General features: G+C 34.9%; 55 protein-coding genes and 7 pseudogenes (1 of these 62 running past the window's edge). 39 read left to right on the forward strand and 23 right to left on the reverse strand.

Features of this window, described 5'->3' with window-relative positions:
• From J4P91_RS29580 to J4P91_RS15130, 3 genes and pseudogenes are all read right to left on the reverse strand, one after another.
• A pseudogene (locus J4P91_RS29580) lies at positions 1–948 on the reverse strand (hypothetical protein); the annotation flags it as partial.
• Between the two features lie 157 nt (positions 949–1,105).
• Positions 1,106–1,582, reverse strand: a pseudogene (locus tag J4P91_RS29585) (collagen-like repeat preface domain-containing protein); the annotation flags it as partial.
• A gap of 73 nt (positions 1,583–1,655) precedes the next feature.
• Positions 1,656–2,618 (reverse strand): tyrosine-type recombinase/integrase, encoded by a 963-nt coding sequence (locus J4P91_RS15130; protein WP_207994795.1) that lies wholly within the window; start codon positions 2,616–2,618, stop codon positions 1,656–1,658.
• Between the two features lie 117 nt (positions 2,619–2,735).
• On the opposite strand from J4P91_RS15130, the gene spoVK reads away from it, so the two are divergent.
• Entirely contained in the window at positions 2,736–3,692 is a 957-nt protein-coding gene (gene spoVK / locus J4P91_RS15135; protein WP_207994796.1) for a stage V sporulation protein K, read from the forward strand.
• A gap of 46 nt (positions 3,693–3,738) precedes the next feature.
• On the opposite strand, the gene J4P91_RS29425 is transcribed toward spoVK, so the two are convergent.
• From J4P91_RS29425 to J4P91_RS15145, 3 genes are all read right to left on the reverse strand, one after another.
• On the reverse strand, positions 3,739–3,873 hold the full coding sequence (locus J4P91_RS29425) for a hypothetical protein (protein ID WP_001051869.1): 135 nt from the start codon (positions 3,871–3,873) through the stop codon (positions 3,739–3,741).
• A 12-nt stretch (positions 3,874–3,885) separates the two neighbouring features.
• Positions 3,886–4,023 carry a hypothetical protein gene (locus J4P91_RS15140; RefSeq protein WP_207994797.1) on the reverse strand — a complete coding sequence of 46 codons (138 nt, stop codon included), beginning with the start codon at positions 4,021–4,023 and terminating at the stop codon, positions 3,886–3,888.
• Positions 4,024–4,121: 98 nt separating this feature from the next.
• Positions 4,122–4,745 carry a trimeric intracellular cation channel family protein gene (locus J4P91_RS15145; RefSeq protein ID WP_207994798.1) on the reverse strand — a complete coding sequence of 208 codons (624 nt, stop codon included), beginning with the start codon at positions 4,743–4,745 and terminating at the stop codon, positions 4,122–4,124.
• Positions 4,746–4,837: 92 nt separating this feature from the next.
• Here J4P91_RS15145 and hflX point away from each other — a divergent pair, with 92 nt between their 5' ends.
• The 4 genes from hflX (at position 4,838) to glnA (ending at position 9,326) form a co-directional block, all read left to right on the forward strand.
• A complete protein-coding gene (gene hflX / locus J4P91_RS15150; protein ID WP_207994799.1) occupies positions 4,838–6,115 on the forward strand; it encodes a GTPase HflX in 1,278 nt (425 codons plus the stop codon).
• Positions 6,108–7,379 (forward strand): methionine gamma-lyase family protein, encoded by a 1,272-nt coding sequence (locus J4P91_RS15155; RefSeq protein WP_207994800.1) that lies wholly within the window; start codon positions 6,108–6,110, stop codon positions 7,377–7,379. The genes hflX and J4P91_RS15155 overlap by 8 nt, the downstream gene beginning before the upstream one ends.
• Positions 7,380–7,553: 174 nt before the next feature.
• On the forward strand, positions 7,554–7,943 hold the full coding sequence (gene glnR, locus J4P91_RS15160) for a transcriptional repressor GlnR (protein ID WP_002014475.1): 390 nt from the start codon (positions 7,554–7,556) through the stop codon (positions 7,941–7,943).
• 48 nt (positions 7,944–7,991) lie between these two features.
• Complete coding sequence (gene glnA, locus J4P91_RS15165; RefSeq protein WP_207994801.1) at positions 7,992–9,326, forward strand: type I glutamate--ammonia ligase; 1,335 nt, start codon at positions 7,992–7,994, stop codon at positions 9,324–9,326.
• Between the two features lie 335 nt (positions 9,327–9,661).
• Here glnA and J4P91_RS28910 read toward each other — a convergent pair whose 3' ends face one another.
• On the reverse strand, positions 9,662–9,853 hold the full coding sequence (locus J4P91_RS28910; RefSeq protein ID WP_243763866.1) for a restriction endonuclease: 192 nt from the start codon (positions 9,851–9,853) through the stop codon (positions 9,662–9,664).
• Between J4P91_RS28910 and J4P91_RS28915 the strand changes: the two are divergent.
• From J4P91_RS28915 to J4P91_RS15185, 5 genes and pseudogenes are all read left to right on the forward strand, one after another.
• A pseudogene (locus tag J4P91_RS28915) lies at positions 9,839–9,952 on the forward strand (DUF3983 domain-containing protein); the annotation flags it as partial. The gene J4P91_RS28910 and the pseudogene J4P91_RS28915 sit on opposite strands and share 15 nt — an antisense overlap.
• A pseudogene (locus tag J4P91_RS28920) lies at positions 9,946–10,038 on the forward strand (HNH endonuclease); the annotation flags it as partial. The pseudogenes J4P91_RS28915 and J4P91_RS28920, both read left to right, overlap by 7 nt.
• Before the next feature lie 200 nt (positions 10,039–10,238).
• Positions 10,239–10,544: a hypothetical protein gene (locus J4P91_RS15175; protein ID WP_374192050.1), complete on the forward strand. Its 306-nt coding sequence runs from the start codon at positions 10,239–10,241 to the stop codon at positions 10,542–10,544.
• Positions 10,545–10,639: 95 nt separating this feature from the next.
• Positions 10,640–10,763: pseudogene (locus J4P91_RS29730) on the forward strand (N-acetylmuramoyl-L-alanine amidase); the annotation flags it as partial.
• Positions 10,764–10,933: 170 nt separating this feature from the next.
• Complete coding sequence (locus tag J4P91_RS15185) at positions 10,934–13,015, forward strand: right-handed parallel beta-helix repeat-containing protein (protein WP_207994803.1); 2,082 nt, start codon at positions 10,934–10,936, stop codon at positions 13,013–13,015.
• A 1,096-nt stretch (positions 13,016–14,111) separates the two neighbouring features.
• Here J4P91_RS15185 and rfbG read toward each other — a convergent pair.
• From rfbG to J4P91_RS15205, 4 genes are all read right to left on the reverse strand, one after another.
• Positions 14,112–15,200, reverse strand: a complete 1,089-nt coding sequence (rfbG, locus tag J4P91_RS15190) for a CDP-glucose 4,6-dehydratase (RefSeq protein ID WP_207994804.1) — start codon at positions 15,198–15,200, stop codon at positions 14,112–14,114.
• Between the two features lie 26 nt (positions 15,201–15,226).
• The gene (locus J4P91_RS15195; protein WP_207994905.1) at positions 15,227–16,186 is read right to left on the reverse strand and encodes an NAD-dependent epimerase/dehydratase family protein; all 960 of its coding nucleotides are present in this window, start codon (positions 16,184–16,186) and stop codon (positions 15,227–15,229) included.
• A gap of 124 nt (positions 16,187–16,310) precedes the next feature.
• A complete protein-coding gene (locus J4P91_RS15200; RefSeq protein WP_374192051.1) occupies positions 16,311–18,368 on the reverse strand; it encodes a glycosyl transferase in 2,058 nt (685 codons plus the stop codon).
• Between the two features lie 34 nt (positions 18,369–18,402).
• Positions 18,403–19,152, reverse strand: a complete 750-nt coding sequence (locus J4P91_RS15205; RefSeq protein WP_207994806.1) for a sugar phosphate nucleotidyltransferase — start codon at positions 19,150–19,152, stop codon at positions 18,403–18,405.
• Between the two features lie 283 nt (positions 19,153–19,435).
• On the opposite strand from J4P91_RS15205, the gene J4P91_RS15210 reads away from it, so the two are divergent.
• The 6 genes from J4P91_RS15210 to J4P91_RS15235 all read left to right on the forward strand — a co-directional run bounded on the left by J4P91_RS15210 (position 19,436) and on the right by J4P91_RS15235 (position 23,512).
• The gene (locus tag J4P91_RS15210) at positions 19,436–19,774 is read left to right on the forward strand and encodes a YmaF family protein (protein WP_207994807.1); all 339 of its coding nucleotides are present in this window, start codon (positions 19,436–19,438) and stop codon (positions 19,772–19,774) included.
• 175 nt (positions 19,775–19,949) lie between these two features.
• Entirely contained in the window at positions 19,950–20,819 is an 870-nt protein-coding gene (locus J4P91_RS15215; protein ID WP_051128661.1) for a DUF2935 domain-containing protein, read from the forward strand.
• Between the two features lie 247 nt (positions 20,820–21,066).
• Positions 21,067–21,489 (forward strand): YfmQ family protein, encoded by a 423-nt coding sequence (locus tag J4P91_RS15220; RefSeq protein ID WP_207994808.1) that lies wholly within the window; start codon positions 21,067–21,069, stop codon positions 21,487–21,489.
• Positions 21,490–21,847: 358 nt separating this feature from the next.
• Positions 21,848–22,159: a PadR family transcriptional regulator gene (locus J4P91_RS15225; RefSeq protein WP_017151382.1), complete on the forward strand. Its 312-nt coding sequence runs from the start codon at positions 21,848–21,850 to the stop codon at positions 22,157–22,159.
• A 4-nt stretch (positions 22,160–22,163) separates the two neighbouring features.
• A complete protein-coding gene (locus J4P91_RS15230; protein WP_017151383.1) occupies positions 22,164–22,706 on the forward strand; it encodes a DUF1700 domain-containing protein in 543 nt (180 codons plus the stop codon).
• A gap of 5 nt (positions 22,707–22,711) precedes the next feature.
• The gene (locus J4P91_RS15235) at positions 22,712–23,512 is read left to right on the forward strand and encodes a DUF4097 family beta strand repeat-containing protein (protein WP_207994809.1); all 801 of its coding nucleotides are present in this window, start codon (positions 22,712–22,714) and stop codon (positions 23,510–23,512) included.
• A gap of 29 nt (positions 23,513–23,541) precedes the next feature.
• Here J4P91_RS15235 and lexA read toward each other — a convergent pair whose 3' ends face one another.
• On the reverse strand, positions 23,542–24,162 hold the full coding sequence (gene lexA, locus J4P91_RS15240) for a transcriptional repressor LexA (RefSeq protein ID WP_017151386.1): 621 nt from the start codon (positions 24,160–24,162) through the stop codon (positions 23,542–23,544).
• 142 nt (positions 24,163–24,304) lie between these two features.
• On the opposite strand from lexA, the gene J4P91_RS15245 reads away from it, so the two are divergent.
• On the forward strand, positions 24,305–24,961 hold the full coding sequence (locus J4P91_RS15245) for a YneB family resolvase-like protein (RefSeq protein WP_207994810.1): 657 nt from the start codon (positions 24,305–24,307) through the stop codon (positions 24,959–24,961).
• 45 nt (positions 24,962–25,006) lie between these two features.
• A complete protein-coding gene (locus J4P91_RS15250) occupies positions 25,007–25,246 on the forward strand; it encodes a DUF896 domain-containing protein (protein ID WP_017151388.1) in 240 nt (79 codons plus the stop codon).
• 45 nt (positions 25,247–25,291) lie between these two features.
• Here the strand turns inward: J4P91_RS15250 and J4P91_RS15255 are convergent, their stop codons facing one another.
• Positions 25,292–26,875, reverse strand: a complete 1,584-nt coding sequence (locus J4P91_RS15255) for a bifunctional metallophosphatase/5'-nucleotidase (RefSeq protein ID WP_207994811.1) — start codon at positions 26,873–26,875, stop codon at positions 25,292–25,294.
• 707 nt (positions 26,876–27,582) lie between these two features.
• On the opposite strand from J4P91_RS15255, the gene tkt reads away from it, so the two are divergent.
• The 5 genes from tkt (at position 27,583) to J4P91_RS15280 (ending at position 34,121) form a co-directional block, all read left to right on the forward strand.
• Positions 27,583–29,583 carry a transketolase gene (gene tkt / locus J4P91_RS15260; RefSeq protein ID WP_207994812.1) on the forward strand — a complete coding sequence of 667 codons (2,001 nt, stop codon included), beginning with the start codon at positions 27,583–27,585 and terminating at the stop codon, positions 29,581–29,583.
• 157 nt (positions 29,584–29,740) lie between these two features.
• Positions 29,741–30,181: a sporulation inhibitor of replication protein SirA gene (gene sirA / locus J4P91_RS15265; protein ID WP_207994813.1), complete on the forward strand. Its 441-nt coding sequence runs from the start codon at positions 29,741–29,743 to the stop codon at positions 30,179–30,181.
• A gap of 78 nt (positions 30,182–30,259) precedes the next feature.
• Positions 30,260–30,481 (forward strand): YneF family protein, encoded by a 222-nt coding sequence (locus J4P91_RS15270; protein WP_003199214.1) that lies wholly within the window; start codon positions 30,260–30,262, stop codon positions 30,479–30,481.
• A gap of 125 nt (positions 30,482–30,606) precedes the next feature.
• Positions 30,607–32,358 (forward strand): ABC transporter transmembrane domain-containing protein, encoded by a 1,752-nt coding sequence (locus tag J4P91_RS15275; protein ID WP_017151392.1) that lies wholly within the window; start codon positions 30,607–30,609, stop codon positions 32,356–32,358.
• Positions 32,358–34,121, forward strand: coding sequence for an ABC transporter ATP-binding protein (locus J4P91_RS15280; protein WP_207994814.1), 1,764 nt, complete (start codon positions 32,358–32,360; stop codon positions 34,119–34,121). The genes J4P91_RS15275 and J4P91_RS15280 overlap by 1 nt, the downstream gene beginning before the upstream one ends.
• A 25-nt stretch (positions 34,122–34,146) precedes the next feature.
• On the opposite strand, the pseudogene J4P91_RS29915 reads toward J4P91_RS15280, so the two are convergent.
• A pseudogene (locus J4P91_RS29915) lies at positions 34,147–34,272 on the reverse strand (YxiF family protein); the annotation flags it as partial.
• 250 nt (positions 34,273–34,522) lie between these two features.
• Between J4P91_RS29915 and J4P91_RS15285 the strand changes: the two are divergent.
• Complete coding sequence (locus J4P91_RS15285) at positions 34,523–36,127, forward strand: esterase/lipase family protein (protein WP_207994815.1); 1,605 nt, start codon at positions 34,523–34,525, stop codon at positions 36,125–36,127.
• A 232-nt stretch (positions 36,128–36,359) separates the two neighbouring features.
• Here J4P91_RS15285 and J4P91_RS29430 read toward each other — a convergent pair whose 3' ends face one another.
• The gene (locus tag J4P91_RS29430) at positions 36,360–36,482 is read right to left on the reverse strand and encodes a hypothetical protein (protein ID WP_279538629.1); all 123 of its coding nucleotides are present in this window, start codon (positions 36,480–36,482) and stop codon (positions 36,360–36,362) included.
• A 328-nt stretch (positions 36,483–36,810) separates the two neighbouring features.
• Between J4P91_RS29430 and J4P91_RS15290 the strand changes: the two genes are divergently transcribed.
• From J4P91_RS15290 to J4P91_RS15310, 5 genes and pseudogenes are all read left to right on the forward strand, one after another.
• A complete protein-coding gene (locus J4P91_RS15290; RefSeq protein ID WP_207994816.1) occupies positions 36,811–37,854 on the forward strand; it encodes a nuclease-related domain-containing protein in 1,044 nt (347 codons plus the stop codon).
• Between the two features lie 37 nt (positions 37,855–37,891).
• The gene (locus tag J4P91_RS15295; RefSeq protein WP_207994817.1) at positions 37,892–38,467 is read left to right on the forward strand and encodes a hypothetical protein; all 576 of its coding nucleotides are present in this window, start codon (positions 37,892–37,894) and stop codon (positions 38,465–38,467) included.
• A 528-nt stretch (positions 38,468–38,995) separates the two neighbouring features.
• Entirely contained in the window at positions 38,996–39,142 is a 147-nt protein-coding gene (locus J4P91_RS15300) for a BC1881 family protein (protein ID WP_207994818.1), read from the forward strand.
• Between the two features lie 113 nt (positions 39,143–39,255).
• The gene (locus J4P91_RS15305) at positions 39,256–40,011 is read left to right on the forward strand and encodes a sulfite exporter TauE/SafE family protein (RefSeq protein WP_207994819.1); all 756 of its coding nucleotides are present in this window, start codon (positions 39,256–39,258) and stop codon (positions 40,009–40,011) included.
• Between the two features lie 30 nt (positions 40,012–40,041).
• Positions 40,042–40,626, forward strand: a pseudogene (locus J4P91_RS15310) (DUF2238 domain-containing protein).
• A 307-nt stretch (positions 40,627–40,933) separates the two neighbouring features.
• Here J4P91_RS15310 and J4P91_RS15315 read toward each other — a convergent pair.
• A complete protein-coding gene (locus J4P91_RS15315; protein ID WP_017151403.1) occupies positions 40,934–41,134 on the reverse strand; it encodes a DUF3903 domain-containing protein in 201 nt (66 codons plus the stop codon).
• 142 nt (positions 41,135–41,276) lie between these two features.
• On the opposite strand from J4P91_RS15315, the gene J4P91_RS15320 reads away from it, so the two are divergent.
• Positions 41,277–41,711, forward strand: coding sequence for an NUDIX hydrolase (locus J4P91_RS15320; protein ID WP_207994820.1), 435 nt, complete (start codon positions 41,277–41,279; stop codon positions 41,709–41,711).
• A gap of 120 nt (positions 41,712–41,831) precedes the next feature.
• Here the strand turns inward: J4P91_RS15320 and J4P91_RS15325 are convergent, their stop codons facing one another.
• Positions 41,832–43,256 (reverse strand): amino acid permease, encoded by a 1,425-nt coding sequence (locus J4P91_RS15325; protein WP_207994821.1) that lies wholly within the window; start codon positions 43,254–43,256, stop codon positions 41,832–41,834.
• 266 nt (positions 43,257–43,522) lie between these two features.
• Between J4P91_RS15325 and J4P91_RS15330 the strand changes: the two genes are divergently transcribed.
• Positions 43,523–44,269, forward strand: a complete 747-nt coding sequence (locus tag J4P91_RS15330) for an IclR family transcriptional regulator (RefSeq protein ID WP_207994822.1) — start codon at positions 43,523–43,525, stop codon at positions 44,267–44,269.
• Positions 44,270–44,348: 79 nt separating this feature from the next.
• On the forward strand, positions 44,349–45,989 hold the full coding sequence (locus tag J4P91_RS15335; protein WP_207994823.1) for a M20/M25/M40 family metallo-hydrolase: 1,641 nt from the start codon (positions 44,349–44,351) through the stop codon (positions 45,987–45,989).
• A 203-nt stretch (positions 45,990–46,192) separates the two neighbouring features.
• On the opposite strand, the gene J4P91_RS15340 is transcribed toward J4P91_RS15335, so the two are convergent.
• Together J4P91_RS15340 and J4P91_RS15345 are read right to left on the reverse strand one after the other, a co-directional pair.
• On the reverse strand, positions 46,193–46,870 hold the full coding sequence (locus tag J4P91_RS15340) for an LrgB family protein (RefSeq protein ID WP_017151408.1): 678 nt from the start codon (positions 46,868–46,870) through the stop codon (positions 46,193–46,195).
• Entirely contained in the window at positions 46,867–47,232 is a 366-nt protein-coding gene (locus J4P91_RS15345; protein WP_017151409.1) for a CidA/LrgA family holin-like protein, read from the reverse strand. The genes J4P91_RS15340 and J4P91_RS15345 overlap by 4 nt, the downstream gene beginning before the upstream one ends.
• Positions 47,233–47,379: 147 nt before the next feature.
• Here J4P91_RS15345 and alsR point away from each other — a divergent pair, with 147 nt between their 5' ends.
• Complete coding sequence (gene alsR, locus J4P91_RS15350; RefSeq protein WP_017151410.1) at positions 47,380–48,282, forward strand: acetoin biosynthesis transcriptional regulator AlsR; 903 nt, start codon at positions 47,380–47,382, stop codon at positions 48,280–48,282.
• 145 nt (positions 48,283–48,427) lie between these two features.
• Here the strand turns inward: alsR and J4P91_RS15355 are convergent, their stop codons facing one another.
• Positions 48,428–49,036, reverse strand: coding sequence for a hypothetical protein (locus tag J4P91_RS15355; RefSeq protein WP_207994824.1), 609 nt, complete (start codon positions 49,034–49,036; stop codon positions 48,428–48,430).
• A 186-nt stretch (positions 49,037–49,222) separates the two neighbouring features.
• Between J4P91_RS15355 and J4P91_RS15360 the strand changes: the two genes are divergently transcribed.
• From J4P91_RS15360 to J4P91_RS15370, 3 genes are all read left to right on the forward strand, one after another.
• Positions 49,223–49,798, forward strand: coding sequence for an ABC transporter permease (locus tag J4P91_RS15360; RefSeq protein ID WP_207994825.1), 576 nt, complete (start codon positions 49,223–49,225; stop codon positions 49,796–49,798).
• A gap of 93 nt (positions 49,799–49,891) precedes the next feature.
• The gene (locus J4P91_RS15365; protein WP_207994906.1) at positions 49,892–50,803 is read left to right on the forward strand and encodes an ABC transporter ATP-binding protein; all 912 of its coding nucleotides are present in this window, start codon (positions 49,892–49,894) and stop codon (positions 50,801–50,803) included.
• Complete coding sequence (locus J4P91_RS15370) at positions 50,796–51,743, forward strand: ABC transporter permease (RefSeq protein ID WP_207994826.1); 948 nt, start codon at positions 50,796–50,798, stop codon at positions 51,741–51,743. Before J4P91_RS15365 ends, J4P91_RS15370 begins: the two co-directional genes overlap by 8 nt.
• A 45-nt stretch (positions 51,744–51,788) precedes the next feature.
• Here J4P91_RS15370 and J4P91_RS15375 read toward each other — a convergent pair whose 3' ends face one another.
• On the reverse strand, positions 51,789–52,934 hold the full coding sequence (locus J4P91_RS15375) for a M20 peptidase aminoacylase family protein (protein ID WP_207994827.1): 1,146 nt from the start codon (positions 52,932–52,934) through the stop codon (positions 51,789–51,791).
• A gap of 408 nt (positions 52,935–53,342) precedes the next feature.
• On the opposite strand from J4P91_RS15375, the gene J4P91_RS15380 reads away from it, so the two are divergent.
• A complete protein-coding gene (locus J4P91_RS15380) occupies positions 53,343–54,659 on the forward strand; it encodes an ABC transporter substrate-binding protein (protein WP_207994907.1) in 1,317 nt (438 codons plus the stop codon).
• Positions 54,660–54,706: 47 nt separating this feature from the next.
• Here the strand turns inward: J4P91_RS15380 and J4P91_RS15385 are convergent, their stop codons facing one another.
• On the reverse strand, positions 54,707–55,615 hold the full coding sequence (locus J4P91_RS15385; RefSeq protein WP_207994828.1) for an EamA family transporter: 909 nt from the start codon (positions 55,613–55,615) through the stop codon (positions 54,707–54,709).
• 661 nt (positions 55,616–56,276) lie between these two features.
• Between J4P91_RS15385 and J4P91_RS15390 the strand changes: the two genes are divergently transcribed.
• Together J4P91_RS15390 and J4P91_RS15395 are read left to right on the forward strand one after the other, a co-directional pair.
• Positions 56,277–56,984, forward strand: coding sequence for a cytochrome c biogenesis CcdA family protein (locus J4P91_RS15390; RefSeq protein WP_207994829.1), 708 nt, complete (start codon positions 56,277–56,279; stop codon positions 56,982–56,984).
• A gap of 89 nt (positions 56,985–57,073) precedes the next feature.
• Entirely contained in the window at positions 57,074–57,580 is a 507-nt protein-coding gene (locus J4P91_RS15395) for a CcdC family protein (RefSeq protein ID WP_207994830.1), read from the forward strand.
• A gap of 26 nt (positions 57,581–57,606) precedes the next feature.
• Here J4P91_RS15395 and J4P91_RS15400 read toward each other — a convergent pair whose 3' ends face one another.
• On the reverse strand, positions 57,607–57,671 hold the final stretch of the coding sequence (locus J4P91_RS15400) for a DUF2621 domain-containing protein (protein WP_017151420.1). It continues 367 nt past the right edge of the window; the window shows 65 of its 432 coding nt (coding positions 368–432); its start codon lies beyond the right edge, outside the window; its stop codon occupies positions 57,607–57,609.

Raw genomic sequence — 57,671 nt, forward strand, 5'->3', positions numbered from 1 at the left:
GTCCTCGCTCGCCCTGAGGTCCTTGCTCGCCCTGAGGTCCTTGCTCGCCCTGAGGTCCTTGCTCGCCCTGAGGTCCTTGCTCACCTTGAGGTCCTTGTTCGCCTTGAAGCCCTCGCTCACCCTGAGGTCCTTGTTCACCTTGAAGCCCTTGCTCACCCTGAGGTCCTTGTTCGCCTTGAAGTCCTCGCTCACCCTGAGGTCCTTGTTCGCCTTGAAGTCCTCGCTCACCCTGAGGCCCTTGTTCGCCTTGAGGCCCTTGTTCGCCTTGAGGTCCTTGTTCGCCTTGAGGTCCCTGTTCGCCTTGAGGTCCTTGTTTTCCCTGAGGTCCCTGTTCGCCTTGAAGCCCTCGCTTTCCCTGAGGTCCCTGTTCGCCTTGAAGCCCTCGCTTTCCCTGAGGTCCCTGTTCGCCTTGAAGTCCTCGCTTTCCCTGAGGTCCCTGTTCGCCTTGAAGCCCTTGTTCGCCTTGAGGTCCCTGTTCGCCTTGAGGTCCTTGTTCGCCTTGAGGTCCCTGTTCGCCTTGAGGCCCTTGTTCGCCCTGAGGCCCTTGTTCGCCTTGAGGCCCTTGTTCGCCCTGAGGCCCTTGTTCGCCTTGAGGTCCTTGTTCGCCCTGAGGTCCCATCTCACCCTGAGGCCCTTGTTCGCCCTGAGGCCCTTGTTCGCCTTGAGGTCCCTGTTCGCCTTGAGGTCCTTGTTCGCCCTGAGGCCCTTGTTCGCCTTGAGGTCCCTGTTCGCCTTGAGGCCCTTGTTCGCCTTGAGGTCCTTGTTCGCCCTGAGGTCCCATCTCACCCTGAGGCCCTTGCTCACCTTGAAGTCCTTGTTCACCTTGAGGTCCTCGTTCGCCTTGAAGTCCTCGTTCGCCTTGAGGTCCTTGTTCGCCTTGAGGTCCTTGTTCACCTTGAGGTCCTTGTTCACCTTGAGGTCCTTGTTCACCTTGAGGTCCTTGTTCACCTTGAGGCCCTAGCTCGCCCTGAGGCCCTTGTTCGCCCTGAGGCCCTTGTTCGCCTTGAATCCCTTGTTCGCCTTGAGGCCCTAGTTTACCTTGAGGCCCCTGTTCGCCCTGAGGTCCGGTCATTCCAATTGGTGCAATTTGTAGTGAAGTAATTTGTAAATTTTTTATTTGCACGATGATTCTTTTGAATACACGATGATTGATTTTAAATAATTTAGTGATATACAGTAAAAAGTTGAGCAAGTTTTGTAATTCAATATATGTTGCATTTGCTACAAAAGGCTGATTTTCCAAAACAGTAATTAAATTTTCGACAATTGCGATGCCGGTTTCTCGCTGTGTAAGTGTTAAGTTTAAGCGTTCCAGGAACCCTTTTATTATTTCTAATAAGTTTATAAATTCTTTTATGTTAGATTGTATTGGATAGGAAAATACAGCTGGAATAATATTAGTTAAGTCACTTAAAGTATCGGAAAAAAGATTTAAGTATAATTCAGGAATAGGGGTATAATGAACTGCCGGAATACGGAGAGGTTGTGTTGGAAAATACGGTTTTGAAGTCTTTTTCAGATTATCGTTAAAATGAGACATTAAAATTCTCCTTTCTAATTTAGATGCTGAAAAACCTATCATAGTAGATGCAAGTTAAATATAAAAAGGAATAGGGGAACGGGCTGTTTGTATGAAAAATAGTAAAAACGCCTATTTATGAGGCGTTTTCTTTTTGTTTTGCGTATTGATAATACCTTTTTAAGGAAATTTTTGATTTGAAACCAACACGTTTCATGATTTCTTGTTCTGGAATGTGCTGCTCAATTAAACGTAAAATAAAAGTGTTCCGAAAGTGTTGACCAGAAATTCCTTTGCGTAAATTTGCTCGAGCTACTTCAAGACGAATCATTTTTTGAACAGCTATTTCTGTTAGTGCTTTCGGGGCATCGTTTTCGTACACCCAGCGATATGTGTTACGGTTGAAATCAAATGCTACAAACAGTGGGTCATCACTATGGTATTTGGGACGAACTGGTTCAGGGATTTTTTTATAATAGTTATATAGTTGTTTTTTGTCGTTGTGGGTTAAATTAATGGTTCTTTCAACACCTGCTACAGCTGGGATGGAAATTGTATTTGTTTCAAAATGAACGTGATGCATATTTAATGATACAAGTTCTTGTAGGGATAAGCCGTAGTCAATGAGTAAATTCACAATAGAAATATTACGATCCATTAGTAAGGGACGGACAGGACGTTGCTTCTCTGATAATCCTTCTAATGAAGTCAGGGTATGTTTTAAGCGTTTTTCATCCTCTTTTGAAATGAAATCTTCATCGCGTAACGCACGATTAGGTTGGATGACGAGTTCCATATCCTTTAATGGATTTGGGAGGTTTAAAAATTGATATAGTCTATTTAAGACAATAAATACACGGTGCATTGTTTTTTCAGAGTAATGTCGTTTCTTTTTTAAGTCGGAAAAATAATCTTCGTAGTCTTTTGTACAAAGTGTAGCCCATATATTACTAGAGGAAAGCTTTTTATTTTTTTCTAACCAATTCCCAAAATCTTCAATATCATAGACGTAACGTTTGATGGTTGAGGGTTTTCGACCTTTATTTAATAAAAAGGCAGAAAAAGCTTGTACCGTATCATGAAGATTCTTTGTTTCCATATTCCCACCACCCTGTTTTTTCTTATATTATAGCAAACTTTTCTGAAAATGGTTATTTATAGGGGAAGTGGAAATATTAATAATACTATTTGGTGAGTTGATAAAAGAGGTGATTGTATGGAACAATCGATGCGTAAGAAAAATAATAATCAAATTAATATCGTGTTAAATCACCGAAAGAAAGTTTCAGTACCCGCTTCAGAAAATAAATCGGTAATTTCAAGTGAAACATCTACGAAGCATGAGATGCTGCAGCGGATCGAAGAGGAAATGGGTAAACTTGTTGGAATGGAAGATATAAAAAAAATAATAAAAGAAATTTATGCATGGATTTATGTAAATAAGAAAAGGCAAGAAATCGGCTTGAAGTCAGAAAAGCAAGTGCTTCATATGTTATTTAAGGGAAATCCGGGAACAGGAAAAACAACTGTCGCAAGAATGATTGGGAAATTATTATTTGAGATGAACATTTTATCAAAGGGGCATTTAGTCGAAGCGGAACGCGCGGATCTTGTGGGAGAATATATTGGGCATACAGCACAAAAAACAAGAGATTTAATTAAAAAAGCCATGGGTGGAATATTGTTCATTGATGAAGCATATTCGCTAGCGCGTGGTGGAGAGAAAGACTTTGGAAAAGAAGCGATTGATACGCTTGTCAAACATATGGAGGATAAGCAACATGGATTTGTTTTAATTTTAGCGGGGTATTCAAGAGAAATGAATCATTTCCTTTCTTTAAATCCAGGCTTACAATCGCGCTTTCCATTTATTATTGAGTTTGCGGATTATACAGTGAATCAGTTGCTTGAAATTGGCAAGAGAATGTATGATGAACGAGAATATCAGTTATCAAAAGAGGCGGAGTGGAAATTCCGTGATCATTTACATGCGGTGAAATATTCATCGCAAATTACATCATTTAGTAATGGGCGATATGTCCGGAATATTGTTGAGAAATCCATCCGTACACAGGCGATGCGCTTATTACAAGAGGATGCATATGATAAGTATGATTTAATTGGGATATCAAGTAGTGATTTAACGCTTGAAGAAGAGACGCACAGTTCATAAACTGTGCGTTTACTTTATATCGAAGAGAAATGTAATGTATTATGTTTTATTTTGTATTTTTTGTTTTTGCTCGTTGTTCTAATTTACTTTTTGGACTTGTATCAGCTACATCTGATGCAAGTCCTTGTGGATTAACGCTACTACTTTGTCCGCGATTGCGGTTATTATTTCCTTTTGCCATTCTTTATCACCTCTATTCTTCTTTAGCTTTTTGTTGATATGCCCTATGATATCGCTCCATCTTTTCGCTTTTTTCACGGGCGGATTTTGGATCGAAGCTAATTTGGTTGACTGAGCTTTTTTGAGCTCCTTTATTTACGTGGTTTGTCATTATGTTCACCTCTCTTTAAAATTTAGTATGGACACTATGGACAGAAAAACACGTCAGAAAAGAAAAAACCCTTTACGATATGTAAAGGGATGAAATTGCTATTTATGAAGAGAACGCTCTTTATTATCTAAGCGTCTGTGTGGTAAATGCCATTTATAATGAATAGAGATCATACGGAAGCAAACAATCAAAATGAATAAAATGTACAAAGCCCAATCGCTAACAACGATTTTGGCGCCGATTAAAAAACCTGCTAAAATCGTCCAAAATGCATATACTTCCGCGCGAAGGACAAGAGGTTTACGGCGCGCTAATAAATCACGAATGATACCGCCGCCAATTCCTGTTAAAACAGATGCGACGATTGTAGCGCTAATAGGTAAGTTGAGTTTTTGCGCATAAAGCGCTCCTTGTACAGCGAATGCCGATAAGCCAATGGCATCTGTAATGTTCTCCCATCGTTTCCAATGTGTAATTAATTTATTTGGAAATAGAAAGATAATCGTCATTGACAAAAGTGCAATTTGAAATAACATGTCTTGTTGCCAAAAAGCGACGATTGGATAACCGATTAATAAGTTACGAAGGGCACCTCCCCCAAATGCGGTTGCCATTCCTAAAATATATACCCCAAAAATATCGTAATCTTCTTCCATTGCGACAATAGCTCCACTGAGTGCGAAGGCAATTGTACCAATGATGCTAAAAATCTCCCATGCCATGAATTTTCTCCCCCGCCAACTAGATGAAATGTGCTTCCTCTGCTATTATATTAGAAGGTTTAAATTTCGAAAAGGATGAGTGAACATATTTGATGGAAGAAAAAGAAAAAGTCATATTAGTTGGCTGTCAATTGCCGCAAGATGATGATGAACGGTTTATGCATTCCATGAAAGAGCTTGCGTCGCTTGCGAAGACAGCTCGTGCGGAAGTTTTGGTATCTACAACGCAAAAACGTCCGAAATTTCATCCTGCTACATACATAGGTAAGGGGAAATTAGAAGAACTTGCAGCGTTGACGGAGGAATTAGAACCGGCTGTTATTATATTTAATAATGAGTTAACACCTAGTCAAATTCGTAATTTATCTTCTGTATTAGATGCAAGGGTGATTGATCGAACACAACTGATATTGGATATTTTTGCTCAGCGTGCGCAATCAAGAGAAGGTAAGCTTCAAGTGGAATTAGCTCAATTGCAATACACAATGCCACGCCTTATGGGGCAAGGATTAGCGCTATCACGTCTTGGAGGTGGAATTGGTACGAGAGGTCCTGGTGAAACGAAGTTAGAAACAGATCGTCGTCACATTCGTTCCCGGATTGATGAAATTAAGAAACAGCTAGAGGTTGTTGTGGAGCACCGGAAAAGATATCGTGAGCGTAGAAAGGATAATCAAGTATTTCAAGTTGCGTTAATTGGTTATACAAATGCTGGGAAATCGACATTATTTAACAGATTAACAGAAGCGGATGCGTTTGAAGAAAATTTGCTATTTGCGACGTTAGATCCAACGACAAGAAAGATGCAATTACCTTGTGGTTATACTGTATTGCTAACTGATACAGTAGGTTTTATTCAAGATTTGCCAACGTCATTGGTTGCTGCGTTTCGCTCTACATTGGAAGAAGCAGGTGAAGCGGATGTGATTTTACACGTCGTTGATTCTGCAGATCCGAATTATGTGGGGCATGAACAGACGGTAAAACAATTACTACAGGATCTTGAAATTGATCATATTCCAATTATTACGGTTTACAATAAGAAGGATAAATTACATCAGAATTTTATTCCGTTTCCAAAAAGTGATTTTCTTATGACAAGTGCTTTTGAGGAAGTGGATTTATTAAGACTGAAAGAATCGGTAGAAACGAAGATGATGGAAGAGATGGAATCGTATAAGGCTATGATTCCTCCGAGTGAAGGTAAATTACTAACGCTTTTAAAAACAGAAACTGTATTAACTGGGATGGAATTTAAAGAAAATGAATTCTTCTATGAGTGTACAGGTTATATATTTGGTCATTCCCCGCTGAATGGGCAATTAAAGAGATTTTTAGTGGAAAAAGGAGAAGAGAATAACAATGTTTGATCGTTTGAAAAATGGAGGGAGAATCGCTCCTATTGTAAAAGAAGTAGAAGAACAAATTACAGGTGTACATAAACGCATTGATGCAGTAATTGAAAGTAATCAATTCCGTGTATTAGAAAGTTTTCGTGATCATAAAATTAGTGATTCACATTTTATCCCGACAACAGGCTACGGCTATGATGACATCGGTCGTGATACCTTAGAAAAGGTGTATGCTGATGTGTTTGGAGCAGAGGCAGGGCTCGTTCGTCCGCAAATTATTTCAGGTACACATGCGATTTCAACAGCTTTATTTGGTATTTTACGTCCAGGTGATGAGTTATTGTATATAACAGGAAAACCTTATGACACGTTAGAAGAGATTGTCGGTGTGCGAGGTAAAGGTGTTGGCTCTTTTAAAGAATATAACATTGGCTATAATGCTGTACCGTTAACGGCAGAAGGTTGTGTTGATTTTAAAGCTGTGGAAGCTGCGATCCATGAAAATACGAAAATGATTGGCATTCAGCGTTCAAAAGGATATGCGACTCGTCCATCATTTACAATTGCAGAAATTAAAGAGATGATCTCTTTTGTAAAAGAAATTAAGCCAGATGTTGTTGTATTTGTAGATAACTGCTACGGAGAATTTGTTGAGGAGTTAGAGCCGTGCCATGTTGGGGCGGATTTAATGGCAGGATCCCTTATTAAAAATCCAGGTGGTGGAATTGTAAAAACAGGTGGTTACATTGTTGGGAAAGAGCAATATGTAGAAGCTTGTGCGTATCGTTTAACGTCTCCAGGAATTGGAGCAGAAGCGGGTGCGTCTTTATATAGCTTACAAGAAATGTATCAAGGTTTTTTCTTAGCTCCTCATGTTGCTGGCCAAGCGTTAAAAGGAGCGGTCTTTACAGCTGCATTTTTAGAGAAGTTAGGAATGAATACATCACCAACATGGAATGCTGCAAGAACAGATTTGATTCAGTCTGTTCAATTTGATGACAAAGAGCGTATGATTGCATTTTGCCAAGCAATTCAATATGCATCTCCAATTAATTCTCACTTTACACCGTATCCAAACTATATGCCAGGTTATGAAGATGATGTTATTATGGCTGCAGGTACGTTTATTCAAGGTGCAAGCATTGAATTATCAGCAGATGGACCAATTCGTCCTCCGTATGTTGCTTATGTACAAGGTGGATTAACTTATTCTCACGTGAAGATTGCGATTTGTTCTGCGATTGATGCGTTAATTGAAAAACAACTATTAACAATTTCGTAAGAGGGAGCTGTCGATTTCGACAGCTTTTTTGTATAGAAGAAGGGATTTGTACCATTTTAAAAAAGAATGAAAAAATTTATAAAAAAATCATGTAAGAAAAGCTGACATCTGTTGACATCAAACATAACATGGTATAAAATGAGAAACAGTTAAGGCGAAGGAGGAACTGAAATAATGAAAGAAGATAGACGTTCTGCCCCGCTGTTTCCTATTGGTATTGTAATGGATTTAACACAATTATCTGCTCGTCAAATTCGCTACTATGAAGAGCACAATTTAATTTTCCCAACCCGTACAAAGGGAAATCGTAGATTGTTTTCATTTAACGATGTAGATAAGTTGTTAGAAATTAAAGATTTGTTAGATCAAGGCTTAAATATGGCTGGTATTAAACAAGTATTGCAAATGAAAGAAAATCAAACAGAAGCAGTGAAAGTAAAAGAAGAAACGAAAGAAATTTCAAAGTCTGAGCTTCGTAAAATTCTTCGAGATGAACTGCAACATACAGGCAGATTTAATCGAACTTCATTACGACAAGGTGATATTTCAAGGTTTTTTCACTAGAAATGACTGATTCTGAAGGTGTTTAGAGGGACTAAGGAGGAATTTATAATGGCAAGGTACACTAGAGAAGATATTTTCCGTTTAGCGAAAGAAGAGAATGTAAAGTATATCCGTTTACAATTTACGGATCTTTTAGGAAGTATTAAAAATGTAGAAATTCCAGTTAGTCAGTTAACGAAAGCTCTAGATAACAAAATGATGTTTGATGGATCTTCTATTGAAGGATTTGTTCGTATTGAAGAATCGGATATGTATTTGTATCCTGACTTAGATACTTGGGTAATATTCCCTTGGACTGCTGAAAAAGGTAAAGTAGCCCGCTTAATTTGCGACATCTACAATGCTGATGGCACTCCATTTGAAGGTGACCCACGTAATAACTTAAAACGTATGTTGAAAGAAATGGAAGCATTAGGATTTACTGAATTCAACCTTGGACCAGAACCAGAATTCTTCTTATTCAAAGTTGATGAAAAAGGAAATCCAACATTAGAACTAAACGATAACGGTGGATACTTTGACCTTGCGCCGATGGATCTAGGGGAAAACTGTCGTCGTGATATCGTTCTTGAACTTGAAGAAATGGGCTTTGAAATTGAAGCATCTCACCATGAAGTTGCACCAGGGCAACACGAAATTGATTTCAAATATGCGAATGCACTTCGTTCATGTGATGATATTCAAACATTCAAACTTGTTGTAAAAACAATTGCTCGTAAACACGGCTTACATGCAACATTTATGCCGAAACCATTATTCGGAGTGAACGGTTCTGGTATGCACTGTAACTTATCTCTATTCAAAAATGGGGAAAACGTATTCTACGATCAAAACGGTGACTTACAATTAAGTGATGATGCACGTCACTTCATCGCAGGTATTTTAAAACACGCGCCAGCATTTACAGCGGTAGCAAACCCAACTGTAAACTCTTACAAACGTTTAGTACCTGGCTATGAAGCACCTTGCTATGTAGCATGGTCTGCACAAAACCGTAGCCCATTAGTGCGTATCCCAGCATCTCGCGGTATAAGTACACGTGTGGAAGTACGTAGTGTTGATCCAGCTGCAAACCCATATTTAGTAATGGCAACATTATTAGCAGCAGGTCTTGACGGAATTAAAAATAAATTAACTCCGCCAGCTGCTGTAGATCGTAACATCTATGTTATGACAAAAGAAGAGCGTGAAGAAGCAGGTATCGTTGATTTACCAGCAACGTTAGCACAAGCTCTAGTTACATTACAATCTGATGAAGTTGTATGTGGTGCATTAGGTGAGCATTTACTTGAGCACTTTATCGAAGCGAAAGAAATTGAGTGGGATATGTTCCGCACACAAGTTCACCAATGGGAACGCGATCAATATATGACTCTTTATTAAGAGTGAAAAGCCTTGATATTACTAATATCAAGGCTTTTTCTTTTGGTGTAAAAAACAATAAGGTTTTTACAAAAAGAAAAACAGCCACAAAAAAATCTAAATTTTTTTAGCCTAAAACATCATTCATATACGATTCAAATCCTGCAATAGAATCTTTATTTATCTTGTCACTGATATGAGAGTAGATATTAGAAGTGACTTCGATATTTTTATGCCCTAAACGATCTTGAATATATTTCATATTTGTAAAAAAGTGCAAATGAAAAACAAAAAAGCAGCTAGCAAAAGCTAACTGCTCACCTCCGAAGTTGATGGGTGATGGATATTTTGATGATTTACTTGAGCGCTACGCGATCAAAAAGTAATACATCATTAGCAATTGCTAGTTTACGTGCAGGTTTTGTGAAATAGCTGTTAGTTGTCACACAGGCATGATTAGCATTGTAGTAGCCTTTTGTAACTTCTGATTGGTATCCAAGCAATTGGTCTAAGGAACTCAAGTATTTTTCGAATTGTCGATCATCCATTTGGTCAATTTCATTGATGCTAGATGTTCAAAAGAGGTCGATAAATCCCAAGTTAATAAGGCTTGGAGAAATGTTTTTGTAAAGGCAGGTATCTTGAAAAAGTCTTTGTGGATTGCCATAAAAAAGAACATGGAAGAGTTTTCGAAAGGAAGCCGAATAAATGGGAACATGATGAAAAGTGGTAAAAAGAATTCGGAATAAATACTCCCCTTAAAAAAATCAATTTTTTTAAGAAATGGAGCACCGAGGAGGGGGATGTGATTTTTCAAATTTTTGAGCTGTATCGCATAGGAACCCTTCCCTTTTTAAAAATATGATTGAATCGAGGTGATCATATGGCGGATATTGATGAGTGTGAGATGCTAGTTAACAAAGAAAAAATCGTTTGAGAAGATTATTTAAAGACATCCCACCCAGTAAATTAAAAGTAGTAGAAGGATTAATTATTCAAGCAGCAAGGTTACACGTTTTAATAAATGAGATGTGGGTAGATATACCTGAGAATGGTGACTACGAAATGTTCTCACAACCTGATAAGGCAGAGCTGTATGAAAGAGAGCGATCTGTTGCCCGATTATATAATACTCGTGATCAATCATATCAACGAATAATCAAACAACTTACGGACTTGCTACCAGAAGGAAGTAATAAGAAAGAAATTAAGAAGTATTCGGCAAGTGATTTGATATGATTAGTTATAAACATGTTAGTGAATATATAGAACTATATGTATCCTGCTTATTAATTATTTAAAGTGTGATATTTTAACTCGTACTGATTTACATTTTGATACTGAGTACAGCAACTCCAGAAGTTCCAGCTATTAATATTCAAAAATATGAAACTCGTACATGGCGTAACGCTTTCGTTCATTATGTATGCAGTTGATTGGAATGAAACCATTCAAATTGTTAAGGGACCACCACAATACAAAGTAAACAACGGCAAGGGAAAAACATACTATGTAACAGCAAATGAAGCCTATGTATATGTAAAATGATTTTAAAACCGTCTCTTTTTAGGGGCGGTTTATTTTATTAATGAATATAATATTTTAAGAAAATTAAGAGGTGATAATAATTGAATTATTTAATTGAATTAAATCGGTGGGGGATAAAAGAAGGATTACCTACAAAACCCTATGTAGATGCAGATTATATTCAAGCTGATAAGAATATTCAAGGGATAAACAGTGCGTTGCAATTTGCAGCATCTAATAATTATTCTGAAGTTATTCTTCCAAAAGGTAATTACGCTCTATGTTATCCTCGTGAAATTACCATGTTTACTAATTTGAAATTTAATTTAAATGGTTCGACACTAAAAGTAATATATGATTCTAACCAGAAATCACCATTCGATAATAGGACAACTACTGATTATTACAATTTCAAAGGGAATAGTATCGTCTTCAGTAAAGTCACCAACTCTCATTTATTCGGTGGAACTATTATTGGATGTAGGGATGACAGAAGCTTCTCAAATCCTTTAGAAGTAGCAATGGAGCATACTTATGGTATTCTCTTTCAAAAAAGTTCAAGTTATTGTTCTGTGAAAAATTGTATAGTTCGCGATTATATGGGCGATAACATTTCATTTAGTTCGAACTCTATTTTTGACTATGGTGAATTTAATCAAGGACTTACCTTAAGTGCTTTAGACTATAATACAGGACAGCCTATTTCCTCTACGAATACACTCATAACTAAGATGTTAAACATACCGCAAGACTTAACACCAAAGATAACTTCCTTCCTTATAGCTGGTGCAGGATATGCAAGAACAACAAATTTAAATAGTAAAGACTTGGATATCTTCTTTTACGATAATAACAATAAATTCATAGGTGTTATGAAGAAAAGAAGAATCTATACAGATATTTCAATCCCAGTTAACGCAATGAAATTTAGACTTCAATTATATAATGAAAACAATGTAAATAAGAATCTGCAATATACAATTATGTTTGGGGGTATCCCGCACCATAATACTGTTGAAAAATGCGAGGTTTTCAATGGTCATAGAGGTGGCATTACACTTGGTGGTAACTACAACGAAATTATAAACAATAGAATTCGAGACAACGGAAAGGGGTTGGTTAGATTTCTAGATGGAAAGCCAATTTTTAACGATCCAACCAGGTATTCAATAAACATGGAAGATTCTTATGGGGCGAGTTGCACTATAAAAGATAATGAAATTTACGGTAGTTATCATGGTATTTTGGTGGGGTGCTATGATATCCTTATTGAGCACAATCATATTTATAACATCGATTATATCGCAATTAATCTCTACTCATTACTCCATGCGACTATTAAGGATAATTTCTTATATAACTGTCAAAACAATATCGGTCTTATGACTTCTAATTTTAGTGCGGCTTTTGTAAATATTGAAGGTAACAGCTTCACAGGTGGTAATATGAATTTAACAAATGACTCTTATAGAGTTTCGTTATCAAATAATCAATACGTGAACCCTGATTTCGTCGCACTGGGAGATAATTGTACATTTGATAATAATCATTTCACTTTCACAGAAAACCCAGTTACTACACCGTGGTTAAAGGGAAATAAAATAAGCAAATGTACCTTTAAATCTGTCCCTACACAAAGAGAAATGACGTTTAAAGTGAAAGAATATGATAACTGTAGATTCGAAAACTTACGAGTCAGATCAGAAAACCCTAATGCTCAAAAGGTAGACATCTGCGAGTTCACTCGGTCAGAATTTCTTAATTGTGAGTTAAGAAATCATTTATTTAGTGGTCGTCCAATGAACATTAAGGTTACTAAATCAAAACTTATAGATACAACTTGTGAAGTTGGTATTACAAACGTGGATAATCAAACACCATACACATCATTAGAAGAATGTGATATCACCATTAATACTAAGAACAATTTGTTCTTATCCGACACCAACAGACCTTACACAACCTATAAGACAATCAATTGTAGAGTTACGATAAGTAATCCTGCGTTTTCTGCTTTGTTGGCATCTGGTTCAGTAGTCGGAGCAAACGAATTGATTCTAAAAGAAAATGAATTTGTCTATACAGGAACAACGCCACTCTTTTTGAAATACTACACAAATAAGAATCATATTCGCAACTTTGTTAATTCGAACAATACTTTTACCAATATTACTTTACAGTAAACTATAGCTGGCTCTTTCGAGGCAGCTCTTTTTTACTTCTCTGCTATTCTTCCCTTAGTTACATCATGATGGTACCGCCCTATAACTAACAAAAAAACTCTAATACTCAATTTGATGAGTATTAGAGTTTTTTTGCGGTTTGATTACAGGTATCTAATCAAACATTTTAAATCAGTTGGTTATGACATTACGAATACAAAAGTAGGTTATCAACATCTAGATATAATGATAACATAATTTATAGGGTAAACAATATGTAAAGTTGCATAATGTAAAATTACATATTGTTAGGTCGATATTACTTTCCTATAAATATGATTTCTTTCGGAAAATTTTTTAAAAAAGCTGACCAAAGTTAGTCAGCTATATTCCTTTTGACCACAGACCACAAAAATGACCACACACTCAACATAAATTAAATATATTAAATTTCATTGTGATGCAATAACGTTTAATATATTTGCGACAAAATGCAAAAGAATAACATAAACGTATCTAATTGATATGATATACTTTATACGGCGCATGTGGAGAAATTTTAATATCGCCCCACCTTTGCCCCGCTTTATAGAAAAACATAGAAAATGATTTGAAAAGAAAAAATGAAAAAACGTTGATTTTACTGGGTTTATGAGGGTTTTAGAAATGACAGAACAAGGGGATACATGTTCCGCACACAAGTTCACCAATGGAAACGCGATCAATATATGACTCTTTACTAAGAGTCTCAAACCCTTGACACATAATGTGTTGAGGGTTTTTTCTGTTTGGTCGTTTTACATATGTCCCATCAAGGAAACTATCTTTGTCTCGCTTTTTTCCATATTAACTTCTTGCCCCATATAAGCATTATATTTAGTTTCTTCATTCTCAATGATTTTAGGAGTAATATGAGAATAAATATCGGCTGTGATTTCAATGCTGTTATGACCTAATCGTTCAACGCCAGCTTTTAATAAAGGTACGGTATAGGAACGTCCAAGACCATGAATACTTAATGAATGTAATTTTGTTGTTTTAGAATGCGATCTAGTGTATTTTTAAATGTTGATTTAGTGAGAGGGTTTTCTGTTAATATAAAAACAATTTTCTTTTCTTAAGACTGCAAATATTGTTGAATTTGGCTAATACATAAATTTCTCATCTGTGCACTGGAGTACGTATTGTAATTTTTATACCAGTCTAATGTATGGTCTATAGTCTGTTGAAGGGACCATTTTGGTTCCCAATTGAGCTTGAAATTTGCTTTACTTATATCGAGGTTTAGGGTTGTTGCCTCATGAAATTCTTCTTGATGTACATTTGATGATGTCCAATTCCCACATCCCCAAGTCTTTATTATATCAGTAACAAGTTCTTTTACTGAGACAATATTATTTAGTTTTGGACCAAAGTTCCATGCACCAGAAAAAAGAATACCGTCTGTTAAAATTTTTTCTGTTAGAAGCAAATATCCACTTAAGGGTTCGAGTACATGTTGCCAAGGTCTTATTGCATTAGTGTTTCTAATAACAATTTCACGATTTGATTCTAGTGCTCGTATACAATCAGGAATAATCCTGTCTATTGACCAATCTCCGCCGCCAATTACATTGCCAGCTCGGACACTTGCGATTATTTTTTTATGATGCTCATATTTTTTTTCTGGAAAGTAAGAGTTACGATAGGAAGAAATTAAAAGTTCACAGCATCCTTTGCTAGAGCTATAGAGGTCATATCCGCCCATTGGATCATTTTCGCGATATCCCCAAACCCATTCACTGTTCTCGTAACATTTGTCACTTGTAACTATAATTCCTACTTTAGTTGATTCATGTAAACGAATTGCTTCCAATATATTCATTGTTCCCATAACATTTATATCATACGTATCTTTAGGATAATCATAGGAATATTTAACAAGTGGTTGTGCAGCTAAATGAAATACAATCTCAGGCTTATATTCTTTGAAAATCTTATTTAATTTATTAAAGTCTCTAATATCCCCACGAATATCAATTATATCGTTTTGGAGATTTGTTATTATAAAATTATCTTTTTTATTTTTCGGATTTAAAGAATATCCAAGTACAGTCGCACCTAATTCTTTTAACCATATGGATAGCCAAGAGCCTTTAAAGCCGGTGTGACCTGTAATTAAAACCTTTTTTCCATGAAACACATTATTAAAGTTATTATTTAACAATTGATTCACACCTTAGAAATATATTTTCATGCATCCAGATATAAATGTGCATTATGTTTATACCAATTAACAGTTTTAATAATACCTTCTTCAATATTTATGCGTGGCTCCCAGGAGAGCATACTTTTGATTTTATTAATATTCGGTTTAGAAATCCATCTTTCATTAGTTCTATAGGATAATGCACCATAATTGGGTCTTTTATCTGTCTGCAAGTGTTTAAAGAGTAATTCCACATAATGTTTTAAAGGGTGAATTTCACCACTTCCAATATTAAAAATCTCATTTTGTATAGAATTATTTTCAATGGTTAACATACAAGCATCTATAATGTTATCTATATAGCAGTAATCTCTTAATTGATTACATAAGGTTAAATCTACATTTCTATTCTGTAATACCTGTAAAATAATATAACTAAAAATTTTATGTGGTTCTTCACCTTCTCCAAATATTCCAAAGGGTCTTAAGGTTATAAGGTTTGCATTATTGTCAGCAGCAATTTGATGAGCGAGTATAGTGGCTGCTGCTTTGCTACTTCCATAAATATCTACTGGTGTTAGTGCCATATCTTCCTGAATAGATTCTGATTTATTTCCATATTCAGAGCTGCTTCCAATATTAATAATCTTTTTGCAATCTATAGATTTTGTTGCTTGAATAATATTAATTGTACCTACAACATTCGTCTCAATGGCATTCATGTAATCTGTATTAGTTGAATTTACCCCATATGCAGCAAGGTGAAAAATATAGTCTGGACGGATTTGTTTTATAATATTTTGAACTTTTATTTTATCGCGTATATCTACTTCATACAGTTTGATACTTTTTAATACTTCTTTAAGACGCCAAGGATTCGATGATTTTCTTGCCAAAATAACGACCTTTGCTTGTAATTTTAATAATCTTCGTACTAAATGAGAACCAATAAATCCGTATCCACCAGTGACAAGAAACGTTTTATTTTCGAAATGATCAATCATATTCATATAATTTCATTCGTCTCCTTAAAAAATAATTTTTAGGTAAAGGGAATAAGGAATTCTAATTAGAAGTTTTATAGAAATCAGGAAATAATACTATTTATATAAAAAGAGAGAATGGGTTTTATCTGAAATGCGGGGAAGAGTATTGAAAATAGTTTTTTACTGAGGACTTATCTAATTGTCCAGCAAATAAAGGAGTAAGAGAAAAAATATTATGAAGAACGCGACATGTATTTCTTATTTTTTTGATATAAGGGATATATATATATTCTAAAATTGATTGATCAATTTCTACATTTTCTTGTTTCCATAAATCAAATTCGTTTGTATTAATAATTTGCATACTCCCAAAATGGAAAGTGATTAATTCATCTTGATCTATAAAAATCTTGTTTTCGGCTTTTGTTATAGGAGAATGATTATTTAAAATTAGATTCCAAGGTGCAGTGTTAATACCCTTGTGAGTCAGGATTTTGATATTAGAAAATATATCAGGGATGTGATTTAAATATTTTTGATCTCCCCATCTATTCATCTCGATATCATATACAGCATTGCAATATTCTAGGCACTTATCTTTCCACCATGTTAAAATATCTTTACTGTTTTGATCATTTTTAAATCCTATTAGGCCCGCCTGATACATACCGTGTACATTTTCCAGTTCGGCAGTGCCTCTCTGTGGACAAAGAAATACAGAATACTTCCACCATTCATCTAGAATGATATTAGGTTTTGCAAAGAAATACATATCTGCATCACAGTATATAATGTGATCAACTTCAGAATAATTATTAAGAATATGGAGGCACAGAGGAGCTTTTAATGTCCAACAGTATTCCTGTAAACTTCTTTCATTCTTTATACTTAAGAGTTCATGATTTTCTAGGTCTTTCACATGAACCAGTATAGCATGCTTCAATTTTAGATTTGTGAGAATTTGATAAGTTAAATTATCCATACAACAGATCCATACAGTAAAATTTGGACAATGATTTTCAAGTGAATAATAACAAGTTAGACCTTGAATTAAACGTTTTTGACTTATAATCATTGAATAATTCATAAAATGATTTGATTGATTTATTTTTCTTCTTAATTGTGAATCTTTATATAAAGTTTGCGCCTCATTTATATCTTTACCACTTAGTAGTCGCTTTGTTTTTTTACCTAATTTTTCTGTTAATTTTTTGAGGGTAAACTGAATTTGTTCTAAATAGGGGGTATAGATATGGTGTAATATATTATTTGGTATTGAGATTTCACCTAAAGACCAAAGGTCAAAATCCTTTTCGTTGAAAATGCTAATACACGCAAAATGATATACAATTAGTCTATCTGTTTCGATGTATATCTCATCTTGTTTTTTATCAATTTTATAATTGTTATTATAAATACAATTCCAAGGTGCAGCATTTATACCTAGATTTCTTGAGATTTTTACTTTTGGAAAATAAATGGGGATAAAATCTAAATATTTTTGATCACCAAATCTTTCATTATCAGGGGTAGCGCTACACCAATCTAAGCATTTATCTTTCCACCATCGTACGCTTTTTAGTCCGTAGAAATCGTTTTTAAATCCAATTAATCCAGCTTGGTATTTTCCATATTTTTCTTCCACCCAGTCGCGGTCTCTTTGCGGACAAAGAAAAATAGAATTGTCGCCCCATTCTTCAAATATCGCATTAGGATCAGAGAAGAAATATAAATCACCATCACAATAAAGAACAGATGGCAAATCATAATTTACCAATAAATACTCAATAAGTACGGACTTTAAAGTCCAACAATATTCATTGACTGCCCTTTTTCTTTTAATAGCTTTCAAACTTGCGTCCTCTATATCATGTGCCTGTAAGAGATTTACATTATTCAAGTTCATTTCTTTCAATATTGAATACGCGAATGAATCTATACAACAAATCCATAATGTGAATTTTTGTGAATTTTGTAATAAAGATTGTCGTAAGGCAATTATTTTTAAGACGTATTCTGTTCCAACTATGGCACAAAAATGATTTCCAGAGTGGGACTGTTTATTATAAAATAGAGGTTTTCTTTTTTTAATTGTAGATTTTTTAAAGTAATTAACAGCTGGAGCATCTGAAGTATCTGGAGATAACGGAACATCTTTTTCTACTGTAGAGGGGGTATAAGGGCGCGGTAAACTTTGCATTCTATCGCTAAAATTCAATGTTTATTCATTCCTTTCAATTAATTTTGTTAGGGTTCCAGCTTTCATTTGCATCTTTAAGATCTTTAGGTGTATCAACACTAATCCAAAAATCATTGTACTCATAAACTGAAAGTTCATTGTTTTTTATTAAATTAAGTAGGGGTTCCTCTTCAAGCATACAATCATTATCATTTAAATAATTGAATATTTCTTTATTAAATACAAAAAAACCACCATTTATTACAGCATCAAGTAGAGGCTTTTCCTTAAAGTCTATAGCAATCCCATTTTCGACCTGTAATAGACCATATTGACTACTTTTTTTAATGCCAGTTAATGTTGCAGTTTTCCCTTTATCTTTATGAAATTTTATAAGTTCATTAATATTTATATTTGCTAATCCGTCACCATAAGTTAATAAAAATATCTCATCCTGTATATGCTTTTCAAGCTTTTTTAATCTGGTTCCGGTCATTGTTTCAATTCCTGTATCTATAAATTTTATATTCCACTTTTCTGGTTCTTCGAGCAACTGGTACTGATTATTTTTTAAATCTAAATTAAAATCATGTTCCTTCCATGTATAGTCCATGAAATATTCTTTAATTTTTTCACCTCTATATCCTAATGGTAAGATGAATTCATAATGTCCAAATCTTTTATACCAATTCATTATATGCCAAATGAGAGGTTTTCCTTGAACTTGAACTAATGGTTTGGGAATATTTTCTAAAATCCCCTGCATCCTTAATCCTTTTCCACCACACAAAATTATGACTTTCACAATATCTTTCCTACCCTTCTGTTTATATAACTAATTTAAACTATGTCGCACATATTAACTTGTATCCACGTATGTACGGGTATTTATAAAAAAAATAAAATGAAGGGTTAACAATAAGAAGTTGATTCCTTTAGGGAAGGTACGGAAGGCATAATATTTACTTTAAACTACTTAATTATTCTTATTACTGAATAGTCAGTAAATAGGGGGCTAATAGGTATTAATTTTGATTTTAAACATATAAATTTATAAAGTTTATTTTGATGGACAAGGAGGGAGTAGAGTGAAAAGGGTAGGAAAAGCTGATTTTGTTTCAGGATTTGTACCTAATCATAATCATGGGTCTGTTGATTATACATCTGTCGATGCGGGACATGTACATCAATGTTTAGATGTAACTTCTCCACCAATTCAAACGCAGGATGGAGGGCATATACACTATACAGAAGGATATGTAGTATTTGAAGATGGACATACTCATTACTATAAGGCGCACTCGGGGCCAGCTATTCCAGTTGGAAATGGGATGCATGTTCATTATTATGATTTTTATACAACGGAAGATAATGGACATAAACATCGGATTAGGGGAGTGGACCAGCCTGCTCCAGGTAATAAATAGGTAAAGGAAGCTCACATGTTAGTTAAGTGTGGACTTTTTCATTCTATAGATGAATCTTTGGTTATAGTGAATGTTACCAATTCATATACATAATGTAGCCTTGATACTTTTAAGGGCGTTAGGGGGGAGTTTAGTGAGTAATGGGAAACAACAATCTGTTCCCGGTCATTTTGTCATGGATACACAGCGGGCTATGTTACTTCCGCCGGAATTGAAAGCCGCGCCTTCTGAATCGTTAACAGAACAATTATTTATCGAAAGGTCCTTAACTGAAAATCGGTTTTGGTTACGAATTATGAAGGAACATGCGCTGTTTCTTAGTGAAGGATTTAATCGGAAAGATAAAAATCTAATTCAACAAGTAGATCAGTTCTTTCAGCTTTTTGATCGGCATTTACAAAAAGCATTCTCTATTCCTCAAACTGTTCAAGCAGTCAGGCAATTAAATGAAGAAAGTATTCAGTTAGTTTATGCATTTCGAAATTATAAAAGAAATCTTTTAATTTTAATTATTAATTGTAAGGTAAGTGGTTTCAACTTTCCGTTATTAGTAGATCATATTGCGCGAGAAGCGGAATATTTTATAAGAACGCTTCAGAAATTTAATGAAGGAAAAATGGATCCAATTCAAGATGCGATAATTAGTGAAAATGTGTTTTGGCTAAGAATTATGATGGAACACTCTCGTTTTATTGCTTCTTTGCTTGATCAATCAGAGCGAAATTTAGTTCATACTGCTTCAAAATTTGGTGATGATTTTGAAGTTCTTCTTGGTCAAGCGAGGGATGTTGAATCTATGCTATATCAAAAACAACCGACATATCCAATTATCGGAAAAATGAATAAAGATAGTGAAAATGCCACAGTTGAATTGAGGAATTTCAAAAAAGCTGGATTAGAGCTCATCCAAACATGTCAAATTAAAAGTGTAATTAATCCATTACTAGCCGATCATGTTGTAAGGGAAGCCGAGCATTTCTTATTTATGATTCATGTGTTGGAAGAAAGGTTGAAACAAAAGCAAATGCAACAATCGATGGAATGAGTGCTTTTTTATTATGCAACAACTCATGTCATTTTCAACATGAAAAGGTCGGTAATTTCTATGCTAAGGAATTATCGGCCTTTTCTGTATGCTTACCTTTCTTCATAAATATAGACTGTACGAAAGTGGATGGTCCATCTTTATCACGTATCAAGTGTCACACAATATACAAAAATTAACTAATTACACTGTGATAATATTAGTAATGTAATAATATGAATTTAGCACGTAACGGAGATGATAAAATATGACGACCTGGTTTATAGTTATGTTAATTCTTTTCGGGGGTTTTAAAATAGTGGTGGCAAGTATTCCAACCTCTGTTGTGGAGTCTTTTATCAGTAGATTTGAACTGCATCCGCAACTAAATAATGAGGCTGTTACCGTAACTATTGATGGAAAGTGCTTAGACGGTGAAGAAAAAATTCAAATTGTTGATTATTTTAACGAAGCGATATTTTTAGAGAAATATTATTTTCCTCCACAAGGCAGTGGAACTCCATTAGTCATCGATACTAAGAGGGGAAAAATCGATGTTAGGTTTTCTGTGTACAGTTACGATGATCACGTTGATGTAGTCAAGCAGTACAAGAAGAAAGTAGTCGCATATAGTTTGCGTTCCAAAAGCCTGCAAAATCGTTCGCTGATGGTAACGGGAAATTTAGCTTAAAGAGATTGTCAAAGAGACAATCTTTTTTACGTATTATAAATACTAATAGGTTAATTTTAAAATGATATTACAAATGAAACGTTAAAAATTAATATTCCTGAAACAGCATATTTAGACGAAGAATTAGAAATATACCCTGCTGTAGTTGTATTATGGTATAACAATCTATAAAAGATATGGTTTATCACGTTTTTCCTGTATGTAGGGAAGGAGAAATCATGATTTTTTTAATTAATTGAGTGTAAAGTGCTTTATTAAATAGACAACAGTACCTTGCAATAAACAATAGTAAATGGTATATTATGGGTAACGTAAGTACCTTGCATTGATTAGTACTAATTGGAAAGGAGGATTGTCTTTGAACGTCCAGTTTAAAAAAGGTGTGCTAGAACTGTGTGTACTGGCACTTGTCAAACGAAAAGATTGCTACGGTTATGAACTCGTTCAGCAAATCTCCAATAAATTTTTAATATCGGAAGGGTCAGTATACCCGTTATTACGTCGTTTAACAAAAGAGGGGTATTTTCAAACGTATTTAAAAGAATCAACAGAAGGACCACCGCGTAAATATTATCAATTAACAAATCAAGGAGAAGAGCAACTCCATTTACTTGTAACGGAGTGGCGTGATTTTGCTAAAGGGGTACAAGAAATTATTGAAGAGGTGTAATGATATGAATAAAGAACAGTTTCTTAGAGAATTATCCGGACATCTTAGAAAGTTACCAGAAGAAGAAAGGCGAGATATTTTATACGATTATGAGGAGCATTTTCGGTTTGGGCAAGAGGAAGGAAAAACAGAATTAGAAATTATAAAAGGGTTAGGCTCGCCGAAATCAATTGCGAAAGAGATGTTGGCTTTATATCGTTTTGATGAAATGAAAAAAGATCCGTCTGCTTCGAATATAACAAGAGCGGTGATGGCAGCAATTGGCCTTAGTTTATTAAACTTTATTATTGTATTAGGCCCTTTAATTGCAATTGTAAGTTTTATATTTGCGCTTTGGGTTGGAGGGGTTACTTCAGTTGTGGCTCCGTTATTTGTAGTAATTAAAATACTAACTGGTACTTTTTTATGGCTTGATATATTTGTTTCTATTACGTTCGTTGGAGTAGGTTTATTGTTATGTATAGTTGCTTACTACTGTACAAAATGGTTTAAAAACTTTTGTGTAAGCTATATAAATTGGAATCTCAAAATGATTAAAGGGGAGTAACTGAGATGAAAAAAATATTGTTAGTAGCTGTCGCTTTTATCATTATTGGCGTTATTGGTATATCACAAACATATACAAAAGCAGTAGATGCGGCGGAAAGTGGAGATAAAGAAAAGGTTATTAAAAATGAAGCAATTAAAAATTTAGAAATTGATTTGGATGCTGGGGATGTTACGGTTCAAAGAGGAAATGATTCTTCTTTTTATATAAAACAATCAGGGAATATTGCAAAACAAAAAGTGAGTATTGATGAACAAGGAGATACATTAAAGATTCAAGGGAGGATAAAAAAGGGACTTTCATTCGATTTTTCATTTTTATCTTTCGGGTTTAAAACACCAGGAGTAACAATTGTTGTTCCAGAACGTTCCTATCAAGAAATAAAAGTGAGTTCTTCTGCGGGTGAGATAACAGTAAGTGATGTGAAAGGTGAACGTGTAGATGCATCGACGCTTGGTGGGGATGTAGAAATAGAGCGAGTGACAGCGAAGAAGGTAGAAGGATCTTCAAAAGCGGGCGAAATTAAAATGAAAAAAGTAAGTGGTAAAGTCGTAGCAAAAACAAAAAGTGGAGATGTAGATGTTATTGATCACGACTCCAAATATGATTTGGAAGCAAGTTCCACTGCAGGAGACGTTGACATTCGCTTGCTCGAAAAGCCTCAAGATGCGACTGTAAGTGGGAAAACATTTGCAGGTGAAGTGAGAATTTTTAAGGAAGAAGAGAGGGATGTAACACTAGGAAATGGTAGTGTGAAAATTAGCGGACAAACCTCCGCAGGAGACGTGACAATTGAAGCGAATTAAAAAATAGACCAGTCTTGCTGGTCTATTTTTTAATGTAAGTCACGATATACACCGATTACTTTTCCGATAACAGAAACTTTATCTAAAATGATTGGATCTAAAGAAGAGTTTTCGGGTTGCAGGCGGAAATGATCTTTTTCTTTGTAAAAACGTTTCACAGTTGCTTCATTATCTTCTGTTAAAGCAACGACAATCTCGCCATTGTATGCGGAATGTTGCTGACGAACAACAACTAAGTCTCCATCGAAGATACCAGCTTCAATCATACTGTCTCCCGAGATTCGTAACATAAATACCTGATCTGCTCCAGCAACAATGCTTGCAGGAAGTGGGAAGTGTTCCTCTACACTTTCAACTGCTGTAATTGGTAAACCAGCTGTAACTTTTCCTACAATTGGGACTTGAACAACTGATTGTGTTTCTGTTTCAATTCTCACTTCTCCTAAAATTTCAATGGCTCTTGGTTTTGTTGGATCACGTCGAATATAACCTTTTTCTTCTAGACGTGATAAATGTCCGTGCACAGTAGAACTAGAAGCAAGGCCAACCGCTTGACCGATTTCACGTACGGAAGGTGGATAACCTTTTTCCTGTACTTTTAGCTTAATGAAGTCGAGAATGTCTTGCTGGCGTTTTGTTAACTTTTCCATGTTTTTTAACACCTCGTTTTCTTTCAATTTTCTTACTTATAAGTATAACATGCGAAAAAACATTCTACAAACATAAGTTCGAACAAAAGGACGATTTGTGATACACTAAAGGAAAAATCGAAATGGGGAAGAAGGTTTTAAAATGAATGCAATCATTTATGCCCGCGTAAGCACAACGAAAGAAGCGCAAGAAACTTCATTATCACGCCAAAAAGATGAATTATTGCATTTAGCTAAGCGGTATCAAATGAATGTTGTAAAGGTAATTGAGGAGAAGGCAAGCGGCTATACGATTGAACGGGACGGTATATTAGAAGTACTAGACATGATTCGAGATGAAGAGATTGATGTGCTACTCATTCAAGATGAAACACGGCTTGGAAGAGGAAATGCAAAGATTGCCTTAATGCATTGTTTACATAAAGAAGGGATAAAAGTATATACACATACACATAATGGTGAATTACAGCTTTCTGATTCAGATTCTATGGTACTAGATATCATCGGTATTGTTGAAGAGTATCAGAGAAAGATTCATAATTTGAAGATTAAACGTGGAATGCAGCGAGCGGTAGAAAGGGGATTTCGTCCAGAAAAAAATTTAAAAAATCGTCATTTAAGTACAGGACGTGAGAAGAAAGAAGTACCGATTGAAGAAATTGTACGTCTTCGTCGTAATGAATTAACATTTGAAGAAATTGCTGCAACGCTTCGTGGTTTTGGACATGATGTATCCAAAGCAACTGTACATCGCAGGTATGTTGAATATACGAAGCAATTGCTTGAAAAACAAGACTAACTATTGTATGATAATAATCAGTTTTAAGTAGAAAGGGGATTCGAGATGCTAAGTCACGAACTCATTGAACGCATTAATTTCTTAGCGAAAAAAGCAAAAGCTGAAGGATTAACTGAAGAAGAACAACGTGAGCGCCAATCGCTCCGTGAACAATATTTAAAAGGATTTCGTCAAAATATGTTAAACGAATTAAAGGGCATTAAAGTCGTTAACGAAGAAGGTAAAGATATCACACCGGCGAAATTAAAAGCATTAAAAAAACAAGATAATGCAAAGTTAAATTAAAAGATGGGCGAAGCCCATCTTTTTTGATTTTAATAGAAAGATTTATTATTTGATAACTTTCCAATTACGATTGGTTGTCGCTTCAATTGTCCCACGCTCTAAAATATAATTTGCAATAAGCTCAGACATATCGATTGGTATATCTTTTATGATAGGCTTATTTTGATACATAAAGTAATTTCCTCCACCACTTGCGCGATAATTATTCATAACTACGTCATATTCTTGCTCAAGGTGAATGGGAGATCCGTCATATTGTAGGGAAACTACTCTTTCACCAACGGGTTTTGAAATATTTAATATGTATGAAATTCCTTCCCACATATCGTAATTATAATGCTGTGGTTTTGGCTCGATATAAGCAGGGTTTACAATAATATTCCCATCTGTATGTAACGTGAAATATTCAGCAGATAGCTCAAGTGCTTCTTTTATATCTTTTCCTGTAATTCGTATGACCTTTAATGTATTTGGATAAATATAATTTGAAACAATATCTCTCATTGTAATATGTTTTGGAAAGCCAGAAGACTCATTATGAAACAGGCTTGTACAAGAAATATGGACTCCAGCTACCTCCATCTGTACTTTATTTATAAATTCGATAAAGGGATGGTCTTGTAAACGTGTTTGCATTGCATCATAAATCAACATATCTCCTACAATGATACCGATAGGCTGGTCTAACCATTCTTGTGTTTGTTTTTCATAAGTCGACACGAGTGCAAGGACCGTTTCATCTGCTGGAATGCCTTGGACAGATAAAAGTTCCGAATGGCATTCCTTAATAATCCAGCGACTTTTATTTTGCTGTAGTTCCACATGAACTTTCCCTAATGAATGACCATTACATCCGGTTTGCAAAACTGTCACACCATTTACTTCTGTATTAGAAATATAGCGGTGTTGGTGTCCAGTTAATAATATATCGATTCCTTCTATTTCTTGACACATTGCATATCCTTGATTTTCTCCTGTTAAAATTTCAGTTGGTTCTCCGGTTTGTAGATCACGTTCAAAGCCGCCATGATATGCTACGATTAGTAAATGTGGTTGCTCCTGTTCACGAATGTAGGAAATCCATTTTTTTGTTGCCTCTAGTGCATTTTCAAATGTTAAATCTTCAATATGCTGTGATTGTTCCCAATTCGGAATGTAATGTGTTGTTACTCCTAAAATGGCAACTTTTATATCGGGATATATATGTTTGATTATATATGGTGTCCCAAAATATGGATTCTTTGTATGTTTATCTAAAATATTAGCGGCTAGATAGGGTGTATTTGCATTTGTAACAGCTTGGTTTAATACGTCCATCCCATAGTTAAATTCATGATTTCCAATAATTGCTGCATCATAATCAATATAATTGGCGATAATGGACATTGGATTTTTTTCATGCTGCATATATTTAGTGTAGTAATAGGTGAATGGGGTTCCTTGTATAAAATCACCGTTATCGATCACAATTACATGTTCATGCTGATTACGCTCTTGTGTGATACGTGTTGCAAGTTTGGCTAATCCTAATTCTGCTGTTTCGTTATTTCGATAATGAATTGGATAAACCGTACCGTGTATATCGCTCGTTAGTAGAATTTTTATATGAACAATGTTCTTCTTATTCAAGCTTATCAACCTTCTTTTTTTGTTATTTTATGATAAATCATAACAGATAATCTAGGTTTATTTTTGTTGATATTTATATGAGGAAAGTTTGAGGGAATGTTAATATTCTATGAGGTGATGGGATGTTTCATTTTTATAAGAATTTGTTCTTATGTAGCGTTATAATTACACCTTGATCAAACAAAGTACAGTATGCTAAACGTACCAATGGAGAGAATAAACATGACCACACCTGGGATGTATTTATAAGGCGATTTTGATTTTACTGAAAGATAAATAGAAATAATTGTAGTAAGGGGAAAACAACTATAAAGTTGTATGAAGCTACTTGTTCACTCATTATTCCTCCACTCTCAGCTTTTTTATTTGATATATACGATGAAAATCAATATATATTTATTTCTATTATATGCATTGTGAATTAATGGTAAATGGAGGAGGATATGGTAGATGATTAAAAAGAATATTTGCTAAAAATTTTTAGTGGTTATGCGTGAAAACACAGATAATTCCTTTTATTATTAATAAATAAACAATAAAAAAGTATGACAGATTGAATACCCATACATTCGAGAAATCACAGTTTTTTTTATAAAAAATCGAAAAAACATCAACATATTTGTCGATACATGTTGTATAATCTTGCGTGGGAAGCTATCATATAAATGTGTAAAACGTTTACTAATATAAGCGAAGGGAAGAATAGCATGTCACATTCAATCGAACAACTTTCTATCAACACGATTCGCACATTATCCATCGATGCGATTGAAAAAGCAAACTCTGGTCACCCAGGAATGCCAATGGGTGCAGCACCAATGGCTTATACATTATGGACGCAATTTATGAAACATAATCCAAATAACCCAACGTGGTTTAACCGCGATCGTTTCGTATTATCTGCAGGTCATGGTTCAATGTTATTATACAGCCTACTTCATCTATCTGGTTACGACGTAACAATGGATGATTTAAAGAACTTCCGTCAATGGGGAAGTAAAACTCCAGGACATCCTGAGTATGGTCATACAGCAGGCGTAGATGCAACTACTGGTCCACTTGGACAAGGTATTTCAACAGCTGTTGGTATGGCAATGGCTGAAAGACATTTAGCGGCGAAGTATAACCGTGATGCGTACAATGTAGTTGACCATTATACATACGCAATTTGCGGTGATGGCGATTTAATGGAAGGCGTTTCTGCTGAAGCATCTTCATTAGCTGCACATTTAGGATTAGGTCGACTTGTTGTGTTATACGATTCTAACGATATTTCATTAGACGGCGATTTAAATCGTTCATTCTCTGAAAGTGTAGAAGATCGTTATAAAGCATACGGTTGGCAAGTAATCCGTGTTGAGGATGGAAACGATGTAGAAGCAATTGCGAAAGCAATTGAGGAAGCAAAAGCTGACGAAAAACGCCCAACGCTAATCGAAGTAAGAACAACAATTGGTTTTGGTTCTCCAAACAAATCAGGGAAATCTGCTTCACACGGTTCTCCACTTGGAGTAGACGAAACAAAATTAACAAAAGAAGCATATGCTTGGACAGCTGAGCAAGACTTCCATGTATCAGAAGAAGTATATGATAACTTCCGTAAAACAGTACAAGATGCTGGTGAGACAGCACAAGCTGAATGGAACACAATGCTTGGTGAATATGCACAAGCATATCCAGAATTAGCAAATGAATTACAAGCAGCAATGAAAGGTCTTCTTCCAGAAGGTTGGGATAAAAACTTACCAACTTATGAATTAGGATCAAAAACAGCAACTCGTTCTTCTTCAGGTGCTGTAATTAACGCGATTGCTGAAGCTGTACCATCATTCTTTGGTGGATCTGCAGACCTTGCTGGTTCTAACAAAACATACATGAATAACGAAAAAGACTTCACAAGAGCTGACTACAGCGGTAAAAATATTTGGTACGGTGTACGTGAATTTGCAATGGGTGCAGCAATGAACGGTATCGCACTTCATGGCGGTTTAAAAACTTACGGTGGTACGTTCTTCGTATTCTCCGATTACTTACGCCCAGCAATCCGTCTTGCAGCATTAATGCAATTGCCTGTAACATATGTGTTTACACATGACAGTATCGCTGTTGGTGAAGATGGTCCAACACATGAACCAATCGAGCAATTAGCAGCGCTTCGTGCAATGCCAAACGTATCTGTTATCCGTCCTGCTGATGGTAACGAGTCTGTTGCAGCTTGGAAATTAGCTTTAGAATCTACAAATAAACCAACTGCATTAATCTTAACTCGTCAAGATCTTCCAACATTAGAAGGTGCAAAAGACGATACGTATGAAAAAGTAGCAAAAGGTGCATATGTAATTTCTGCAAGCAAGAAAGAAACTGCAGATGCAATCTTACTTGCGACTGGTTCTGAAGTAAGTTTAGCGATTGAAGCACAAAAAGCATTAGCAGCAGATGGCATTGATGCAGCTGTTGTTAGCATGCCATCTATGGATCGCTTTGAAGCACAATCTGCTGAATACAAAGAATCTGTATTACCAAAAGCAGTAACGAAACGTTTCGCAATCGAAATGGGTGCTACTTTCGGATGGCATCGTTATGTTGGTCTTGAAGGAGATGTACTAGGTATCGATACATTCGGTGCTTCTGCTCCTGGTGAAAAGATTATGGAAGAGTATGGATTCACTGTGGAAAATGTTGTTCGTAAAGTAAAAGAAATGCTTTAATGATTTGTGAAAAATCTCTCCGGCATGGAGAGATTTTTCTATGTAAATGAGCTTATTCGACAGAAAAAGTTTTTTCTTTCTCCGTAGTCAGACAATCATTGCATATTTTCTTTTATATAATGTAGAGAAAAAGGTTGTCCAGAGCGGGAGGGAAAGTATGAAAACGTATGAATTGTATTTAATTCAAGAAGATATTGCGAAGGCATACTTTGGTCGGGAGTATTTATTTTTTGATTTATTTGCTCGATTTTCAGAATCTGGTTCCCTTTCGGAAAAGAAAGTGTTATATAAACAGATGATGTATATTACGATGCCATTACAAGTAATGAAAATTCACCATAAATTAGAACAGGTTTTACGTTGCTTTGGAAAGTATGATAGAACACATCATACACACAAGCTTTATACTGGGGCAGAATACGGCGAAATAACGGTGAAATCACAATATATTCAAATGAGTACATCTGGAAATGTATCGATGGAAACAACTTTCTTTGAAGTGCTCAGGAAATGTGAATTGACATTTTTAGCAATGGATTATGACAATAAAAAGTATGGTTGGCTAAATCCTCTGAAACAAGCACGAACATATGTGTAAAAAATGTCGAATACAATCTTGTCTTATTGAAAAGGTTTTAGTACACTGTAAGGTAGACAACATGAAGGAGGAAAATATATGTCAATTTGGGTAGTTGTTCTAGTGGGCGTATTAGCACTAGTAGCAGGCGTGGCGTTAGGATTTTTCATCGCCCGCAAATATATGATGAATTACTTGCAAAAAAATCCACCAATCAATGAACAAATGTTAAAAATGATGATGATGCAAATGGGACAAAAACCATCCCAAAAGAAAATCAATCAAATGATGAGCGCAATGAACAAACAACAAATGAAATAAGCGCTAAAGGGACACTCGACAAGAGTGTCCTTTCCTTTTGGAAAACTTTGGCGCTTAAAACTTTTAAAAATTCTGTATTTTTGATAAACTGAAAACATCGCTCATTTCAAGGGGAGGGGGATATAATGAAGGTATTTTTTAATTTAGCGTGGTTTTTTAAACAAGAAAAACGGGCGTACATAACGGGAATTATTTTGTTATTTGGTGTAGCGCTTCTTGAGCTTGTTGCACCAAAAGTAATTGGAATTGTCGTAGACGAAATTAACAACCAAACGCTAACCTCTGAAAAGTTGTTACAGTGGGTTGTTCTTTTAGTGGCTGTCGGGATTACAATGTATATATTACGTTACATATGGCGTATTATGATTTTTGGGTCTTCTTTAAAGCTTGCGCGCCAATTACGGAAAAATTTATATGAACATTTTACAAACATGAGTCCGTCTTTTTATCAATCACATCGTACTGGGGACTTAATGGCACATGCAACGAATGATATTCAAGCAATCCAACAGACAGCTGGAGCGGGCGTTTTGACGCTTGTTGATTCGTTAGCCGTAGGTGGATGTGTGCTAGTGGCTATGGGTTTTACAATTAGTTGGAAGTTAACATTGTTAAGCTTAATTCCGATGCCAATTGTAGCGATTTCGACTAATTATTATGGTACTTTATTACACAGACGTTTTCATAAAGCACAGCAAGCGTTTTCTGAAATCAATGACAAAGTACAAGAAAGTATGAGCGGGATGAAGGTGATACGCTCACTTGGTCAAGAAAAGGAAGATTTACAAGCATTTCGAACAAAGTCAGAAGATGTTGTGCAGAAAAATATGTTAGTTGCGCGTATCGATTCATTGTTTGATCCAACAATTTCTCTTATTGTTGGTTTTTCATTCTTAATCGCTGTGTGTTATGGCTCATTATTGGTTGTTCGCGGAGAACTGACAGTTGGTGAGTTAATTACATTTACAACATATTTAGGGACGCTTGTTTGGCCGATGCTCGCATTTGGTTGGCTGTTTAATATTATGGAACGTGGCCGTGCTTCATATGACCGTGTGGAAAAAATATTATCTCAAACTTCAGATGTTGTAAGTAGAGAAGGAGCAATAAATAAAGATGCAAGTGGTGATATAACGTTTGCAATTGATACATTTTCCTATAAGAAAAATGAAACTCTTAATTTAGAAGATATTCATTTCACATTAAAAAAGGGCGAAACATTGGGTATTGTTGGCCGCACTGGTGCAGGGAAAACTACATTGTTAAAATGTTTAATTAGGGAATATGATCATTTTAATGGATCGCTGCAAGTTGGAGGGAAAGATATTCGTGATATGACGCTTCATGGAATTCGATCTGCTATTTCGTATGTTCCTCAAGACCATTTCCTATTTTCAGCAAGTATAGGTGAAAATATTGCATTTGGAAAGGCTGATGCTACATATAAAGAAATTGCACGTGCTGCTGATATAGCTTGTATTCATGATGATATTGTTCAATTTTCAGAAGGGTATGATACGGTAGTAGGCGAACGAGGGGTATCGTTATCAGGTGGACAAAAGCAACGGATTTCTATCGCCCGGGCCTTACTAACAAATGCTGAAATTTTAATTTTAGACGATTGTCTATCCGCAGTTGATGCAAAGACAGAGGAAACAATTTTAACAGCGCTGAAACGAGAAAGAGAGCGAAAAACAACGATTATTACAGCGCATCGGTTAAGTGCCATTCAACATGCAAATCTTATCCTTGTTATTGATGAAGGGAAAATTGTAGAGCGTGGTACACATGAGCAACTAATGGGGCAAGAAGGTTGGTATAAAGAGATGTATGAAAGCCAGCAGTTAGAAGCATTAGTTGAGAAGGGAGGCATATAATGGCTGAGAAAAAAAGAAGCGATTTATGGCGATTACTTTCTTATATGAAACCATATAAAGGCTTATTGTCGCTGGCATTTCTACTTCTAGTTGGGGCAACTGTTACAGAAATGATGGGCCCGTTTTTAATTAAGCAGTTTCTCGATGAACATTTAGTTCCTCGTAACTTTGAACAGTCAGCACTTGTGACTCTATTTGTTGTATATATGATTGCTCATTTACTAAAGGTTTTATTTACGTATTTAAATTTATTATATTTCCAAAATATTGCATTCAAAATTGTGCAAGACATGCGGGTTGAAGTGTATGAACATGTACAAAGGTTGTCACTAAGCTTTTTTGATCGTACGCCAATTGGTACTCTCGTATCCCGTATTACCAATGATACCGAAGCAATTAAAGATTTCTATGTCAGTGTGTTATCAACATTTGTAAAAAATGTCGTGTTTTTAATCGGGATTTTAGTGGCGATGTTTTTATTAGATGTAAAACTTGCATTGTTCTCTCTTTTATTAATTCCAATTATGTTGACGATTATGGCGATGTATCGCAGGAAAAGCTCTGTTTTTTATTTAGAACTCCGCAATCAATTAAGTATTTTAAATGCAAAGCTTAATGAATCGATTCAAGGGATGAATATTGTGCAAGTATTTCGCCAAGAAAAACGGATGCGAAAAGAATTTGAAGAAGTGAATGATAAGCATTACGGTGCCGGGCGCCGTACGTTAAAACTAGATGCATTGTTTTTACGCCCGGCAACAGATCTTGTTCATATTGTGGCGATTGCATTAGTGCTCGCATTATTTGGAATAGATGCATTGAATAGTCCGGTTGAAGTTGGTGTATTATACGCTTTTGTTAACTATATTCATCGTTTCTTCCAACCTGTAAATGAAATGATGATGAAACTCTCTTTCTTCCAGCAAGCACTTGTTTCTTCATCACGTGTCTTTCATTTGATGGATGAAAAAGATTTAGCACCTGTTCAACAAGGGAATGAAGAGCCGAAAGTGCACGAAGGAGAAATTGAATTTAAAGATGTTACATTTTCATACGATGAAAAACGTGATGTTTTAAAAAATGTATCTTTCCATGTAAAACCTGGGCAAACAGTAGCTTTTGTTGGGCACACTGGAAGCGGGAAAAGTACAATTATGAACTTATTGATGCGTTTTTATGATATTAAGTCAGGTAGTGTTTTAATAGACGGTGTAAACTTAGAAAAATTTGAAGAGCAGGAAATTCGAAAGAGAATTGGACTTGTACTTCAAGATGCATTCTTGTTTGCTGGAAATGTAAAACAAAACATTCGTATGTATAATGAAAGCATTACTGATGAAGAAGTAGAAGAAGCTGCTAGATTTGTGCAAGCAAATACGTTTATTGAAAAGTTACCAGAGCGGTATGATACAGAAGTAGTAGAAAGAGGGGCTGCGTTCTCAAGTGGACAAAGGCAACTCATTGCTTTTGCAAGAACAATTGCGACAAATCCGAAAGTGTTAGTATTAGACGAAGCGACGGCAAATATTGATACAGAAACGGAAGAAGCAATTCAAACAGCATTGCAGCGCATGCGAAAAGGTAGAACAACAATTGCAATCGCACACCGCTTATCTACTATTCAAGACTCTGACCAAATCTTTGTTATGCATGATGGGGAAATTGTAGAAAGAGGAACACATCAAGAGTTACTGAGTAAGCAAGGGTTGTATTACAATATGTATTTACTTCAGAATAGAGGAAGCCTTCAGAAAGCCTTGTAGTATTGAGGTTTTGAAGGCCTCTTTTTTATTCTTTTAAAAATACCCTCACTGCTGTAATTTCTGCTACACCCCACATACTGAATTCGTAATGATACTCTGTTCTTTCAATACATACACCAATTTCTAAATCATCTCCAACTAATATAAAATCAGTGAGTTTTTTGTTGAGAAACATTTGTACTATTGATGAATGAAAGGAATTAAGAAGTACAGGAAGAATATCGTTTATAAAGAATAAAACGATGTGGTCAAGCTATCATATTCATTAATTGAATAAATATGACCCTTAGAAATTTTAGAAGAAAATGAGACCTAGAAATTATAGAAGTTATTGCATTGCAATAGCATAGCAAGCTATAAACTCTGCATCGTCTTTCGGAAAAAAAAAAGGAGGGGTTATTATGCAAGTGTCGTTTAAGAGATGTATGGTGTTGATTGCTACATTCATTTTACTTGTTACTTCTGTTGGTGGTGTTGCAACTGCTGAGACAAATACTACGCCAATTTATAGGGAGATGCTTCCACCAAAAGAAACATTTAATCCAGGAGATTGGTTTTTAGGTGAGAAGCCTTTAAATTATGATGAAAATAGGCCACCGATTGTTTTTGTACAAGGGAGAAATGGAAGTGCAGATAGTTGGTATGGAAAAACAGTTTATCACGATGTAAACGACATGTATGAGTATGCTTATCGTGCAGGATATCAAACTGTATTTATTCAATTATACGATGCAGCTGGAAAGGGATCTGCAAGTCAGTGGGACAATGGTAAATTGTTGGCTATCAAGCTAGAGGAGATTTATAATCATTTTGGGAAAAAAGTGAATATTGTGGCTCATAGTAAAGGTGGAATTGACACCCAAGCAGCACTCATTCAATATGGTGCGAATCGTTTTGTAGGAAAAGTTATTACACTAGCTTCGCCGCATTATGGATCAAATTTAGCAGACTTATCCTATAGTTGGTGGGCAGGGTGGTTGGCGTCATTACTTGGGCAAAGAGACGATGGCACTTATTCTTTACAAACAGGTGAAATGGCACAATTTCGTTCCGTAATAGATAACAATCCGAATGTTAAATTGAATCGCTATTATACAGTTGCAGGTACTAGTTGGGGACCGGCTTTCTCTGCTTTATCTTTAGGCGGATTATATCTTTCCGCGTATGGCTCTAATGATGGTTTAGTGAATGAATGGAGTACAAAATTACCTTATGGAATACATTTATTTACCGATTCTAGATTTGATCATGATGATATTCGAAAAGGTTCGGCCGTCTTTTCTCGAATCGAACCATATTTACGTACTTCTACCGCTACATTCGTTCCTTATACTTTAAATAATAATAGGGAATTTGTTGATAATTTAAATACTACTTCTAATCAAACCGTTTTAGGTGGAGAATTGGAGCCGAATAAATGGGTTGATCAAAAGATTGCCATAGATACAAAAACAGAAGGTGTTGTCTCTGTGTTAACAGCATCTTCAGAAGTGAACATACAACTTATTTCTCCGTCGGGCAAAGTATATACGAATGAAGATAGTAAGTTTACGGTAGGAGATGAAACTTCCTACTTTAAGGGTGCGTCCATTCGAACATTTAAAATAAATCAAATGGAAATCGGGGAATGGCATGTTAAAATAATGACAGCACATGCAAAAGATGCTTATGTGATTGTTACTGACTACAAACAAAAAGCACCATTTACTTTGAAAATGCCAGGGAAAATCAAAGCGAAAAAGGCTGAATTTCAATTGAAACAATCTACTAAAGAACCAATAAAACAAGAGAATCTTTCTTTCACTGTACGAGTTGTTGATCGAGAAGGAAATTTAGTATCGCAATCGAATCAGCTACAAAAGTGGGATGAAGATACGTTCACAGGTTCTTTGAATCATATTAAAAAATCAGGTGTATATAATGTGACGATTGATATTAAAGGTACTAACCCAGAAGGTAAAGCTTATACTCGTACGATTGTACGTTCTGTGTATATAGAAGAATAAAAAGTATGAGGCAGTACACTTTAAATCTTATTTTATGATTGAATTATTAAATATACTCTTTTCAAAAAGATATAGAAATATGTAAAGAAAATGGAGGGAATATAGTAAAAAATCAGGTCTATATACAGTGAAGCAAAGGGTTATCAAAATACAAGAGGTCTTCAGGGGAAACTGAGAGAACAAGGTTTTCCTGAAGGCTTTTTTATACTAGCATATCTGATTATCGATATTTTTACTGCTCTTGTTTATGAAAATACATTTTCCCAATTTTTTCTGGAGATTCTGATGGATAATATTGATATACAACTATTTTCGCATCTCCAAATTCTTTGTTCATCGTTATATGAATGGCCATAAGTAATCTTCTCCTTTGTATTGAGGAATCCTCTCCGTCTACTTATATTTATATTGATATACAACTATCTCTTCATCTTCAAACTCTTTATTCATCGTTAAATGTATTGCTATATGTAAAAATCCCCCTCGTATATTTTCTATATATTCGGAACTCTCTGTGGTTGAGCATTTCTAGTTTTCAAGTTACCTGAAATTTTTTATAGCAAATAAAGTATGCAAAATATATCTAAGTTTTGCAGAGCATTATTATAATACGTAGTATAATAGATTAAAACTGAATTTAAAAATTTAGGTAATATTTTACTAAGGCATAAAGGAGAAAAAAGATGGAATACGTACTTATATGTGTAATTTTAGCATTATTAGCCGGAGTATTTGTACTGTTTTATAAGAATAAGCAGTTAGAATCAGAGAACCAACAAGTAGAATTTGAAAAGACAAAGTCAATAGAAAACTATCAAAGCGAGATGGCTGCAACTGTAGCGGATTATGAAGAAAAGCAAGAGACATTAAAAAACATAGAACGTAAAAAGTACAATAATTTAAAAGAGAGTGCAGCTAGAGAAGTAGAAAGCATGAGAGTGATGAAGAATCAATTAGCGATGCAATATAGTAAAGAGCGTAGTGAAATGCAACAGAAACATAGTAACGAGATCCATATGTTCCAAAATTTAATTACAGAATTAAGATCGTATTCTAGAAATGGTGAAGAAATGAATACGCATGAAATATTACATTATATGAAACGAGGGTTTGTTCAGCAAGGAATCATAGCTGAAGACGAACTACATATTATTCCAAATATATTTCTTCCTAAAGTACATAGTAGAAACGGAAATAAAATGGGACATACTCGAGTTGATCATATATTGTTATCGACAACAGGAATATATGTAATTGAGACAACAAAGTGGCAAGGAAGAATGATACATGGATTAACGAAAGAAAATGCAGGAGTATATTCATTTATGATTGATGAGATTGGTAAGTATCAACATGAATATGAGAAGGAAGAGACATTTGTTTTTATGAAAAAGGGAGATTCAATGACTCTAAAGGTAGAAAATGTTGGGAACCCTGTTTATAAAGCGAAACGCCTCTCAACAATTTTATATGATTACTTGAAAGAGTTAAATCCGCAAGTTCTAAAAGAAGAAGTAAAGTCAATTGTATATTTCGGGAATGAGACAAAGGGAAGTGAGAATGAAATGATCGATCTTTCCAATGAAGTACTGCCTAGGTTGAAAGATAGAGAGCAACTTGTTACTTATTTTAGAAATGAAAGAATGGAAGGGGAAATACTATATACAGTGCAAGAATTACAAGAGATAAAAGAAATGATCAAGCGCATGGAAGAGGGAAAGGTGTAAAAGAAAAATATGATGTGTGGTAAGAGGGGGGAGGTTATTGGGGAAATATAGAGATTTTCTATTGTGGGGAACATTGTATGTATATATTGTTTTATATATGTTCGTATATCTTGCTTTCATATTTATCATTAGTATGATTCATTCGTCTTATAGTATGGTTAGTGTTTTAGCGGTATCGCTTCCGTTTATTCTTTTATTTGTTATTCAGTGGATCATTTCACATTTTTCTGTAGGTGATAATAAGGGGACATATAAGAGAAGATTTAAAGGGATTACAATTTTGGGAGCAATATTATTTAGTATTTGTATTGTACAACTAGGTGTAAATGAGTATAATTCGAAGTTTCATGCAGATAGATGGTTAAAAAATGAACAGAAACGAGTATATATGGTAGATGATCTTCTGGCTAAACATAAACTAGTAGGAAAATCTAAGAAAGAAATTATACAACTATTAGGAAATCCAACTGAAACAAGGCGTTTTGAGGAAACGACTCAAACTTTGTACTATCTTGGCGATGAGAGAGGCTTCATTTCTATAGATAGTGAGTGTCTTGTTCTTCAATTTGATAATAATGATAAGATTATAAAGTATACAATACAAAAAGACTAAAATAGTATGAAATAAGGAACAGAAGACATATAAGATTGAGGGTCTTCTGTTTTTTAGTTGGAAAATATCTGAAATGAGTTTGAAATTTCGCAGATTTAGTACGACGTTATAAAAATAGATGGAATAAAAATGGGAGATATTATAAAATTGTATATGTTGAATATAAAGATAATAGAAAAGGGGATATGTATATGGAAGATTTACAAACACTCGGTTCATTCTTTTTAGGCCTAGGTACTATGTTCGCGGGATTAGGGGTACTGCTTGCAGGTATTGGTGTCTATACAAAATTTTCACGTGAATCAAAATGATGAAAGCATCCGTACAGGATGCTTTTTTATTTTTTTTCAATATGTTACAAAAAGGAATCATATATTCTTTATGGAATTAAGGAATGAAAATGGGAAGGAGAGTGTATATATAGATGCATTGGAACAATGTTATAAATTTAGATTCCAGTTCCATAACGAAATATTACTAATGAAAAGTAAAGGTTTTAGGAAACAAGAATGAAAAGGAGGTAAGACGGTGAAGAAAATACCGACTGAGGTCCTGAGTAAGGAATTGATGGAAAGAGAAGGGGTTATATCTATTACAGTTAAAGAATTTGAGAAAATTGAAGTAGCTGGAGTGGTGGTATCTGGACCAGCTGTAATATTAATTAATCAAGATTAGCAGAGTACATAAGTGAATATAGAAAAATAGTGAAAAGCATCCTGCGTGGATGCTTTTTTATTTGCTTAAAAAAAGAAATATATTGGATAATAGAGCTATTGGAGGGAAAGAAAGTGGCTATTATTATTACAATGTTTCTAATGGGTGTTTTATTAGGTTTTGTTGGAGCAGGTGGAGCTGGATTTATTATTGGTGTACTGACTCTCGTATTTCAAGTTCCAATTCATATAGCTCTTGCGACATCGCTAACTGCAATGGCATTTACAACATTTTCTGGAGTGGTGAGTCATTACAGAGAAGGGAATGTTACATTGAAAATTGGTAGCATTGTTGGGGGATTTGGAGCTGTTGGATCATATATTGGTTCTAAATTTGGAGCGGTGATTCCAGCACATCTTCTTCATTGGTTTACAGCTAGTATGTTGTTTTTATCAGCGATATTTATGTTTATTCGATTACTTTTTTTTCAAAATCAAAAGAAAATGTCTATGAACATAGGAGAGAAGGCATCTGTTGTTGTATTAGGGAAATGTCTTTTGTTAGGTTTAATAACTGGTGGATTAGCAGGTGCTTTTGGGATTGGATCAGCACCTTTTATTCAGCTAGGACTCATGGTGTTGTTAGGTTTATCGATTCAACAGTCAGTTGGGACCACAATGCTTATTATTCTACCAATCGCCATTGGTGGTGGGATTGGATATAGCTCTGAAGGGTATTTAGATTATTTATTATTAGTACAAGTTTTAATTGGAACGATGCTAGGAGCATATTTAGGAGCGAAGTTTACAAACTATGCACCTCGTGCAATTTTGAAATTTTCGATGATTATGACACCTATTTTAGCTGGATGTATGTTATTAATGGAATAAGGTCTATAAAATATTGGGGAGGAAAGTGGTGTGACGGTTCATCTTCACAAATTACTATGTGCAAGTTTTTGGGTTACGTTATTCATATCAGGAATCTATCTGAACGATTTTTTCACATGGTGTTTAGAGGTAGCTCCCGCAGTTATTTTAGTACTTATATTACTTACTACATATCAGAGATTTCAATTTTTAACATATATATATGGATTTGGATTCATATGTTAATATTGCTCATTGGAGGACATTATACATATGCAGAAGTACCACTATTTAATTATCTTCGTGATACTTTTGATTTAGAAAGAAATTACTACGATCGTGTTGGGCATTTTATGCAAGGATTTGTTCCTACATTATTAATAAGGGAAATACTTGTAAAGGTAGTTGGGATTCAGAAAAAAGGATGGTTAGAACTACTTGTGATATCAGTTTGTTTAGCATTTAGTGCATTTATACGAGTTGTTAGAGTTTGCAGTTGCAAAATTAACGGGGACAGGAGCAGAAGCATTTCTTGGAACGCAAGGAGATGTTTGGGATACACAATGGGAAATGACATTTGCGTTAATTCGAGCGGTATTAGCAATGATAGTTTTCCGCGGTAAGAAAACTATATAGCAATTCATTAATATGTTTTACGTATGAATTATGTAAGTAATTCATATTTCCCATATAAAAGGATTTAATATAATATAATGGGTGTAATGTTCGAGTATTCGACGTATTACTAGTATTATATCCCTATCCCTTTTCTAAAAATGCGAACAAGTTTTGCCCTATTCTATTCAATATTAATTGTATAGAAATATATTGTTCGATGCCCATTATGGAACGTACATAATGGGAAAATCCCGATCCTTAAAGAGGATGCCCCTAATCTTCATGTGAAAATATGATCGGATGAAGAAAGCTGACCAATTCATGGTCAGCTTTCTTTTTTGTGTAAAAATAATTCTTCGGTAATTTCGGTTTGTAATAGCAGTGTTTTTCCAAAGCGACGTTTGCATTCATCTCTTACTTTTTGAATGGCAAGTGCATGAGAAGTGGCAGACACGGTGACAGTTGCTTGCCGAGATTTTCGGTTTTCTTCACAAAAGACACACTCCACAACATATTTAGAAATCATACTCTCATCCTTCCGCTTGAATTTCTAGGAATGAGTTGTCTTCGAAGTTGATATAATCTTTCGTTACAAATTCAACATTTTCCTCTATTTTCAAGGAGAAGAATAGGGTAAGAAAGAATATTAGGTACGGGAGGAGAGACACATGAAAAGATGGATTGGAGCGGCAGCTATATGCGTGAATGAAAAAAATGAAATTTTGATGGTATTACAAGGAAAGAAAGATGAACCGAAAAGGTGGTCAGTGCCAAGTGGTGGACAAGAAGAAGAAGAAACGCTTGAAGAGTGTTGTATTCGTGAAGTTTGGGAAGAAACTGGCTATCATGTAGAAATTATAAATAAAATATATGAAAAAAAGGGCGTAACATATGGTATACCCGTTTATGTACATTATTATCTTGTAAAACAAATAGGAGGTTCTATGAATATTCAAGATCCAGATGGACTCATTTATGAGATTGATTGGAAGGATGTTCATGAATTAAGAGAAATCTCTTTCGCCTTTCCAGAGGATTATGAGTTGCTATTAAGGTATGTAAATGGTATGGACAAAAATAGGGGAACTGTATCTGAAAAATGAAGGAAGGGTAATTTACTAGTTTACACAAAAGGTAATAGAATTAGCGCCAATGATATAAGACCGCACATTAATTAAGAGTAATGTGCGGTCTTATATGTATCGGGATTATTAATTATAGTATTACGAAGTTTCGCTAATTTTGTTTTCTGTATGAGTGTTATTAGTAGTTCTTTTCTTTATCTTGATGTAATAGTAAGTATAACAAAAGATGATGAATGGTACAGTGCAATAGATACCTAGTCTTTGATCTGGAATAAAGATAAGACTTATTAATATAATGCCATACAATCCAAAACCAAGAATTGGTACAAGAGGATAAAGTGGAGTTCTGAATTTTAAGTCTTCTAATTTTCCACCTTCGGCTAAATAATGTTTGCGAAAAAAGAATTGAGAAACACAAATTGACATCCAAACAATGATTGTAATGACTCCGGAAATTGAAATCAGCCATAAGTAAACAGTTTCAGCAGCTACAACACTTGTCAAAAGAGAAAAAGCAGAAATAGCTATCGTCATGATTAAAGCGTATAGGGGTATCCCACGCGATGATAATTTCTTTAAAAAGGCTGGAGCCATATCGTTTTTTGATAACGACCAAAGCATTCGAGTTGCGGCGTACAATCCTGAGTTTGCGACAGAAAGAACAGCAGTAAGAATAACAAAGTTCATAATATCAGCTGCATATGGAATTCCAATGTTATCAAACACAGCAACAAATGGGCTCTTTGTTAATCCTGCTTGTTCCCAAGGAATTAAAGCCACGAGGACAAAGATTGCTAAGACGAAGAAAAACATCGTGCGCCATATAATATTTCTAATAGAACGCGGTAAAGTTTTTGCAGGATTTTCACTTTCACCGGCTGCGATTCCGACAAGTTCCGTACCTTGAAAGGAATAATTAACTGTAACCATTGTTAGTAAGATAGCGGCAATTCCATTTGGGAATAAACCACCATGATTTATGAAATTTGAAAAAAGCGGTGCTGGTTCGTTGCCTTTTAAATCAATCAAACCAAACATAGCGGCGCCGCCAAGGATAATGAAAGCGATGATAGCAGATACTTTAATACTTGAAAACCAAAATTCTGTTTCTGCATAACTACGAGCGGATAACGCGTTAATGGTGAATATTGTAACGCCAAATATTAAACACCAAACCCATACGGGAATATCAGGAAACCAGCGTTGCATTGTAATACCGGCAGTTGTAAATTCAAGGCCAGTAGTATTCGCCCAGCTTAGCCAATATAACCATCCGATGGTAAACCCAGTTGCGGGATTTATGTACTTGGTTGCATATTCTTGGAAGGAACCTGAAACTGGCATTGCTACAGCAAGTTCACCAAGACATAGCATAACGAAATACATTAATAATCCACCAGCAATAAAGGCGAGTACGGATCCCCCAGGACCAGCTTGTCTTATAATAAAACCAGATCCGTTAAATAACCCCGTTCCAATTACACCACCCAGTGCAATCATGAACAAATGTCTACTTTTCATCGTGCGCTTTAATTCATTATTTGTATTGCTTAATTGCGTCATTGTTTTCCTCACTTTCATAATTGATAGGGTGAAAATCAGATGATTTTTCCGTATTATGGAATGTGTTCCGTGATGTAGAATCTTGTTTTAATTTTCAGATAATTAAAAAGAAAAGTCAATATTTTTTTGTTGCGTTTTCAAATTTCAGATATTGTATTTTTATTGTTTTGAAAATTTTATATTTTCATTGATTTCAGTTTGGATTTTTGCTAAATTGATAGTTAATTAAGGTTACGAACATATTACAAGTAAAGTTGAGGCGAGTTATGGTACAGTCCATTGATCGAGCGATAGGTATTATTAAGTTATTGAATTCTATAAATGACAAAGAATATTGGGCTATTTCTGATATAGCTGATAGAACACATCTCCCAGTTAGTACAGTACATAGGTTACTTAACTCTCTGATGGAGCATGGATTAGTTACGCAAATTTCAGAAACAAAACAGTACACAACTGGACCAATGTGGATGGAAATAGGATTACGCCAATTAGAGAAGGTAGACTACAGATCTGTTGCAAGAGAAGTGATGAAGCGTTTGGCTTCTGAAGTTGAAGAAAGTGTTTACTTGAATATTCCAAATGGAACACATTCTATTATTATTGAAAGAGTGGATAGCCCGTTAAAAATTCGAGTTATCGATAACTTAGGGGAACAGATTCCTCTTTCGATTGGCGCCGCAAATAAAACGATGCTTGCCAATATGAAAACGAATGAAATGGAACACATTGTAGAACATTTACTTTCTTTTTTACCAGAACAAAAGCAAGTTCTTTTTGATCAACTAAAGCAGATAAGAAATGAAGGATATGCTGTGAGTTATGGGGAGAAAACAGAAGGAACAGCTTCAGTAGCTGCACCTATTATAGGATTTAATCATAAAGTAGTAGGAGCATTAAGTATTGGGTTAATTAGTCATCGTATTAACGATGATCGACTATCTTTTCTTATTAGTAAAGTAAAACAAGCAGCTAGTGAAATATCAATAAAAATCGGCAGAACATCAGAATAATAATTTTGATAGCCTGTCGTCATTTTTTATTCGTATAACGGAAACGAATTTCATTATGTGGAAAAATAGGAGGATTTATATGTCAAAGTGGCAATCAAAAGAACAATTGGTTCAATTATTAAGCAATCTTGTTGAAATTCCTAGTATTACTGGGTCGGAAGCTGAAGTTATATTGCCAGATTTTGTTGTGGAACAATTATCTGCTTTAGATTACTTCAAACAAAATCCGCATCATTTGCAAAAAAATCCGACGGGAGATGGACGTTATTTCGTTACTGCTCTAGTAAAGAAAAATAATAATACAAAAAATACCGTAATTCTTGTTAGTCACTTTGACGTTGTAGATGTACAGGATTATGGAGTGTGGAAAGCAGATGCATTTCATCCTAAAAAACTAACATCTATGTTTTATTCCCATAAAGATGAGCTACCAGATCATGTACGTGAAGATATAGAACAAGGGGAGTGGCTATTTGGTAGAGGAACTATGGATATGAAATGCGGTCTAGCTTTGCAAATGGCGATGGTTGAGCAAGCTTGTGAAGGGAGATTTGATGGGAATGTCCTTTTATTAGCTGTTCCAGATGAAGAAGTAAACTCTGTAGGGATGAGAGCTGCTGTTCCAAGATTATTAGATTTAGCAAAAGAACATAACTTAGAATATAAAACGGTCCTAAATTCAGAGCCTATGTTTACGCGTCATCCTGGTGATCAAAATAAGTATATTTACACTGGTTCCATTGGTAAGGTGTTACCTGGTTTTCTTTGTTATGGAAAAGAGACACATGTAGGCGAACCTTTTGCAGGATTAAATGCGAATTATATGGCTTCATTATTAACAGCTGAATTAGAGTTGAATACGGAACTTTGTGATATTGTAGAAGGTGAAGCGAGTCCTCCACCAACTAATTTGTTTCAAAGGGACTTAAAGGAGGATTATTCTGTACAAATTCCTCATCGTGCAGTCACATTGTTTAATTTGTTCTTACTAGAAAAAACGATGACAGATGTAATCTCGTTGTTACATCAAAAGGTAACGAAAGTAGCAGAGAAAATCGAAGAGTCGTATGAGAAGCAAGCATATCGTTTTTCTAAGTATAATCCGTTCATACCACCTAATCTCAAAGTAAATGTATTAACATATGAAGAGCTTATCACTTATGCAATTGAACAACATGGGCAAGAAAAAATAGATGATATTCAATCTACTGTTATAAAAAATAGGGAAGATAAAGATGATCGTGCGGTAACAATTGATTTAGTTGATAAATTAGCTATTTTATGTAAAGAAAAGGCACCGATGATTGTACTTTTCTTTGCCCCGCCGTACTATCCAGCTGTGAGTTCCCGCCGCAATTCTTTAATTAAAGAGGTAGTTGTGGAAATGGAAAGATATGCTCACTACAATCATGGAATTACATTTAAAAATCAAAATTATTTTGGGGGAATTTCAGATTTGAGTTATGTCGGCTTACAATACCCAGCTGATTCGATGAGTTCACTTGTAGACAATATGCCATTATGGAATAAAGGTTATTCGATTCCACTTCAGGAATTAGAAGAGTTTGATGTTCCAGTATTAAATATGGGGCCAGTAGGAAAAGATGCACATCAATGGACGGAACGTCTGGACGTAAATTACGCATTTGAAACGCTATTAGATATGTTACCTATATGTATTGAAAAATTACTTGTTCCTAATAAGATTACACAGCCATAGTTAAATCGAAATTCTAATTAAAATTAAGAAAAGGATAGAAACTGTAGTGTTATTCTACAGGTTCTATCCTTTTTTGTAATGATTCTGTTCGATCCAAAGTTCTCATCAATCGGGCTTTTACAGACTGTTCATCCCTTACCTCATTTCTTTACTTTCGCTGAATGTTGAGGGGGAGCGTTATTGTCCGGAGAGTATAGTGCTGTTTAATGTAACCAGGATAAGAAGAGTGGTACGATGACTAAACTTGCTCCAGCTGTTAGAAGCATGGATAAACTTGCAATTGTACCTTCAACTGGTCCGATTTCAAATGCTTTTGAAGTACCGGTTCCGTTTGCACTAGTACCTAGCATAATACCTTTGGCAATGGCTGTTTTAATCCGGCATATGCGAATCAGAGAAGGGCCTAAGAGCGCTCCAGTTAGTGCTGTAAGTACAACAAATACTGCTGTTAATTGCGACATACCACCAATCATTTCTGAGATTGCCATTGCAATTGGTGTTGTTACGATGTGCGGCGCCAAACTATGTTCTAGTGATGAATCAATGTGAAAAGCATTTGCTAGTAGGGCTGAAGTAATCACTGATAAAAATGAACCAACAATTACGTTAATTAAAATGGCACTTGCGTGTTTTTTTAATAAATTAAAGTATTTATAGATGGGCCATGCAAAAGCTACTGTTGCTGGCTTTAATAGTTCAGTTAGCCAGTGACCACCAGAATCGTATGTTTCATAAGATGTATCTAGTCCAAGTAATAACGCGATTAAAACAATTGGACAAACGAGAAGGGGTGAAAGTATACTCCAATTCCAGCGCTGATATAGTTTCTTAGCAATCCAATATGTTAATAGTGTTAATAGCAAACAAAAAAAGCCGATCATTGTGCTGATCCTTTCCGCTTTAATAGCAGTTCTGTTAAGATTCCAGTTACAAGTGTTACACAAAGGGTACTAATCATGATAATTAAAATGAGATCGATACCATATTGTGATAATGTATCTCTGTAACGAATGACAGCCACAGCAGAAGGAATGAAGAATAAGATAAGTTCTTTTAATAAGAAGTCTGCTCCGTCTTGTATCCACTCTTTTTTCACTAGGTTAAATTTTAATGAAATTAACAATAAAAAAATCCCGATAATACTTCCTGGAATTGGGAGGTGTGCCTGCTTTGCGATCCATTCACCTGTCCAAGCGAAACAAAATAATAGTAAGATTTGACCGCTTAATTTCCACCATTTCATACAGTAACACCTCTTTCTCTTTTTTTTTCATAAAAATTGTAAAAATAATTAACAATTTCTACTATACGTCCTTTCAAAATATTTGTCTAATATATAAATTATATGTTATTAATTTATTATACATATTAATCGAAAAGGGGATCCGAAATGGAATTACGGCATTTGCAATATTTTGTTGTTGTAGCAGAAGAGTTACATTTTGGGCGAGCAGCTGCTCGTTTACAAATGACACAGCCACCGCTAAGTCAACAAATTCAGCAATTAGAGAAAGAAATGGGAGTTACATTATTTTCAAGAACGAAGCGGAAAGTTGAACTGACAGAAGCGGGAGAAATGTTTTTAAAAGAAGTAAAAAAAGCATTTGATCAAATTGAAAAAGCAGTTGAGGTTGCACAAAGTGCACAAAGAGGAGAAGTTGGATCACTATCAATCGGATTTGTAGGAGCTGCAATATACGATATTTTACCTTCCATTGTTCGAGAATATCGAGAAAAGTTCCCGAGAGTATCTGTTGTGTTACATGAATTATCTACACCTGAACAAGTTAATGCTCTTCATGAAAATCGAATTGATGTTGGTTTTTTACGTCCACCAATTACGACCCAATTGTTAGAATTAGAGCCTATTCAAAAGCTTTCATGTACATTATGTTTACCAAAGGCTCATCCGCTAGCGGAAAAAGAAGAAATTCATATTGAGGATTTACAAGATGAACCATTTGTATTTATAACTAGACCAGTGTGGCCTGCGTTATACGATACAATTTTATCGTTATGTAGGGGCGCTGGATTCAGTCCACACATTGTGCAAGAGGCAACAGAGTATCAAACTGTTATGGGACTTGTAGCCGCAGGAATTGGTATAACTGTTATTCCGGTATCTGCAAATAAGTTATATAAAACAGAAGTGGTGTACAAGGCAATATATGATTCTAAATTTGTAGCTGAAATGTCAGTGGCGTATCGGAAAACAAATAGCAATCCTGAGCTGTTAGAGTTTTTAAAAATTGCAAGGAAGAAAAAGCGAATAGAAGTTGAGGATAATAATTAAAATGATAAGATTATAAAGTTCACTTATGGTTGCAATTATTATTTTTTACAGTACTCCAGCAGAAGTCCCCTTCCTTAAGCATGTGCAGGACATAGCCCAGGTGGTAGGGAGGGGATGAATGTTGGGCGTACATAGCACGAAGTTTCTATTTCCTTTTTATCTCGATATTATATAAATAAACATGCTCATTTTTTTGGATTAATTGTTCTAATATATTTTTGTTGTCTGGGAAAAGGACGGAAGTAGATTCTGGATTTAAATTATTAATCCAAACAGCAATAGTAATTTTTGTATTATATTTTATTTTTTTTGGTTCACTAATTTGTGCGAATGTAGAATCAGTAATGTTCATCGTTAAATCTTCAAAACCTTTGTATGAATTGCCCCCAATATGCATAAACCATTGCCGCGTTTCGTGTGTTTCGTTGCCAAGATTGAAAGTTTGTTGTCCAAAAGAAAGTTTAACTGTTTTCTCTTGAAAGTGTGAAGAAGACAACCAAGCGATATCTTTTACTTTTTGTCCGTTTTGGTAATATTCAATTGTTGTATATATTTCATCTTGTTTATTTAGAAGAGCAACCTCATAAAAATGAATATTTCCTTGCGGTACGGGGAATATCTCTAAAATATTGGATTCTTTTTCTGATAATTCATAAGGTTTAACGGTTATAAAAGAGGTATTATTTTTTTGAAGACTACAGCTGGTCAAGGGAATAACAAATAAGAGTAAAAGCAGAAAACATTTTCTTTTCATATAATCACTCCCATACGAAGCTATTAGATACATTTGAAAAATTTCCTGTACTTAAAAAACGGTTCCCTTTCTACGACTTAAGGCCTAGTAAAGATTGCGATTGTAGTTCGATGTTAAAAAGGTCATATTTTTATATACTAGTAGTATAGAATGCTGGACGTTAAAAAGTAAGGTAGGGGAATCGGTATGTCTTTATTTCGGTTAGCAAAAAAAAATATACAAAACTATGCTGCCCAAAGATTAAAGCAATTTATATGGATTGCAATGAGTACAATGCTATATTTCTTTATCATATCTGTTCGATCTAATGAAGCAGTAATAGAAAAAATGAAACATACACCGTCTCTGTTAGCTCCACTATATTATGGGGAAATACTGTTGTTTTTCGTATGCACTGCTGTTACATACCAGATGACAAATAGATTCTTAAAAAACAGGAAACAGGAATTACTATTGTACGAAACTGCCGGTATGAAAAAAAGAAAAATTTTTTGTTTGTTCTGTCAGGAGCAGTTGTTGATTTGTGGAGGAGCAGTCCTTTTTGGTTGCATTCATGGGATGCTATTTTTGAAGTTATTTACAGTAATTTTTATAAAGTTAATGGGGGTTCATGGAATAAATAGCGTGCCTATTACGTTATACGCATTATCGGTAACAACAATGTTGGTCGTTATAATCATCCTATTATCATTATGGCAATGTTATAAATTTATTGAAGAATTTAAATGTGAACAATTAAATAAAGTCGGGGAAAAGGCATGAGGTATCATGTCTTTTTCTTCGTTTTACAGTGGAAAATAATCATGATACAGTGTAAGGAACTGAAAAAAGTGTTGGAGAGAAAGGTTGTATAGAATGGTAAATGAACAATCGATAGTGAGAGTAGAACAACTAACAAAGCGAATCGGTTCAAAGACATTAGTAGAAAATATAAGCTTTGAAGTGAAAAAAGGTGAAGTTGTTGGTTTGTTAGGACCAAATGGTGCTGGGAAAACAACATTAATGCGCATGATGGTTGGGATGATTAGTATGACTGAAGGTGAAGTATGGATAGACGGCCAATCTGTAAAACAAGAGTTTGAAAGTACAGCTGCAAAAATTGGTGCTGTAATTGAAAATCCAGAATTCTATCCTTTTTTAAGTGGTTATGAAAACTTGACATATTTTGGACGTATGAATGGTAATGTTACAGAAGATCGCATTGATGAAGTTGTCCAATTATTAGGTATGGGGCAGGTCATTGATCGTAAAGTAAAAGCATATTCACTTGGTATGAGGCAACGTTTAGGAATTGCACAAGCGCTTGTACATAACCCAGATATCCTTATTTTAGATGAACCAACAAATGGATTAGATCCGAATGGTATCCATGAAATGCGAATGTACATAAAGAAAATTGCACATGAACAAGGAAAAGCAGTTCTTGTATCGAGTCATTTATTATCTGAAGTTGAATTAATGTGTGATCGGGTTATCATTATTCAGCACGGAGAATATGTGGCAACGCAAAATATTCAGCGAGATGAAAGCTTGGAGATGGAGACGATACATATACGTGTGGACGATGTGAAACGAGCAGCGGAACTTTTAAATCATGATATCACGATTCAAGATAATGAGTTGATTATGACTGTGAAAAATGAAGAGATTCCAAATGTAATTCGTACATTAACGGAAAAAGGTATTCGTATTTATCGCGTATATGAAGAAAGAAAAACATTAGAAGAGAAGTTTTTAGAATTAACAGGAGGCAAGGATATTGTTTAATTTAGTTTATAATGAAATATATAAAATTTTTAAGCAGAAGCGAACGATTATTCCGTTTGCCGTTATTACAATTCTAGTTATCGGTTTAGGATGGGTGTCAGTTAAATATTTTCCATCTTCGTCGGGTGATTGGAAAGTAGAATATACAGAAAGAACGACAGAAATTGAAAAAAAACTTGGGAGTACAAAACAGGATATTATCAATCAAAGATCGGGGGATGAGCTTGTCAAAGAGTATCAGTTGAAAATGAAGCATTTAGATACAAATACTCCACCAGCAGGCGATTCACCTCTAACTTTTATGAGAGATACAGGCTTAATTGTGTTTCCAATTTTATTACCATTTATTCTCGTATATGCAAGTACAACTTTTGCGAACGAGTACAATTGGGGAACTTATAAATTTTTAATGATTCGTCCGGCAAGTCGATTTAAAATTTTAACAGCGAAGTATATTGCAATTGTTATTTTCTCTGCCTTATTGTTTATATTTAATATGGTTTTCTCGCTTTTATTTGGGTTTATTATTTATAAATTTCAACAGCCTGCATGGGTGGAATTTATCGTACAAAATGGTAATATCGTTCAGCAAAATATATTTGTTGATGTGAGTAAGTATTATATATTAGAATGGTTCCCAACTCTTGTGTACGCAGCATTTGCTTTTATGATTTCTGTTTTAACGAGATCAAGCGGAGGAGCAATTGGTATTTCCTTATTCGTGGCGTTATCTGGAGGGATTATTTTAATACCAGCGTCTAGGTACGAATGGATGAAATTTTTATTACCAGCTAATACAGATTTATATGGAATCTTAAATAGTGGTGGTAGTTTCATTCAAGGTGTAACATTCCCATTTGCGTCTTGTATGCTTCTCGTGTATTTACTTGTATTTTTAGGCATTTCCTATACTGTATTTTTAAAGCGCGATTTAACATAATAATAGATGGAAAAACCGTTAAGAAGAATGATCTTAACGGTTTTTTTATCGTAATTTGTTAATAGCTTCCTCAGCTAATAAAGCAAAATATTGTGCGCTAATAGGTAATGCTCCTTCATCTAATGTAAAGGCCGGATGATGCCACTCTTGTGTACCAGCTGTGCCCATAAAGACGAACGAACCAGGTATTTCTTGTTGATAAAATGAAAAATCTTCTCCGGCCATCGAAGGTTTTGGTGAAATAATTTGAAGTCCTATTTTGTGAGCGATGGCAATTGATAATTCTGTAAGTTCGCTATCATTATGAACGGCAGGAGGACCTGGATACCAATGAAATTTTGTTTCAACACCTAGTGCATCAGAAACCCCTTTGATAATACGTTCCATCAGTTCTGGTATTCTTTGGCGTGTTTCAGATTGGAATGTACGAACGGTTCCTTCTAAAGTTGCTTTTTCTGGGATAACGTTCCATGTATTTCCTGAATGAATATTCGTTACACTAACGACAGCGTTATGAAAAGAACTTACATTTCGGCTTACAATTGTTTGCAATGCCATAACAATTTGAGAAGAGGCAACAATCGGATCAACACCAGCATCAGGCACAGCTGCATGTGTTCCAACTCCGTGTATTTCAATCTCAAAACGATCGACGCCGGCCATAAGTGGCCCATTTTTTATACCGATTGTACCAACTGGTAAATCGGGCTTATTGTGCATACCAAAAATGGCTTGTACGTTTTCTAAATGACCAGCTTCTATTACTTTGCATGCTCCATTTCCGCTTTCTTCAGCAGCTTGGAATATGAACCTAACAGTTCCGTTAAGTAAAGATTCATTTTCTTTTAATAAGTAGGCAGCACCGAGAATGGATGCTGTGTGAAAATCATGCCCACATGCATGCATTTTACCGGAGTTTTTAGAAGCGTAAGATAACTTAGTTTCTTCGTGTATAGGAAGAGCGTCAATATCAGCACGGAGCGCAATAATTGGCCCATTTTTATTACCGGAAACTTCTGCGATTACGCCAGTTTTTAAATCAGAAGCAATAATTGTGATGTCAGATTCGGTTAACCAGTTACGTATTGCTTTTGTTGTTTCGAATTCTTCGTAAGATAGTTCTGGATATTGGTGTAAGTGACGACGGATGGAGATTAGTTTTTCTGTGAATTGATTTGTGATGGATGTCATCTATTTTTCCTTCTTTCTCAAGATAAACTTCAAGTTATATTTTAAGTATATGAAAATAAGGGAATATATTCATTAGTAATTATATAGGAATTTAGTACATTTAATGAATCTATAAGAAAAAAATATCTCCCAAGTAATCTTTACAATTTTTTACATATAAATAGTGTATCTTTTACATTTTATGATCATTATTTACAAGAAATTCATAAATGTAAGATATACTAAAAAATGTAAACGAAAATACATACAAAATTAGTGTAGAGACGAGAGACCATGGTATAACGCAGCGGAGAATATTTTGAAATCGCTATTGTTATTTATGGTCTTTTTGTATGAAAAGGGGGAGGAAAATTGAGAAGTATAGGTAAAAGATTTATTGCTATTATATCACTATGTATTTTGTTTTTGATGACAGCGTGCTCCAATTCAAATGTTTCTGGGAAAGAGCAGTCAAAAGTTAAGGAAAACAGTGAAAAAACGAACGGTGGAAAAACAGAGGTTGTATTTTGGCATGCAATGGGTGGGAAAACAAAAGAAGTTTTAGAACAAATTGTTCAAAAGTATAATCAATCTCAAGATAAAGTAGAAGTAAAAGCGTTATTCCAAGGTACATATGATGAATCGTTTATTAAGTACAAAAATATTGCAGGTACAAAGGACGCACCGGATGTTCTGCAAGTATTTGATGGCGGAACAAAATATATGATTGATAGTGGGAAAATTGAACCCGTTCAAAAGTTCATAGATCAAGATAAGTATGATGTGTCTCAATGGGAGCCAAATATTCGTAGTTATTATACAGTGGATAAAAAACAATATTCGATGCCGTTTAACTCTTCTACACCTGTTATGGTATATAACAAAGATGCATTTAAGGAAGTTGGATTAGATCCAGAACAAGCCCCAAAAACATTTAAAGAAGTAGAGGAAGCAGCCAAGAAATTAACGAAAAAAGAAGGAAATCAAGTAAATCGCTATGGATTTACTTATTTATTAGATACTTGGTTTTTTGAAGAAATGTTAGCAGTTCAAGGCGGAACATATGTAAATAACGATAATGGTCGTGCTAAAGCAGCAACGAAAGCAACTTTTAATGGGAAAGAAGGGCAAAGAATTTTAGATTTTATTAACAAGTTGAATAAAGAAGGGGTTAATGGTAATTACGGTTCGGATTGGGATAATACACGGGCTGCTTTTTTAGCGGGAAAAACAGCGATGTACTTAGATTCTTCAGCTGGCGTTAAGGATATGATTAACAATGCACCGTTTCAAGTTGGTGTAGCTTATCTTCCTTATCCCGAAGATGTTCAAAGAGAAGGTGTTATTATTGGCGGAGCATCATTATGGATGGCAAAAGATATCGGGAAAGATAAACAAAAAGCGGTTTGGGAGTTTATGAAGTATATGACAACTCCATCTGTACAAGCAGAGTGGCATGTAAACACAGGATACTTTGCAGTAAATCCAAAGGCGTACGAGGAAGAGTTAGTTAAAAAAGAATATGAGAAATATCCACAACTACAAGTAACGGTGAATCAACTTCATGATTCGAAAGTATCACCTGCAACACAAGGAGCATTAATTACAGTATTTCCAGAATCACGTCAAAAAGTACAAAAGGCAATGGAAAGTATTATAGAAGGAACTGATGTAAAACAAGCATTAGACCAAGCGGCTAAAGAAACGGACCGTGCTTTAGAGATTGCGAATCGAGCTAAAAAATAATAGGGAATACTAAAAAGAGGCTTCTCAAATGAGAAGCCTCTTTTCGTTTATACAGCAACTTTCTTGTGTGTATGATGTTTTTGATAACGTCCGCGCATCGCATATGCAATTTGTGGAATTGCAATTCCAATTAAAATAAGCGCCACACCGAGCCATTGAGAAGAGAGTACCGCTTCTTTTAAAACAAATACAGACATAATCGTTGTAACAGGTAGTTCGGCTGCACCAAGAATAGTGGCTAAGCCGGAACCGATTTTTGGAATTCCGATTGTAAAAGCGATGGATGGAATAACAATACTAAACGTTCCTAGTCCTAAACCGTATTTCCAAAGTCCTTGTGAAATCGCCCCATTAAAAATAAATGTTGGTGGGAATACGATCATTACTAAAGTTAAAGCACCAGCCATTAAGAGAACGCCTCGTGGTAATGATGGTACTTCGACAGCAACTTTACCACTGACAAAAATATAGGTTGCAAATGTGACAGCAGATAGTAGACCCAATATGATTCCTGTTGTATCAAAATCACCTGCTGATTTTTCTAATAATCCGCTCGATAAGAATGTACCCGCAAGTAAAAAGAGAACAGAAATAACTTTCTCTCTTGACGGTAATGTTTTTGTTGCTACAGCTTCAATAATTATGCCAACCCAAACGAACTGGAATAAAAGGATAATAGCAATAGATGCCGGTACAGTTTTTAGTGAAGCATAGTAAAAGATACCAGTAAAACTTGCTGATGTTCCAGCGACAAATAAAACAAGTATTTGTTTAAGTGGAACACGATGTCTAGAAAATAGGAGTGTAATGCCAAGCAAAATAAACCAACCGAACAAATATTGACTACCGATTACTTCTCCAAGTGAAAAGCCTTCTGCGTATGCAAGTTTAACAAAGATAGCTAAAATTCCATAGCTACATGCTCCTAATAAAACTAAAAGAGAATAACGAAGCATGAAAATTCCTCCCATCTTATATATTAAATTGTTCCAAAACGGACATATATAACTAGATGGAAGTATACAAAATTAAAAATGAAGGGTCAAATGAAAGAAAAGTGCGACATTTTATAGAATAATAATAAAAGTATGATATTTATGCATAATCTTGAAATTTATAATTATAGAAGTATTGTCAGATAAGGAACGAGCTGTATAAAGTTATCATTTGAAAAAAATATTTTTTTACAGGAAATGTATAGCATACAGAGATATCGTATACAAATAATTTGTTGTTTGGAAGAAGCTTTGATATGTTAATGAATAACAGAATATATTTATAATAGAAGAAAAATGAAAACGCTTCAGAAAAAATATATAAATCCATTTTGATTTTTTGATATATAAGCCGCGGCTATGGATAACGAAAGGTAACCGCTACTTGTTGTCTCTCTTTGTTTTTATTTGGCATGGGGCAGGAAAAGGATCTGACCGTCTCTATGCATAGCGGGACGTTCTCTTCCATCTAAAAAGAAGGGTTTTATGTCGGTTTTTTATTTGTATAGCAGTGTGCAGCTATTTTTTTCTTATTAAAATGTTGTAAATGGTGAATTCATGAATTGTACATAGTATTTTCTTTCATTTTTGCTACAATATTGAAGAGGAGAGGAGTGAAAGGATGCAAGATATTAATATTTTTTTAGCATTTGGGGCCGGTTTTTTATCATTTATTTCCCCGTGTTGCTTACCGCTTTATCCAGCGTTTTTATCTTACATAACGGGAATGTCAGTTTCTGAATTAAAAGAAGAAAATGCGATGCTTCGTAAAAGAAGTATGATACATACGGCGTTTTTCTTACTTGGATTTTCAATTGTCTTCATCGCAATTGGTTTTGGTACAAGTTTTATTGGATCATTTTTCCAAGATTATAAAGATTTAATAAGACAGTTAGGTGCAATATTCATTATTGTATTCGGACTTGTAATTGTGGGGGTATTTAAGCCAAAGTTTTTAATGCAAGATCGAAAATTTACATTTAAAAATCGTCCTAGTGGTTACATTGGATCTGTTTTAATTGGATTGGCATTTGCTGCTGGTTGGACACCTTGTACAGGGCCGATTTTAGTAGCCGTAATTGGATTGGCTACTACGAATCCAGAATCAGCAATGCTATATATGATTGCTTATATACTTGGATTTGCAATACCGTTTTTTATACTTTCATTTTTTATTACGAAAATGTCTTGGATTAAACGACATAGTGGGACGTTTGTAAAAGTAGGCGGATATATCATGATTATTATGGGTATTTTCTTATACTTTAATTGGATGACGAAAATTATCGCATATTTCTCAAGTTTATTTGGTGGTTTCACCGGTTTTTAGTATTATCCTGTGAAAATGTTGGAAATACTAACAGAAAAGCATATAATGAAACTATATTTTCATATTGCCACAAAAAAGGATGAGAAAGTATGAACTTAGTTCTTTTATCAAGTATTGTTGCCATCTGTATGGCTGTAGGTGCGATGTTTATTCGTTTAAAAGCAGCAAAAAAGCCAGCAACATTGAAAAAAATTATTCTCCCACCATTCTTTATGAGTACGGGAGCACTGATGTATATTTTTCCGGAATTTCGCCTAACACCAGCAGAAATGTTAGAAGCAATCGGTGTAGGTTTGTTTTTCTCAATTTTTCTTATTAAAACATCTAAATTTGAAGTGCGTGGACAAGACATTTATTTAAAACGCTCCAAAGCATTTGTGTTTATTTTAATTGGTTTACTCGTTGTACGTATTGTGTTTAAAACATATTTGAGTCAATCACTTGATTTAGGACAGCTAAGCGGTATGTTCTTCTTACTGGCTTTTGCAATGATTATATCTTGGAGAATCGCAATGTATCGCTCATTTACGAAATTGCAAAAGGAAATGGAAAAAGAAGATGGATTTTATAATGAGAAAGATATGAAATTAACGTAAAAAACCTCAAGACTCCTTGAGGTTTTTTATTTGGCCAGCAGTGATTGATAACGGGAATAATCAATTTGCTTTTCCTGTAATTTTTTAATAA

It is taken from the genome of Bacillus sp. XF8 (genome assembly GCF_017498755.1).
GTDB classification, from domain to species: Bacteria; Bacillota; Bacilli; order Bacillales; family Bacillaceae_G; genus Bacillus_A; species Bacillus_A bingmayongensis.

What these genes read in the sequence shown, in the direction of transcription:
- J4P91_RS15130 (WP_207994795.1), bottom strand. Translation starts at nt 2,618, where the DNA reads ATGGAAACAAAGAATCTTCATGATACGGTACAAGCTTTTTCTGCCTTT.
- spoVK (WP_207994796.1), top strand. Translation starts at nt 2,736, where the DNA reads ATGGAACAATCGATGCGTAAGAAAAATAATAATCAAATTAATATCGTG.
- J4P91_RS29425 (WP_001051869.1), bottom strand. Translation starts at nt 3,873, where the DNA reads ATGGCAAAAGGAAATAATAACCGCAATCGCGGACAAAGTAGTAGCGTT.
- J4P91_RS15140 (WP_207994797.1), bottom strand. Translation starts at nt 4,023, where the DNA reads ATGACAAACCACGTAAATAAAGGAGCTCAAAAAAGCTCAGTCAACCAA.
- J4P91_RS15145 (WP_207994798.1), bottom strand. Translation starts at nt 4,745, where the DNA reads ATGGCATGGGAGATTTTTAGCATCATTGGTACAATTGCCTTCGCACTC.
- hflX (WP_207994799.1), top strand. Translation starts at nt 4,838, where the DNA reads ATGGAAGAAAAAGAAAAAGTCATATTAGTTGGCTGTCAATTGCCGCAA.
- J4P91_RS15155 (WP_207994800.1), top strand. Translation starts at nt 6,108, where the DNA reads ATGTTTGATCGTTTGAAAAATGGAGGGAGAATCGCTCCTATTGTAAAA.
- glnR (WP_002014475.1), top strand. Translation starts at nt 7,554, where the DNA reads ATGAAAGAAGATAGACGTTCTGCCCCGCTGTTTCCTATTGGTATTGTA.
- glnA (WP_207994801.1), top strand. Translation starts at nt 7,992, where the DNA reads ATGGCAAGGTACACTAGAGAAGATATTTTCCGTTTAGCGAAAGAAGAG.
- J4P91_RS28910 (WP_243763866.1), bottom strand. Translation starts at nt 9,853, where the DNA reads ATGGATGATCGACAATTCGAAAAATACTTGAGTTCCTTAGACCAATTG.
- J4P91_RS15195 (WP_207994905.1), bottom strand. Translation starts at nt 16,186, where the DNA reads ATGATTGATCATTTCGAAAATAAAACGTTTCTTGTCACTGGTGGATAC.
- J4P91_RS15200 (WP_374192051.1), bottom strand. Translation starts at nt 18,368, where the DNA reads ATGCAAAGTTTACCGCGCCCTTATACCCCCTCTACAGTAGAAAAAGAT.
- J4P91_RS15215 (WP_051128661.1), top strand. Translation starts at nt 19,950, where the DNA reads ATGGATACACAGCGGGCTATGTTACTTCCGCCGGAATTGAAAGCCGCG.
- J4P91_RS15220 (WP_207994808.1), top strand. Translation starts at nt 21,067, where the DNA reads ATGACGACCTGGTTTATAGTTATGTTAATTCTTTTCGGGGGTTTTAAA.
- J4P91_RS15230 (WP_017151383.1), top strand. Translation starts at nt 22,164, where the DNA reads ATGAATAAAGAACAGTTTCTTAGAGAATTATCCGGACATCTTAGAAAG.
- J4P91_RS15235 (WP_207994809.1), top strand. Translation starts at nt 22,712, where the DNA reads ATGAAAAAAATATTGTTAGTAGCTGTCGCTTTTATCATTATTGGCGTT.
- lexA (WP_017151386.1), bottom strand. Translation starts at nt 24,162, where the DNA reads ATGGAAAAGTTAACAAAACGCCAGCAAGACATTCTCGACTTCATTAAG.
- J4P91_RS15245 (WP_207994810.1), top strand. Translation starts at nt 24,305, where the DNA reads ATGAATGCAATCATTTATGCCCGCGTAAGCACAACGAAAGAAGCGCAA.
- J4P91_RS15250 (WP_017151388.1), top strand. Translation starts at nt 25,007, where the DNA reads ATGCTAAGTCACGAACTCATTGAACGCATTAATTTCTTAGCGAAAAAA.
- tkt (WP_207994812.1), top strand. Translation starts at nt 27,583, where the DNA reads ATGTCACATTCAATCGAACAACTTTCTATCAACACGATTCGCACATTA.
- sirA (WP_207994813.1), top strand. Translation starts at nt 29,741, where the DNA reads ATGAAAACGTATGAATTGTATTTAATTCAAGAAGATATTGCGAAGGCA.
- J4P91_RS15270 (WP_003199214.1), top strand. Translation starts at nt 30,260, where the DNA reads ATGTCAATTTGGGTAGTTGTTCTAGTGGGCGTATTAGCACTAGTAGCA.
- J4P91_RS15275 (WP_017151392.1), top strand. Translation starts at nt 30,607, where the DNA reads ATGAAGGTATTTTTTAATTTAGCGTGGTTTTTTAAACAAGAAAAACGG.
- J4P91_RS15280 (WP_207994814.1), top strand. Translation starts at nt 32,358, where the DNA reads ATGGCTGAGAAAAAAAGAAGCGATTTATGGCGATTACTTTCTTATATG.
- J4P91_RS15285 (WP_207994815.1), top strand. Translation starts at nt 34,523, where the DNA reads ATGCAAGTGTCGTTTAAGAGATGTATGGTGTTGATTGCTACATTCATT.
- J4P91_RS29430 (WP_279538629.1), bottom strand. Translation starts at nt 36,482, where the DNA reads ATGGCCATTCATATAACGATGAACAAAGAATTTGGAGATGCGAAAATA.
- J4P91_RS15290 (WP_207994816.1), top strand. Translation starts at nt 36,811, where the DNA reads ATGGAATACGTACTTATATGTGTAATTTTAGCATTATTAGCCGGAGTA.
- J4P91_RS15315 (WP_017151403.1), bottom strand. Translation starts at nt 41,134, where the DNA reads ATGATTTCTAAATATGTTGTGGAGTGTGTCTTTTGTGAAGAAAACCGA.
- J4P91_RS15320 (WP_207994820.1), top strand. Translation starts at nt 41,277, where the DNA reads ATGAAAAGATGGATTGGAGCGGCAGCTATATGCGTGAATGAAAAAAAT.
- J4P91_RS15325 (WP_207994821.1), bottom strand. Translation starts at nt 43,256, where the DNA reads ATGACGCAATTAAGCAATACAAATAATGAATTAAAGCGCACGATGAAA.
- J4P91_RS15330 (WP_207994822.1), top strand. Translation starts at nt 43,523, where the DNA reads ATGGTACAGTCCATTGATCGAGCGATAGGTATTATTAAGTTATTGAAT.
- J4P91_RS15335 (WP_207994823.1), top strand. Translation starts at nt 44,349, where the DNA reads ATGTCAAAGTGGCAATCAAAAGAACAATTGGTTCAATTATTAAGCAAT.
- J4P91_RS15340 (WP_017151408.1), bottom strand. Translation starts at nt 46,870, where the DNA reads ATGATCGGCTTTTTTTGTTTGCTATTAACACTATTAACATATTGGATT.
- J4P91_RS15345 (WP_017151409.1), bottom strand. Translation starts at nt 47,232, where the DNA reads ATGAAATGGTGGAAATTAAGCGGTCAAATCTTACTATTATTTTGTTTC.
- alsR (WP_017151410.1), top strand. Translation starts at nt 47,380, where the DNA reads ATGGAATTACGGCATTTGCAATATTTTGTTGTTGTAGCAGAAGAGTTA.
- J4P91_RS15355 (WP_207994824.1), bottom strand. Translation starts at nt 49,036, where the DNA reads ATGAAAAGAAAATGTTTTCTGCTTTTACTCTTATTTGTTATTCCCTTG.
- J4P91_RS15360 (WP_207994825.1), top strand. Translation starts at nt 49,223, where the DNA reads ATGTCTTTATTTCGGTTAGCAAAAAAAAATATACAAAACTATGCTGCC.
- J4P91_RS15365 (WP_207994906.1), top strand. Translation starts at nt 49,892, where the DNA reads ATGGTAAATGAACAATCGATAGTGAGAGTAGAACAACTAACAAAGCGA.
- J4P91_RS15375 (WP_207994827.1), bottom strand. Translation starts at nt 52,934, where the DNA reads ATGACATCCATCACAAATCAATTCACAGAAAAACTAATCTCCATCCGT.
- J4P91_RS15380 (WP_207994907.1), top strand. Translation starts at nt 53,343, where the DNA reads ATGACAGCGTGCTCCAATTCAAATGTTTCTGGGAAAGAGCAGTCAAAA.
- J4P91_RS15385 (WP_207994828.1), bottom strand. Translation starts at nt 55,615, where the DNA reads ATGCTTCGTTATTCTCTTTTAGTTTTATTAGGAGCATGTAGCTATGGA.
- J4P91_RS15390 (WP_207994829.1), top strand. Translation starts at nt 56,277, where the DNA reads ATGCAAGATATTAATATTTTTTTAGCATTTGGGGCCGGTTTTTTATCA.
- J4P91_RS15395 (WP_207994830.1), top strand. Translation starts at nt 57,074, where the DNA reads ATGAACTTAGTTCTTTTATCAAGTATTGTTGCCATCTGTATGGCTGTA.